Source organism: Streptomyces sp. NPDC047971, from assembly GCF_040653355.1.
Taxonomy (GTDB): Bacteria; Actinomycetota; Actinomycetes; order Streptomycetales; family Streptomycetaceae; genus Streptomyces.
In genome coordinates, this window is sequence record NZ_JBEZNW010000011.1 from 114,887 (window position 1) to 170,983 (window position 56,097).

The following is a 56,097-nucleotide window of genomic DNA, read 5'->3' on the forward strand; positions in this document are numbered from 1 at the left end:
TCACCCGACTGGCCCGGGCCGTGGCGGGCAGCGCCCTGCCGTGCTGCCCGATCCGAGCTTATGCGGCAACTCCTGAGGGGACCGCATCCGAGGTGCCGGGCACGGAGATTCGGTGCGGATTGGGGGTCGCGGTGAGCATGGCTGTTTTCGAACGCTTACGATCCTCTCCGTGTCCAAACTGACCGACCTGCCTAAACGGATCTTGATCGGACGGGCTCTGCGCAGCGACAAGCTCGGGGAGACCCTGCTACCGAAGCGCATCGCCCTCCCCGTCTTCGCCTCCGACCCGCTGTCCTCGGTGGCGTACGCACCCGGCGAGGTGCTGCTCGTCCTGTCGATCGCGGGTCTGTCGGCCTACCACTTCAGCCCGTGGATCGCGCTGGCCGTCGTCGTCCTGATGTTCACGGTCGTCGCGTCCTACCGGCAGAACGTCCACGCGTACCCCAGCGGCGGCGGCGACTACGAGGTCGCCAACACCAACCTCGGCCCCAAGGCCGGCCTGACCGTCGCCAGCGCCCTGCTCGTCGACTACGTCCTGACCGTCGCCGTCTCGATCTCCTCGGGCATCGAGAACCTCGGCTCGGCCATCCCGTTCGTCGTCGAGCACAAGGTCCTCTGCGCGGTCGGCGTCATCGTGCTGCTGACGCTGATGAACCTGCGCGGGGTGAAGGAGTCCGGCAGCCTCTTCGCCATCCCGACGTACGTCTTCGTCGCCGGCGTCTTCATCATGATCGCCTGGGGCGCCTACAAGGGCATCGTCCTCGACGAGACCATGAAGGCCCCGACCGCCGACTTCGAGATCAAGCCCGAGCACCAGGGGCTGGCCGGGTTCGCGCTGTTCTTCCTGCTGCTGCGCGCCTTCTCCTCCGGCTGTGCCGCCCTCACCGGCGTCGAGGCGATCTCCAACGGCGTCCCCGCGTTCCGGAAGCCGAAGTCGAAGAACGCGGCCACGACGCTCGCGCTGATGGGCGCGCTCGCCGTCACCATGTTCTGCGGCATCATCTTCCTGGCCCTCGCCACCGACGTACGCATGGCGGAGAAGCCCGCCCAGGACCTGCTCCTGAACGGCGTGCCGGTCGGCCCGGGCTACGTCCAGGACCCGGTCATCTCGCAGGTCGCCGCCGCCGTGTTCGGCGACGGGACGTTCTTCTTCGTCCTGCTCGCCGCGGCCACCGCGCTCGTCCTCTTCCTCGCCGCCAACACGGCGTACAACGGCTTCCCGCTCCTCGGCTCGATCCTCGCCCAGGACCGGTACCTGCCGCGTCAGCTGCACACCCGCGGCGACCGGCTCACCTTCTCCAACGGCATCGTGCTCCTCGCCGGCGCCGCCGCGCTGCTGGTCTGGGTCTACGGAGCCGACTCGACGAAGCTGATCCAGCTCTACATCGTCGGCGTCTTCGTCTCCTTCACGCTCAGCCAGACCGGCATGGTCCGGCACTGGAACCGGCACCTGAGGACCGAGAAGGACCCGGCCAAGCGCCGCCACATGATCCGCTCCCGCGCGATCAACGCCTTCGGCGCCTTCTTCACCGGCCTGGTCCTGGTCGTCGTCCTCGCCACCAAGTTCACGCACGGCGCCTGGGTCGCCCTGCTCGGCATGGTGATCTTCTACGGGACGATGACCGCGATCCGCCGCCACTACGACTCCGTCGCGGAGGAGATCGCCGCCGCGGAGGAGCGCCCCGACGAGTACGTACGCCCCTCGCGGGTCCGCTCGGTCGTCCTCGTCTCCAAGCTGCACAAGCCGACGCTGCGGGCGCTCGCCTACGCCAAGCTGCTGCACGCGAACGAGCTGGAGGCGCTCAGCGTCAACGTCGACCCGGCCGAGACCAGGGCGCTCAGGGAGGAGTGGGACCGGCGCGGGATCAACGTCCCCCTCAAGATCCTCGACTCGCCGTACCGTGAGATCACCCGGCCGGTGATCGAGTACGTGAAGAACATCCGCCGCGAGAGCCCGCGCGACGCCGTCTCCGTCTACATCCCGGAGTACGTCGTCGGCCACTGGTACGAGCACCTGCTGCACAACCAGAGTGCGCTGCGACTCAAGGGCCGCCTGCTCTTCACGCCCGGCGTGATGGTGACCTCCGTCCCCTACCAGCTGCAGTCCTCCGAGGCCGCGAAGAAGCGGGCCAGGAAGCGCCAGGACTGGAACGCGCCGGGTTCGGTGCGCCGCGGCCCGGTCGAGAGGCGCCCGAAGGAGCCCGCGGCCAAGAGCTGAGGCGTTCCGCGTCGCCACGGACACGTAGACTGGTGGGCTGCCGCGCTGCGGCGGCCCACCTGTCTCATTCTCTGGAGTTCCCCCGTCATGCAGAACGCACCTGTTCCTTCGTTGGTCGGGGAAGAGTACGAGGTCGAGGTCGGCCCGGTGGCGCACGGCGGCCACTGCATCGCGCGCACGGAGGCCGGCCGCGTCCTCTTCGTCCGGCACGCGCTCCCGGGTGAGCGGGTCGTCGCCCGGGTCACCGAGGGCGAGGAGACCTCCCGTTTCCTGCGCGCGGACGCGGTCACGATTCTGGAGGCGTCGAAGGACCGGGTGGAGGCCCCCTGTCCCTTCGCGGGCCCGGGCAAGTGCGGCGGCTGCGACTGGCAGCACGCCAAGCCGGGCGCGCAGCGCCGCCTCAAGGGCGAGGTCATCGCCGAACAGCTCCAGCGCCTGGCCGGGCTCACCCCCGAGGAGGCCGGCTGGGACGGCACCGTCATGCCGGCCGAGGGCGACAAGCTCCCCGCGGGCGAGGTCCCGCAGTGGCGGACGCGCGTCCAGTACGCCGTGGACGCCGAGGGCCACGCGGGGCTGCGCCGGCACCGCTCGCACGACGTCGAGGTGATCGACCATTGCATGATCGCGGCCGAGGGCGTCTCCGAACTCGGCATCGAGAAGCGGACCTGGGAGGGCATGGCCTCGATCGAGGCGATCGCCGCCTCGGGCTCCGGCGACCGCCAGGTCGTCCTGACCCCGCGCCCCGGCGCGCGGCTTCCGCTCGTGGAGCTGGACAAGCCGGTCTCGGTGCTCCGGGTCGACGAGAAGGACGGCGGCGTCCACCGCGTCCACGGCCGCCCCTTCGTCCGCGAGCGCGCCGACGACCGCACGTACCGCGTCGGCAACGGCGGCTTCTGGCAGGTCCACCCGAAGGCCGCGCAGACGCTGGTCCTCGCGGTGATGCAGGGCCTGATGCCCCGCAAGGGCGACACCGCCCTCGACCTCTACTGCGGCGTCGGCCTCTTCGCGGGCGCGATCGCCGACCGCGTGGGGGACCAGGGCGCGGTGCTCGGCATCGAGTCGGGCAAGCGCGCGGTCGAGGACGCCCGCCACAACCTGGCGGCCTACGACCGCGTCCGCATCGAACAGGGCAAGGTCGAGTCGGTCCTCCCGCGCACCCGCATCACGGAGGTCGACCTCATCGTCCTGGATCCGCCCCGCGCGGGCGCCGGCAAGCAGACGGTCAAGCACCTCGCGAGCCTGGGCGCCCGCCGCATCGCGTACGTCGCCTGCGACCCGGCGGCCCTGGCCCGAGACCTCGCCTACTTCGCCGAATCGGGCTACCGGGTCCGGACGCTGCGGGCGTTCGACCTGTTCCCGATGACGCACCACGTGGAGTGCGTGGCGATTCTGGAGCCTGCTGAAAAGGGCCGCTGACCTGCTATTTCTTCGAGTGTGCGTGATGGGCGTTACGTGCGTCAGGTGCGACATCTTGACGCATACTCGACGCACGTGACGCACGTTTGACGCGCGGACGGGGTGGTTTCTGATGGGTCGACATGCGCGCTTGGCGGCCGCAGAGTGGAGCCCTCGGTTGTGGGATGGTAGGCCTCTTGAGGTGGCAGGGGCACTGGCTGCGGAACTGTTGGCTGCCTCTGCCTGATCCGCTTCTCGGAGGCTTCGTCGCTTTCGTCGGCCGGTGCGGCGGCTCGCTTCCCGCTCAGGTTCGATTCGCCCAAGAGGGCCATGGAACGGGCCCCACGGCCGCTCGCCGGCAGTCCCGCCGAGCGGCACCACTCGGGCTAGTCAGTCACCATCCGCAGGCATCAGGAAACCGTCTGCTTCGCGGATCGCCCCCTTCACGACGAGCTCGTCCACATCGCTCGTGAGCGCATCCCTGATATCAGGACCCAGCCGTGTCCACCCGAAGAAGCGTGCGGCCTCGCGGAGCAGCTCCTCTCGGTGGACGCCCGGACTTTCCTCGACCACATGTCCCCTCGGCGGCGGCAGGTTCGCCACCCGCACGCTCTCGTACGACAAGCCCGGCTGCGTACCGGAGTCGAAGCCGAAGGCGAAACCGGCCCCCGCGCAGGCTCCCGCACCTACCTCCGGCCCTGCGGCCCCACCCGCACCGAGCGATCCCCAGGCACTGCCCCAGCCCTCGGCCCATCCAGAGCCGCCACAATCTCCCACCGGCCCCGCCGCCGACCTTCTCGCCCGCCTCCGTCTCGTCGACCCCCGGCTGCCGCTCTCCACCGGAGACGTCCAGCGCCTCGCGCCCGCCGTCGAGACCTGGCTCTCTCGCGCCGCGACGCTCGCCCAGATCCCCAGGACCTTGACCGCGAACCTCCCGCCCGAGCCCGTACCGATCCACCACCCGGCCCGGTTCCTGGAGTTCCGGCTCCGCCATCTCCTCCCGCCGCCCCTCCCTGCGGAGGAGTCGCGGCCGCCCGGACCGGCGCCCCTCGTCACCTGCGACGGCTGTGAGCGGGCCTTCCGCAGTCACGACCCGGACGCGTCCTGCGGGGATTGCCGAGAGGACGCTGCCGCGTGAATCAGGCCCCGTCCACGACCGCCAGGTGATGGCGCAGTTCGTCGGCCACCCGCGCCGCATCGCCCGCACCCGGCAGGCGCCAGTCCGTCTCGATGCCCTGGTCCACGGCCGCCTCGCTGCTGAAGCGGATCAGGTCGGGAGCGGGCAGGTGGTTGTCCCGCAGCCAAACGAGGAAGGGCGCTGCCTCGGCGGCCGTCGTGTCGACCAGCACCACGCAGTCCCGTCCGTGGACAGTGGCCGTGCCGTCGTATTCGGTGCCGTCGTCGGTGGCAGCCCAGAAGGAGAGGTACGGCTCGCCCTGGTGGGTGTGGTCCTGGCGGACCTTGTAGCGGGCTTCGGTGAACGACTGCCGGAGTGCTTCGCCCAGGCCCGCGAGGTCCAGGGACCAGGCATGCGGCTGCCGCGCCGGCGCGTAGAAGAGAAAGGTGGTCCGGTCGTCGTCATCGGGCGCCACGAGCAAGTCCTTAAGGGAGGGGGACGGTCAGGGGGAAGAGAAGGGGAACGGGGCGGACTCGGGTCGGCGAACCCGGCGTCACTTCACATAGCGGGCTGTGCCAGGCACCTGCTGGAGGGCCATGAGCGTCTGCCAGTACGGCACGGCCTCCTTGTCGTTGGTGACGATCTCCAGGCCCCGGATCTGGTCGTGTTCATTCATCGCCTGGCGGTACTTATCGAGTTCACCCTCGTCCTTGCCGATGAGGACGTCCTCCTTGTTCCACTTCTTCGTCCCGTCCTCCGTGTACTCGTCCTCGATCTCGAACGTGGACTGGCGACGCCAGGTGCTCTTCCGGCAGTCGTCGTCGGCGTCCTTGACGTACTTGGCGTCCACCATCATCCCGTCGGCGGGCCGCATACCGTCCGCGCCGATCGCGGGCTTCTCGTAGCCGGCGGGCAGGGGGATGATCCGCTCGGGGTAGCCGGCGATCCGCAACTGGTAGGCGTTCTCAGGAGCGGTGGGATCAGGCTTGCCCCCGAAGCCCGCCGGTTTCAGGCCGTTGACCCAGCTGACGAAGTCCTTCCGCTCCTCCGGCGTGAGCAACCGTGGCGGAGGCACTGCGGCCGGCGGAATCGGGTCCCGCCAGGGGATGCCCGGATCGGGGTCCCGGTAGACCGCGGGCACGATTCCCGGCATCCCGCCGGTGCACGAGGCGAGGACGAGAGGCACAGGCACCGGTACCGGCACCGGAACGGGGATCAACGGAGGCAGGAACGGCAGGCCGGGTGCGCTCGGACTCCCACCGCCCTCCGGCAGTCGGACGCGCTTCTCTGCCGAGTCCAGGGCGTGCCCCACCTCGCCCAGGCGCCGGATCCACGAGTCGCCCAGCACGGCGTCGAGCAGGCCCCCGTCGAAGCCGTTTCCGCCGAACATCGGACTGTCCCAGGGCATGTCGACGGCGAAGAGGTCCAGCTTGTGCTGCCGGATCGCCGACTCGGCGGCTTCGACGTGCTCGGCGTATCGGTCGCACGCCTTCGCGATCTCGTTGCAGGCGGCCACAAGGTTGGCGACGAGCGGCTCGTTCTCCTGGACTTGGCCGGGTGGGCAGGTCAGTCCGACGGACATCCTGAAGTACGTCCGGAACGCGTCGGCGGCTTCGCCCGAGTGCGCCTTGTCGGCCGTCATGGCCGATGCCTGGGCGTCCTCCAGGAATCGCAGCATCAGCTTGCCCCCGCGGCGCCAGCACTCGGCCACCACGCGCAGCTTCTCCGGCGAGCCACGGTAACGGTCGCTGCCGCCGCCGGGGACGTACTGCTCGTACCACGCGGTCTCCCCGACCGTCTCCGGCAGTTCCCGGCCCAGGCCGAGGTAGTTCTCGGGGCAGCCCTCCCCGGGGTCGCCCATGCCGGCGGTCATGTCCGCCTGTTTGCCCAGGAGTGCCGCCACGATGGCGCTTTCCTGGGCCATGAATTCGCGGGCATTGCGCATCAGCCCGCGGCTGGCCCCCCCCGAGCACGTACGAGCTGGAGCCGATCTTGTCCAGCGTGGCGGCAGCCGCCGATCGATACACCTTCGCGAACGCGCGCCCGGCGTCGTCGTCCCCTGCCATCCCGCGCTGCTGGTCCAGCTCGTGGTACAGGGCGATGGCGGTGTCCCGCGCCCCTCGCATGGTGTCGGTCAGGCCCATCACGCCTTTGATCATTCCTTCGGCGATGAACTTGAGATGCGGTGCCAGTCCGCTCATTGCCTCGCCCCTCGCCGGCTCCGGCACACGCGCCGAGCCGCCCCCGGGCCCGCGCCCACGGACACTCCCGGATCCGCTCGGCGGCGGGAGCGATCGGGGAGCCCTGAGCCGGGGTTCTCGTCCGGGCCGATACGGGTGTCACTCGTCCTACCCTCCATGATGGGCGAGGCAAGTGGCACGACGAGGAGGCCGAGTTGGAGAAGCTGACCGCCATGGAGCTCAAGGAGGTGTTCGGCTTATCCGAGGAGGCATGGCCGCGTCTCGCGGACGACATGATCGAGCCTTTCGACGACGGGGCCGTCGCCGACGGCCCGACGAGATGGTCGGGACACGCGTTCGCCCGGTGGCTCGCCTCCGCCCATCCCGAACTGGCGGGCGCGGGGCCCCTGCTGCTGCGCCCGGCACCCCCGGCCGAGTACCGGTACCTGGGGGGCGAGTACCGCGACGCGGACGACGACGTCCGTGCCGAGTACTTCGCCGGGCGCTGGGACACCCGGGAGGGCGTCGTCGCCGTCGTCCATCCGTGCGCGGGCATGCCCGACGCGAGCAGCCTGCTCGACCTGCACACGGACGCCGCCGCTCTCGTCGTCGTCCGGCGCCCCTACGCCTTCGACGGGCCCGAACTGCAGGCGGTGGACCGGGGGCGGCCCGAGCTCGTGTACCACCCGTGGTGGAGCGAGCTGGCCGCGCACCTGGGCGGCCCCGTCCCCTGGTGGCCCCGCGCGTTACGTCGCCGTGCCCACCTCACCGCATGGACCCCCGGAGACCCTCCCGCCCCCGTCGAGGTGGTGACCTCTCCCTCCTGGGAGCCGCTCTACGAGCTGGCGGGGCGGGAACCCGAGGGTTCCCCGGTGCGACGCGCCTGCTTCACGATCGGCCACCGCATCCGGGCCGGTGCGGCGGAGCACGCCTCGTGGGAGATCGAGAACCTCCGCTCCTGGTCGCGTGGGCCGGGCGACTCGATGGTGCATCCGGCCGTTCCGAGCGTGTCCGAGCCCGACCCCCGAGAGCTCGCGACGGACGCCGTCCTCGGCGCCGGGCTCGCCGAACTCTGCGGGCGTACGGACGACCTGGCCGTGGAGTGTCTTGAGCAGGTCAGCGCCTGGAGCGGCGAAGACCTTCCCTACGGCGGGACGTTCGAGGTGATCCGAACGGACGTCACCCGGGCCGCGGCCGAGTGGATCAACCGGCTGCGACCCGTCCCGCCGACCGCTCTGCACCGGGTGTGGGACGAGAGCCACGACACCGTGGCCACCTTCGTCGATCCGGTGACCGGCAGTCCGGTGGTCGCGGTGAAGGGGAAGTTCTCCTTCCGTAGCGTCCGGGAGATCACCTACATGGGGCGGGCGCCCAGACGCCTGCCCGAGGGGACGGTCCTCAAGGAGGTCATCCTCGACGACCCGGTCTGGGTGCGCACCGCCGACGGCGTGCTCTACCCGGCCCCCGCCATGGACGCCCCGGGGCTGTCCTGGGGGTACGACGGGTCGGGACCCCTCACGCTCGCCCAGTGCGTGGGGCGGCTGCTCGACGACGGCGGGGCCCACGCGGTCACCTTCGACGACGACAAGGACGAGCCGGGGCTCGGTGCGTACTTCCGGATCGAGCACGAGCGAGGAACGCGTCTGACGCGGCGTGAGCTCGTCCGTGCCCGCGGGAGCGGATGACCCGTCGAGCCCCTTCCCCCGGGTCTCGCGGCCCGTGATCGCGTCCCGCTCCCGCACCTTCCGAAAGGCCCTTCGTTCATGTCCCGACGCCGCCCGCGTCCCACCTGGCAGGTCGCCGACTTCTTCGCCCTGGAGCGGGAGGCGGAGGTGTACCTCGCGGCGGTCGATGCCTGCCTGGCCGTACCGGCCGTCGCACGACGGCTCGGTGTGCGCCCCCAGGCCACAGCCGAGAACGCCCGTGCGGCCATGCTCACCGAGGCCAACGTCGGGCGGGCCGTCGCGCCGTGCCGGGCCACCCAGGAGCGCTTCCGCGCCCTGGCGGAGCGAAGCGAGCGGCGCCACCGACAGCTCGACTACCTCCGTGAGCGCACGCACCCGCTGACCGTGGCCCTCTGCGGCATCACCGCGCTCGCCCTGCTGGTGGTCGTCTTCTCCTCCTGGCCCACGGCTCTCGCCGCCGCGTCGGCTCCGCCGCTGACCGCGGGAGTGATCTGGCGCCACCCGGTGTGGCGCATGTACGTCCGGCTCAACCTGCGGGAGTGGGCCCTGCGTCCGCGCGTCGCCCTGCTGGACAGGAGGACCGCCTGGGCGGCGGCCGCCTGGAGCCGGGACCTCCAGGAGAACGGCGTCCGCCCGCTGACCGACCGGGTGGTCGAGGCGCTGCTCGGTGACGACCGCGACTCCCTGCTCCTCGCGGACGACTTCCGCGGCCTGCGCTCGCCGCGCAACCCCCGGTACGTGGTGGAGAGCCGGGCCGCCCGGAGCCTGACCCGCAAGATCGCCCAGCTCGAGAGCGGTGGGACGATCGCGGTCAGCGGTTCCCGGGGCGCCGGCAAGTCGACCCTCCTGGAGACCTGTGCGGGCGAGGCCGGGTTCGCCGTCGTCGTGCAGGCCCCGGCCACCTACTCGCCGTACGACTTCCTGCTCTCCCTCTACGTCCGAACCTGCGAGAGCTATCTCGCTCACCAGGGTCACGCGCCTCCCGAGTTCCTCCGGCTCTCGCCCTTCCGCAGGCCGGCGCGCCGCATGCTGCCGGCCGTGCGGAGGGGGCTCCCGGTGCTGGTCTTCGGGCTGGTGGCGGGCTCACTGGTCGTCCTCGGCCTGGCCGCGGCCGTACGTTCCCTCTCGACCCGGCAGTGGCCGTCCCTGCGCGATCGGGCGCTGGACCTCTGGCACCGTGCGAGGGACGTGGTGCTCGACGTCTGGGAGGGCGAGCGGGCCGGCCTGGCGGTCCTCGCCGTCGTCGCGGGCGTCCTGCTGTGGGGCCTGCGGCGGTGGAAGCGGTGGGGCGCCGTTCGCGCAGGCGCCCGGAGCACTCTCGTCGTCGCGGGAGCGGGGCTGGCCGTCGCCGCCCTCGTCTCGCTGTGGGGCGACGACGACGTACGTGCCCGTGTGGGGGAGGCGGCCGAAAGGGTCGGCGGGGAGGTCTTCTCGCTGCTGGTCCTTCTGCTCATCGGCATCGGGTTCGTCGTGAGCGGGCGGCCGTGGGAGTACGGCTGGAGCGTGTTCCTCGCCCTCCACCGGCGGACTCTGATCGTCTGGGCCCTCATCTGCGGCGTGCTCGCGCTGCTCTCCACGGTGCCGCTGATGCGGGCCCTGGCGGCCGATCCCGAGAGCCCGTTGCGACTCGCGGTCGCCCTCACCGGCCTGTCGCTGATCAGAATGGCCAGGTGGAATCCGGCGAGCCCGGTCCCACCCCTCGTCACCGCCTGCCGTGACGAGCTGTACCGGCTCCAGACCGTACAGACGGCGTCCACCGCCGTGACGGCAGGGCCCCCTCAACTGCTCGCCGCGCAGACGAACTCCCTGTCGACCGTGCCCCCGAACTTCCCCGAACTGGTCTCCGACTTCCGCACGCTGCTGACGGAGATCGCCGCCGAGCGGCACGCGTGGGAGCAGCGGGTCGTGATCGCGATCGACGAAGTGGACCGGCTGGGCTCCGACACCGCGGCACTCGCCTTTCTCGGCGAGATCAAGGCCATCCTCGGTGTGCCCCACGTCCACTACCTGATCTCGGTCGCCGAAGACGTCGGCGCCTCCTTCGTGCGCCGCGGGCTGCCCCACCGCGGGGTCACCGACAGCTCGCTGGACGACATCGTGCACGTTCCGCCCTGCACGCTGGAGGAGTCCAAGGAGATCCTGGAGCGCCGGGCGTCCGGTCTCTCCGAGCCGTACAAGGCGCTCACGCACGCCCTCTCGGGCGGCATCCCGAGGGACCTCATCCGCTACGGACTGCGGCTGGACGAGATCGAGGCGAAGACACGGTTCGTCGAACTCACCGACATCGCGGGGCAACTGATCCTCGAAGAACTCAGCGACACGCTCGCCGGTTTCCGCACCCTCCTGGGCAAGCAGCGCTGGACGGCGCGGACCGGCACGGTCCTCGTCGCCTTCCGGAACGCGATGGACCAGCTGCGTCCGGCCTGTCCCTGTGACTCGGCCGAACTCCGCGGGGCCCTGGAACACGTGGCCTTCCACGACCTCCGCGGACACCTGGGAGAGGAGAGCGCGGCAGAGGTCTCGGACGAGGCCCGGGAGCTTCTCGACGAGGCGTCGGCCTACGCCCTGTTCTCGCTGACCCTGCTCGACATCTTCGGCAGGGGGGACTTCGCCCAGCGCCGCGACGGTGCAGCGGGACGCGGCCCCGCCGGGGACCTGGAACAGCTCGCCCGCGCCCGTCAGGAGCTGGAGGTGTCGCCGTACAGCGCGCGACACCTGATCGGAACGATCCGCACCGCGTGGCAGCTGCCGGAGCGCCCGACCGCGGGCCCGCCGGCCGCCGTTCCGGTGCCCCGCGGTGCCGACTGCCCGCGTCATCCGAGCGTGTCGGTCTGACGCGGGAGACGCGGCCCTGCCCGCGGATGTGTCAGCCCCCGTTGGATGCCGATCCTCCGATGACGCATGATGCGCACGACGGCCGGCGCGGGCGGGCCCGGGTGCTGAGTACAGGGGGGTTGGCGACATGAGTCTCGCCGCGAACGCGGCCACACTGGGCGGAAGCCTCTGGTCCGCGCATGGGCACGCCCACTACTACTTTCCGCCGTACGCCCTGAACTGGTTCGCCGGCATCTCCTATGACGGTGACGGCGTGCCTCGGTATCGCGGCCGGCAGATCACTCCGATCCAGGCCCGCCGTCTGCGTACGGCCCTGTGGCGGGTCGCCGTCTCGGCGGAACCGGAGGAGCGGGGGAGGGTCCTGATCGCCTCCGACTCCTGTCGTGGTGCCCATCGCGCCACGCTGATCCGGTCACCGCTCGCCACCGCCGCGCAGATACGGGAGACCGCCCAGGAGCAGGCCGCGCTGCTCCTGGGCGGCGATGCCGGTGTCCCCTCGGGGATCGCCACGTGGCCGTGCGAGGTGAAGAGCGCGTTCTGAACCGGCTCAGTCCCGACCCACGACCTCCGCGCGACGGACGGTACGGCGTGTGGTGGTGCCCTGCAGTTCGGCCAGGCCGCTTCGGGTCGCCGCGATGACGACGCGGTCCTCGGGGCGCAGGACGTAGCCGGGATGGAGGTCCCACAGGAGCTGGGGCGGGTCGCCGTCGTGGTGGGCGGCGGCGAGGTCGGGGTGGCGCGCGGCGGGGGAGGCGGTGTCGAGGGCGAGGACGCGCCACGCGCCGGGACGGAACGCCTCGGCGACGGTACGCCCCTCGAACTGGCGGTGTCCGGCGACGAGCAGGGCGGCGACGAGCAGGACCTTGCGCTCGACCGGTATCGCGCCGAGGATCTGGCGGCCCATCATGGCGCCGGCGAACGCCGGGGCGGCCAGGTGGGTGACGCTGCGGCTCCGGGTGAGGGCCTCGGGGTGGGTGGTGCGCAGCGTGCGGTGGACGGCGGTCGCGAACTCGTCCTCGTACAGGCGCAGGGCGACGCGCAGGTCGGGCTTGACCGTGCGGGCGTGGAGCGTCGCCTCCAGGTTGGTGGTGTCGGAGCTGGTCAGGGCGAGCAGCACATGCGCGCGGCCGATCTTTGCCGCCTCCAGGACGCCTTCATCGGTGACGTCGCCGAGCACCACCGGCACATGGAGGCCGCGGGCCAGGGGGATGCCGCGGGCGTCGGGGTCCTCCTCGACGCAGACGACCGGGATGTCGAGCTCGCGCAGCTGGGCGAGGACACGGCTGCCGACCTTTCCGAGGCCGAGCAGGACGACATGGCCGGACAGCCCCCGGGGCGGACGCCGCAGGGCCGCCGCGTCGCGGAAGGTGCCCAGGGCCTCGAGAGCCCCGGCGACGAGCAGGGGGAGCAGGGCGAGGCCGACGAGCCCGGTCAGAAGCTGGAGGATCTGGTTCGTCATCGGAGCTTCGAGGGCGGGGTCGTTGATCGAGAAGAGGTCGAGCAGGGTGATGTAGGCGGCGTGCACCGGGTCGGCGTCGGTGAGCAGGGTCGTGGTGAGGGTCAGGGCGAGGACGGCGGCGACGATGCCTGCCAGCGCCCAGCGCAGGCGGCTGGAGAAGAGCTCACGCAGCGGCGCCCCGCGTCGGGCCAGGCGGCGCGCGGGCAGGGCGGGTCCGGCGTACCGCACGGTCTCCAGGACGAGGCTGCCGCGACCGGTGGAGCCCACCACTGTCCGGTCGTCCGGCAGCAGGACGGGCCCGTGAGGGCCGCTGGCCTCCGAGCCCTCCGCGCCCGCCGGATCCGCGGTCGTGGACGAGAGCAGCGCCAGGGTGCACAGACCGGGGTCCGGCACCTCGCCGCGTCCGGGCGGGGTGCGCTCGCCGGCCCGCAGGAGGACGCCGCCCGCCTGGACGACCTTGCTCGTGCCGGCGACGGCGGTGGCGGCGAGGGCGGGCGCGGCGGTGTCCGCGTCGGACAGGACGGTCGTGGAGGCGTCGAGGACCGCCCGGTCCCTACCGGGAGCGTGGACGAGCGCGGCCTGGTCGAGCAGCTCCTCCAGGTGCTGTCCCAGCTTGCGGTTGTACATGCGGACCACGAGGCGAAGCCCCGGACTGAGCCGACGGGCCGCGAGCGCCGCCCGGAGGTTGGTCTCGTCGTCCTCGTACAGCAGCGCGAGAGCCGTCGCCCGGTCGGCCCCCGCCAGGAGCAACGTCTCCCGTGTCGGGGCCTGGGCCGTCAGCACACGTACGGGTACGACCCCTCCGCCGCTCGCCGGGTCGGCCGGACCGACGAGCGGGCCGTCGGTCCGGTCGTCGGCCCCATCCTCACCGACGACCAGGACGACCCGCTGCCGGTAGACCACCCGCAACTCGTCGGCCAGCCTCCGGGCCAGCCCGTCGTCGCCGCAGACGACCATGTGGCCACCGGTACCTGACTCCACCTGAAACTGCGGCTGTTCCCTCATGTCCCCCCCGGTGACGTCCCGCGTACCGCCGCTCCGCCCGGCCGGGGCGGCCTCCGGCCCTAGTGGGTGATCTCGACGACCCCGTTGTCGGACGGTGTCGCCGCCGGCGGGGCCGGCGCGGGCTTCTTCTCGGTGAGGCCCTGGAGGAGGGCGGCGAGGTCCATTCCGGTGGCGGAGGAGAGGAGTTCCATGCCCTGGGTGACGTTGTCGGTGACCGTGCGGGTCAACCGGCTCGCCCCGTCGGTGGAGATGACGGTCATCTTGTCCACGGCGGCCAGCGGCTCGGCGGCCTTGGCGACGACCTCCGGCAGTACCTCCACGAGCATTTGCAGGACGGCCGCGTCACCGTACTGGGCGAACGCGTCGGCCTTCTTCCGCATGGCCTCGGCCTCGGCGGAACCCTTCGCGCCGATGGCGGCGGCCTCGGCCTCGCCCTCGATGCGTACGGCCTCGGCGAGCGCGGCGCGGTGCGCCTTCTCGCCCTCACCGGTCAGCCGCGCCCGCTCGGCGGCCGCCTCCGCCTCCTTCACGGACGCGATACGACGGGCCTCGGCCTCCTGCTCGGCCTGGTAGCGGGCGGCGTCGGCGGGCTTGCGGACCTGGGTGTCGAGCTGACGGTCGGTCAGCGCCGCCTGACGCGCCGCGACCTTCTCCTGCTCGGTGAGGATCTGCTGCTGGCGGTCGGCCTCGGCGAGCGGACCGGCGGCGTTGGCCTGGGCGGCGGCCTCGTCGGTCTGGGCCTTGATCTCGGCCTGCTTGAGGTAGAGCGTCCGCTGCGCGATCGCGATCTCCTCCTCGGCCTTCAGCCGTGCCTGTTCGGCGGCGCGACGGGCGACGGCCTCGGCGATGTCGGCCTCCTGCCTGGCGCGGGCGGCCTCCGGGCGGCCGAGGTCCTCGAGGTAGGAGCCCTCGGTGGTGATGTCCTGGATCTGGAAGGCGTCGAGGACCAGCCCCTGGCCGGACAGGCTGGCTTCGGCCTCCTCCGCGACCTGGCCGGCGAAGGCGGCGCGGTCGCGGATGATGTCCTCGACCGACATGCGGCCCACGATGGAGCGGAGCGCGCCGGAGAGCACTTCCTGGGTGAAGCCGACGATGCCGTTCTGCTGCATCAGGAACCGCTGCGCGGCGGCCCGGATCGAGTCCTCGGTGCCGCCGACCTTGACGATCGCGACGCCCTCCAGGTTGGCCTTGACCCCGCGCAGGGTCACCGCGCCGCGCACCGCGACGGGGATGTGCCGGCTGGACAGGTCGAGGGTGAACCTCTGCTGCACGAACGGCACGACGAAGACACCGCCGCCGACCACGACCTTCTGGCCGCTGTTGTCGGTGAAGACCCGGCCGGTCTGCGGATCGGTGGCCTGCTTGCCGCGGCGCCCGGTGATGATGAACGCCTCGCTCGGTCCCGCGACCTTGTAGCGCGTGATGACGACGAAGCCGAGCAGGACGAGCAGGACGACGATGCCCAGCACGGCCATGAGGACAGGGCTCATGAGGAGACCCCCTTCGCTTGGAACGGAACGTGAAGAGCCGGCGACGGCGGACGCGTCAGCGTTCCACCGGGCGGACGGCGACCGACGTCGGTGAGAGCACCGACTCGACCCACACCTCGGCACCGCGGGGAACCGGGGCCGACGCCTTCGCCGCGTACTTGACCGGCTGGCCCGCGAGACGCAACAGCACCTCGCCGTATCCGCCGGCCGGGATGGCGGTGACGACCCGACCCGGACTGCCGGTGAGGTCGTCGCCACGCGGCACGGCTGCCTCGTCGCGCATCAGCGCCCGGCTGAACCTCCCCGTCAGCCAGGCGACGACGCCCCCCGCGACCGTGCCCGCGCCGGTGGCGACCCCCGCCCCCGTCCCGGTGACGCCCATCGTGATCGCCCCCGCGAAACCGAGCGCCGACACGAATCCGGCGATCACCGGCAACGACAGAAACCCGTCCAGTCCCCCGCCGACCCCGTCGAGGACCCCCTCCAGCACCCCGTCGAGGACCAGGGCCAGAACCAGCAGCACGAGCCCGGCGATGCCGAGCCCCAGAAACCACGCCATGGTCCAGCTCCTTCGGACGTTCCCCCGTCTCCGCCGTCCAGAGGATCGTCCCACCGCATCGCACGGTGGTTCACTGCCGGAGCCCGGCAATCTTTACGCGTTCTTAATGCCGTGGCCGTGCCGACGGGTCGCGTCCGGCCCCGGCCGGGCTCAGAGCGGCTGCTCGGGCCAGTCCAGGAGGCGGGCGCCGATGACGGCCGTCTGGAGGGTGTAGCGCTCGGCCGGATCGGCGGGGTCCGCACCCGTCAGACGCCGGATGCGGTCGAGCCGGTACGTCATGGCGCGAGGGCTCAGCGAGAGGCGGCGGGCGGCCTCCGCGGAGACGCAGTTCGTGTCGAAGTACGCGGTGAGGGTGTCGAGGAGCGGCTGCGCACCGCCCCGGGCCTGCTGCAGGGGACCGAGAACTCCCCGCACCAGTTCGGCCATCGCCTGCCGGTCCCGGGTGAGCACGGGATAGACGAGCAGGTCGGCCGCGTACAGGACCGGGGCGTCGAGATCCATGCGATCGGCCAGGTCGAGGGCGTTGAGCGCCTCCTCGTAGGAGTGGACGACTCCGCCGGCGCCGGAGTGCGGGCGTCCGACGGCGACCCGGCCGCCGTCGGTCGCCGCGTACGCCTGCTTCGCGAAGAAGGCCAGCACGTCCGGCTCGTCACCCGGGGCGACGCAGATCAGGCGACCGTCCTTGGTGGTGAGCAGGATCCTGCGGTTCCCGAAGCGGGCCACGAGCGAGGACTCGACTCCGCGGGAGACGGCGTATCCGTCCTCGTACGGCTCCGAACCCTGTGCGACGGCGACGGCGTGAGCGTGCGAGAGGAGCAGCCCGAACCGTTCGGCGCGCTCGGCGAGACGCCCGAGGTCGCTGCGGCCGTGGAGCAGGTCGTCGATGAACTCCCGCCGAGCCGCCTCTTCCTGGCGCACCGCCAGACGCTGCGCCCGCTCGTGGCCCTCGGCGAAGGCGTCGACGGTCTCCTCGGCGGCGGCCAGAAGGTGTTCGGCGGCGGACCGGGACAGCCGGGGGCGCAGCGCCCGGGCCGTCGCGAGGTGGGCACGGACCGCCGCGCGCAGGCCGACGCCCGCCTCCGCGGCCCGCTCCCCGCGGGACCGCAGCGCCTCCCGTTCCTCGCGGGTCAGCCGCCTGCCGGTGGCGCAGACCCGCGTGAGGATCTCCGCGTACCCGTCCAGGTACTCGTGGACCGGCTCCCCTTCAGCCACTGTGCCTCCCCCTTCTCCGACGCGTCGACCGTCTCCTGACACGCGGTGCCCAAGACTCGCATGCCGTCTCCGAGGGTGCCCCACCGGCATCGAGGACTCGTCAGGACTGCCGGGAGACGGCAATGCGCGCGGACCTGTCGCCGCGTCAGGATGACGCCACGGAGGACACCTGCCGAGGAGACACCCGGAGGACGACCGCCGCGGCGCGGGGTCGGGCCGCCGCGCCGCCCCACGCGGGCGGGCCGCCGGGTACCGGCCGGGCCGCGCGATCGCAGCCATGGAAGGAGAGCGGCCGATGGACGACGAACCCGTCTTCAAGAAGAGCACGTGGGGAACGAGCCGCTACGTCTACAACGCGAACAATCCCCTGGGGCTCGCGCTCATCATCGCCAGTGTCGGCTTCGCCCTCCTCATGCTCGTCCTCATGGAGAACCAGGCGGGCCCCTTCGAGCCCCCGGCCCGGCCCACATGGAGCCATCCGGCCGATCCCTCTTGGTCGTTCCCCTCGTACGACCCTCCGACCGGAACCGTCCCGGCGGAACCGGCGCCGGCCCGCACCTGACGGGACGTCCACCGGCGGGCGTGTCACAGCCCCGGTCCGGGCTCCGGTGCGGGATGTTCTCCCCGAGGGAGCGGCGAGGTGCGGAGGTGCCCGGTGGAGGCGAGCGACGGCGAGCGGCAGCGGCCAGGGACCCCACCCCCGACGCCGCCGGAGCCTGCGCAGGGGCAGGCTCCGCCGAAGCGTCCGCGCGCGGCCCTGACGGGGCCGCCGCCGGGGCCGACGCGTCCGGAGTTCTGGCGCAGCCCGCTGCGGGGCCCGTGGCTCACCTCCGTGCTCGGGCTCGTCCTGCTGGTCGGCATCACGCTGCTGTTCGTGACGGGCCTGCTGTCGTACGCCGCGTACAACCCGGATCTGTCGCCGGTCAACGACCAGACACCGGACAAGGGGTGGCTCGGCTTCACCCTGTTCTCCTGGCCGACCTCGCCGTACTGGCTCTACCGGGTGAACCAGGGCGTGCACGTGGTCCTCGGCGTCGTCCTCGTCCCGGTCCTGCTGGCGAAGCTGTGGTCGGTCATCCCGAAGCTCTTCCAGTGGCCGCCCGTGCGGTCGGTCGGCCACGGCGTCGAGCGTCTGTCCCTGCTCCTGCTGGTGGGCGGGGCCGGCTTCGAGTTCGCCACCGGCATCCTCAACGTGCAGCTGCACTACATCTTTCCGGGCTCCTTCTACGTCCTGCACTTCTACGGCGCCTGGGTGTTCATCGGCGCCTTCGTCGTGCACGTGGCCTTCAGACTGCGGCGGGCCCTTCGCGCCGTGAGGCGCGGCAGCGCGCCGCCGGAGGCCGGTTCGGAGGAGGCGGCCGGGCTCGTCTCGCCGCGGCCCGCGCCCCCGACCATCTCGCGGCGTGGCGCGCTCGGCATGGTCGGACTCGGATCCCTGGCGCTGTTCGTGGTGACGGCCGGGCAGAGCGTGGGCGGCTGGTGGCGCCGGACGGCTCTGCTCGCCCCGCACGGCCGGGATCCCGGCTCGGGGCCGAACGGCTTCCAGATCAACAAGACCGCGGCATCCGTCGGGATCCGGCCCAGCGACGTCGGCCCCGCCTGGCGGCTGACGGTTCTCGCCGGGGGCCGCCAGGTCGTTCTGACCAGGGACGAGCTGCTGGCCATGGAGCAGCACGAGGCGGCCCTGCCCATCGCCTGCGTGGAGGGCTGGTCGACCACCGACCAGCTGTGGAGCGGAGTCCGGCTCACGGACCTGGCCGCACTGGTGGGACGGGGCACCGACACCCCGCGGGCCCTGGTGGAATCGGTACAGCGGGGAGGGGCGTTCAGCTCCGTCGTGCTGAGGGACAACCAGGTGCGGGACCACCGCTCACTCCTGGCCGTACGCGTCAACGGCGCCGTGCTCTCGCGGGACCACGGCTACCCGGCCCGGGTGATCGTCCCCGGAGCTCCCGGCGTCCACAACACCAAGTGGGTCACCCGGATCACCTTCGGAGAGCCGGCATGAGCGGCACGACCGCCTTCCGCCGCCGGTACGGCGCCTCCCCGCTCCACCTGCTGTTGGTGCTGGCCTCCTTCGCCCTCGCCGCCTACGCGGGCGTGCGGCTGCTCAAGGGCGACACCCTGGGGGTGGCCCTGTGGTTCGTGGGGGCGGCGCTCCTGCACGACCTCGTGCTGCTGCCCCTGTACGCGGTGACCGACCGCGCCGTCCAACGCCTCTTCGCGCGAGGGGCGGAGGCGGGGGAGGGGCCGGCGCGGCCGAGCGTGAACTACGTGCGTGTCCCCCTCTTCGTCTCGGGCCTCCTGCTGCTGGTGTGGTGGCCACTGATCCTGCGTCGGGTGGACACCTACACGGCCGCGACGGGACTGCCGGCCGACGGGTTCCTGGGGCGCTGGCTGCTGATCACCGCCGCGCTCCTCGTCGGCTCGGCGGTGGTCCTCCTCGTCCGGAGCCGGCACGGATCGGCGCCGCGACGACGAGCGGCACGACGGGAACGACGGGCACGGAAGGCCGCGCGGTGACGGCGGGGCGCGGCGGCGCGGCACCACCGCCGCGGCACCACCCGTGTGTCGGGCACGGCCCGGTTCGGCCGGGCGTCGCCATCCGGACGAGCCGCCCGCGACCCGTGTCGGACGGCCGCCGTCCGAGCGGACTCGGCGTCACCCGTCCCGGACGGCGCTACCCGGGACGGGTCGCCGTGCCGGCCGGGGGCGGCGACGCGAGTGCTCGCTCCCGGTCGGAGCCGTCCGCGGGCCCGCTCCGCTTCCTCCGTCGCCGCACCACGGCGGCGGTGAGGACGAGGAGCGCCGCGAGACCGTACGCGATCGCGGCCGTCGGCTCACGGTGGTCGAAGACCCGGCCGAGGACGTAGACGGCCGGGCCCGCGAGGGCGACGCCGAGCCATTCCCAGCGACCGTCCAGCGCCACCAGGGCGACCAGGAGCAGCGCGTACCAGGAGTAGCCGGGTGTGAGGAGGACGAAGGCCCAGCCGGTGACCAGGAGCGCGCCGCTCCACGGACGGAGCGGGTCACCGCGCCGCATCACGTACACGGACAGGACCGTCATGACGGCGAGGACCACGGGCAGCGCCCAGCTGTCGGGCAGGACCAGCCGCAGCAGCGCGTACCGGGGGCCCGCCCCGGGGTCGTCGTAGCCCTCCTCCTCCACATAGCCACCGAGGTAGCCGAAGACGGAACCGTCCGAGACGAGGACGTACGGCAGGTAGGCGAGCACGGCGAAGGCGCCGGCGGGCAGCAGCACGGCGGCGGCGTCGCGGACCCGGCGGACACCCGACAGCGCCCCCGGCATGACGACGGCGGGCATGAGTTTGGTGGCGACGGCGGCGCCGAGGACCAAGCCGCCGAGGGCCCTGCGGCCCGGAAGGACGGCGAGGAGCCCGAGCCCGATCACGGCCAACAGCGCCCCGAGGACGTCCACATGGGCGTTGTTGACCGCCTCGACGGGGACGACGGGGCACCACGCCCAGCAGGCGGCCCGGCGCGGGTCCGCGCCCCTGCGGCGCAGGATCAGCACCACCGCACCGGTCACGCCCAGGGCGGTCAGGGCGGAGCCGATCTGGAGGGGCTTGTGCCGGGCTCCCTCCGGGGAGAGCCGGTCGACCGCCAGGAAGTACGCCTCGGCGACGGGCGGGTAGATGGTGTGCACGGCGGGCCGGTTGAGGCGCGTGCAGTGCGGCACCGATCCGGTACTCGGGACGCGGGCACGGTCCGGACCGGAGCAGTCCGCCCCCGTGGGAAAGAGCCACGGGTCGCGCAGTCGCACCAGCTCCGGGTCCCGCGGGGCGTGGTCGTAGGGAGAGACACCGGCCGACTGGACACGGCCGTCCCAGGCGTAGCGGTACGCGTCGGTGCTCGTCCGGGGAGGTGCCACGAGGCCGGTCACCGTCACGGCGATCGCGCCGGCCACGAGCAGGGGCCCGACGTGGGAGGCCGGGACCCGGCGCAGCGCGAGCAGAGCGCAGGCGAAGAGCGCCCAGCAGGCCGCGTACCGCAGGAACAGCCCTCCGGGGTCGGCGACATAGCCGTCGTAGCGGATCGTCAGGACGAGCGCGGCGACGAGGGCGGCGAGGACCGTGGCGGTGAGGGCGGTGCGCGGGTTCACCTCCGCAGCGTTCCAGGAACGGTCCCGGAAGCGGGGCCGGGACGCCCGCATGTCCCTGTTCCGTAAGGTGTTCCGGCGGTCCGTGCGGGCCCTGCCGGGGGTGTCATGGGGGCATGCGTCTCACTCCGTTCTCCGGACCGCCCCTCACCTTCACGGCACGTCTCCACGACGCCCGGACGGCGACCGTGATCGGCCGCCTGCTCGGGCTCGCGGTCGTCGTCTGCTTCGCGACCGGCCTGCTCAGCCACCTCCTCCAGCACCCGCCCGGCCGGCTCGCCGACCTGCTGCCGAGCCGCCCGTCCTGGGGCTACCGGTTCACCCAGGGGCTGCACGTGGCCTCGGGCACCGCCGCGATCCCGCTGCTGGCGGCCAAGCTGTGGGCGGTCTACCCGCGGCTCTTCGCGTGGCCGCCGGTCCGGTCGGTCCGGCATGCGCTGGAACGCCTCTCGGTGGCCGTGCTCGTCGCCGCCGGGATCTTCGAGCTGGTCACGGGGCTGCTGAACACCTTCCAGTGGTACCCCTGGGCGTTCTCCTTCGTGCCCGCGCACCACGCCGTCGGCTGGCTCCTGATGGGGGCGCTGCTGCTCCACCTCGCCGTCCAGTGGCCGCGGATCCGCGACCACTTCACCCGCCGCTCACCCGGGACCCTGGCCCTTCCCGCCGCCGACGGCCCGGACCGCCGTCAGCTGCTGGCGGCCGTCGCGGCGGGCGCCGGAGCCGTCACCCTGACGACCGTCGGGCAGTCCGTCACCCCGCTCGGCCCCCTGGAGCTGTTCGGTCCGCGCAGTCCGGCCCACGGGCCGCAGGGACTGCCGGTCAACCGCACGGCCGCCGCGGCCCGCGTCACCGTGGCGTCGCTGACCGGCTGGCGACTCGCCGTCGCGGGGCCGCGCCCGTACGTCCTCACGCTGGAGGAGCTGCGCCGGATGCGGCAGCACGAGGTGACGCTGCCGCTCGCGTGCGTGGAGGGGTGGAGCACGTCCGCCCGGTGGACCGGGGTACGGGTGAGGGACCTGCTGGAGCTCGCCGGTGCCGGGCCCGGCGCGCGGTGCCGGGTGGTGTCCGTGGAGGCGGCGGGCGCGTACCGGGTGACGGAGATGGGCCGCGCGTACGCCCAGGACCCGCTCACCCTGCTGGCGTTGGGTCTCAACGGCGAGGTCCTGTCGCTCGACCACGGCTACCCGGCCCGGATCATCGCTCCGAACCGTCCCGGCGTGCTCCAGACCAAGTGGGTCGGCCGGCTGGAGGTGCTGTGATGACGTGCCGCCACCTGGTGGGCGGCTGCGGGATCGCCCTGATGGCCTTCGGCGGCTCCTTGCTGGTGGAGCTGCCCGACGCGTGGCGGGTCGGTGTGTGGCTCGTGGCGGGAGTCCTCGTGCACGACGGGCTGATCGCACCGCTGGTGTACGCGGTCGCCGCACTCGGAGCGGCGGTCGGCCTGCGTCCGCGCGGAGTTCCGCGCGCCGCCCTGATCGTCGCGGGCTCGCTGACGCTGATCGCCCTGCCGCCGCTCCTGCGGCCCGGAGCCGTGGCCAACGCGACGGTGCTGCCGCTGGACTACCCGCGGAACTGGCTCCTGGCGATGGCGGCCGTCGCCGTGATCGCGGTCGGGTACGCCGGCGTGCGCGGATGCCTGCGACGGGCGTCCCGGCGACGCTGAGCGGGGGACGTGGAGGGGCGCGTGGCCGGCCGGCCCCTCCAGGTCCCCGTCAGCGGCGCAGGCCCACGAAGGCGCGGCCCGAGGCCCGCCAGGTGAGGGACCGTGTCCATCCGGCGTCCGAGGCTTCGACGCACAGGGCCCGGGTGCCGAGCCGGGCCCACCGGAAGGGAGTTCCCCGGCCGCCGCGGCCGTCGTCGACATGGACCTCGACGCGCTCGTCGACATCGGCGGTGGCGACCTCGACCAGCAGGGAGCCGACCGGGGAGGCCAGCTCCGCGGCGCGGCGCAGCAGGGCGCCCGGGTCGCCCCCGATGCCGATGTTGCCGTCGATGAGCAGGACGGTGTCCCAGCGGCCCTCGTCGGGCAGGGGATCGAAGACCGACCGGCACAGGGCCCTCCCGCCCGCGCGCACCGTCCGGTCCACCGCCTCGGGGGTGACGTCCACACCCAGCGCCCGCTGCCCGCGGGCGGCGAGGGCGGCGACGAGACGGCCCGGCCCGCAGCCGATGTCCAGGACGCGTCCCGCGCAGCGGGTCAGCACCGTGGCGTCGGCCGCGTCGGGTTCGGCACACCAGCGCTCGACCTCCAGGGGCAGCAGCCAGCCGTCGCCCCGGCGCAGATAGAGCGGGCCCCGGCCGGAGCGGAGGGCCTCGGCGTACGGGTCCGCCCGCCAGGCCAGGGCGGGCTCGGTCACCTGGGCGGTCATCGCGCCGCCGCGCACAGGCCACCGTGGAGGGCGGCGAAGCGTGTGCCGGGCAGGGCGGCCGCGACCCGGGCCGCGTCGTCCGGGGTGTCCACGTCGCGCAGTGCGGGCAGGTCCCGAACCGCCCGGCCGGACGCGGTGAGCCGCCGGCGCTGCTCCCGCCCGGTGTGCGCCACCGACATGGGGACGCCGAGGAGCAGCGCCGGATCGGGCTCGGCCAGGCCGAGCGCCCAGAACCCGCCGTCGTCGGCCGGCCCGAACCAGGCGTCCGCCTCGCCGAAGTCCAGGCCCCGGGCGAGCAGGTCGGGGGTGACCTGCGGGGTGTCCATGCCGATGAGCAGGGCAGGGCCGTCCACGTGGGAGAAGGCCGCGGCCAGCCGGGCGTCCAGGCCGCCGGCACACTGCGGGACGACCTCGACGCCCTCGGGCAGCCAGGACCCCGGGTGCCCGTCGAGTACCAGGACACGGCGCTCGGCGGGGGCGGCGAGCACGGCCGCCAGGGTGTCCTGGAGCGCGGCTCGGGCCAGCGCGGCCGCCTCCTCGGGGGTGAAGTGCGGGGTCAGACGGGTCTTGACCCGTCCGGCGACGGGGGCCTTGGCGATGACGAGAAGGGTGCTCATACGGAGACCTCCCCGGCCGCGACGGGCCGTGCGCCGGGTGGCTCCGCGAGCACCCGGCGCATGTCGCGTACGGCATGCCAGGTGCCCCGCCAGGTCCCGGTGACCTTCGACTTCCCCGAGCGGGGCAGGTAGGGGACGGCCGTCTCGGCCACCCGCCAGCCCGCGTCGGCCGCCCGTACCACCATCTGCAGCGGATAGCCGCTGCGCCGGTCGGTCAGGCCCAGTCCGAGGAGGGCCTCCCGGCGCGCCACCCGCATCGGCCCGAGGTCGTGCAGGCGCAGCCCGGTGCGGCGGCGCAGCATCCGCGCGAGGGCGAGGTTGCCGGCCCGCGCGTGCGCGGGCCAGGCGCCGAAGCCCTGCGGGCGGCGTCGCCCGAGCAGCAGGTCGACCTCGCCCGCCGCCACCCGAGCGGCCATGGGGGCGAGGAGCCCGGGGTCCATCGAGGCGTCGCAGTCGCAGAAGCCGACCAGGTCGGCGCGGGCCGCGAGCAGCCCCGCGTGGCAGGCGGCACCGAAGCCGCGTCGGCTCTCGTGCACGACGGTCGCGCCGAGGCCGCGGGCGATCTCCGCGGAGCCGTCGGTCGAGCCGTTGTCGACGACGATGGCCCGCCACCCGGCAGGCACCCGCGCGAGCACCCAGGGAAGCGCCTCGGCCTCGTCGAGGCACGGCAGTACGAGGTCCGCGAGGGGCGGTGTACAGGCAGATGAAGTCACCCTCCACACCGTAGGAATCCGGGACCGGCAAAGGGCGCTCCGAGACCTTACGAAACGCGGACACCCTCTCCGGCGAGGGCAAGCCGCGGTACGGCGGGGCCCGGACGGGTGACAACCTGGGGCCATGGCAGTGAGCGATGGGGAGCGGGCGTACGAAGGCCACCGGGACGACGGCGGCGGGGAGACCGGTGCCGTGGGCGGTGTCCTGGTCGTGGACGACGATCCGACCGTCTCGGAGGTCGTGGCCGAGTATCTGAAGCGGGCGGGTTTCGCCGTCCGCCTGGCGGCGGACGGGCCGGGCGCGCTGCGCGCCGCCGAGGAGCTCCGGCCCGACCTCGTGGTGCTGGACCTGATGCTGCCCGGCATGGACGGGCTGGAGGTCTGCCGCCGGCTGCGCGCGCGGGAGCACGGCGGCCCGCCCGTCCCGGTCGTCATGCTGACCGCGCGAGGCGACGAGGACGACCGGATCCTGGGCCTGGAGGTGGGCGCGGACGACTACGTGACCAAACCCTTCAGCCCGCGCGAGCTCGTCCTGCGGGTGCGGTCGGTCCTGCGCCGCGCAACGGCCGCCGAACCGGCCGGCGGGCAACGGCTCGAAGCGGCGGGGCTCCGCGTGGACCCGGCGGCCCGCCGGGTCGCCAAGAACGGCAGCGAGATCGCCCTCACCCTGCGGGAGTTCGATCTGCTCTCCTACTTCCTGCGGCATCCGGGGCAGGTCTGCGACCGGGAGCGGCTGATGCGCGAGGTCTGGGGCTGGGACTTCGGGGATCTGTCCACCGTGACCGTCCATGTGCGCCGGCTTCGCGGAAAGGTCGAGGACGATCCGGCGAACCCGCGCCTGATCCAGACCGTCTGGGGCATCGGCTACCGCTTCGAGGCGTCCCCGGACACGTCGGCCGCCGGGACGGCGGTGGACCGTGCGTGACCTGCTGCTGATCGCCCTGTACGCGTTCCTCGGCGCGGGCGCCGCCGGCCTCCTGGGAGCGGTGGCGCTGCGTGTCCTGCGGCGCCGGAGCGTCGCGGTGTCCCTCGCCGTCGTCGCCGCGGTCGCCGTGTCCGCGATGCTCGCCGGGACGCTCGCGGTGGCGTGGGCGATGTTCCTGTCCTCGCACGACCTGGCCGTGGTGACCATGGTCGTCGCGATGGCGGCCGTCGTGTCGCTGGGCACCGCGCTGCTCCTGGGCCGCCAGGTCGTACGGCGCTGCCGCGAACTCGTCGGCGCGGCCCGCGGCTTCGGGGAGCGGGGCACGTTCACGGCCCCGCCGGTCCCCGCCCCCGCCGAGTTCGCGGCCCTCAGCCGCGAGCTGGCCCTCACCAGCGAACGGCTGGCCGCCTCCCGGGAACGCGAACGGGCCCTGGAGACCTCCCGGCGCGAACTCGTGGCATGGATCTCGCACGACCTGCGTACCCCGCTGGCCGGGTTGCGCGCCATGTCGGAGGCGCTGGAGGACGGCGTGGCGGCCGACCCCGCCCGCTACCACCGTCAGATGCGCACCGAGGTCGACCGGCTCAACTCCATGGTCGGGGACCTCTTCGAACTCTCCCGCATCCATGCGGGCGCGCTGTCCCTCAGCCCCACCCGGATGTCCCTCTACGACCTGGTCGGGGACGCCTTGGCCGGCGCCGACGCCCTCGCCCGCGAACACGGCGTGCGTCTGGCGGGCGGGAACGTCGCGCCGCTGCCGGTGGAGGTGGACGGCAAGGAGATGACCCGGGTCCTCTCCAACCTCCTGGTGAACGCCATCCGTCACACCCCCGCCGACGGGACGGTCGCGATCGCCGCCGAACGCCGGGCGGACGCGGTGGTGCTCTCGGTCACCGACGCCTGCGGTGGCATCCCCGAGGAAGACCTTCCGCGCGTCTTCGACACCGGCTGGCGCGGCAATCCGGCCCGTACCCCTCCCTCCGGGGCGGGCCTCGGACTGGCGATCGTCCGGGGCATCGTCGAAGCCCACGCGGGCCGGGCCGACGTCCGCAACGTCTCCGGCGGCTGCCGCTTCGAACTGACCCTGCCGGCGCCGGCCTCCTAGGCAGGGTCCGGCCGTCCGCCCGCAGGGTTTCGCGAGCCAGGAGCGGCAATCCGGACACGACCCGGCCCCGGTTCGGGCGGGGCCGGACGGTGGATGCCCGGCCCGGTTCGGGCCGGGGGCCCTACGGGCGGCGGGTGAGTACGGCCTCCCGCGGGAGCCGGCCCTCCGTGCGGGCGGCGAGTTCGGCCATGCCGTCGGCGAACGGCACCGCGGGACGCCAGCCCAACTCGCGCCGCAGCCGCGCCGAGTCGGCGGTGATGTGCCGGACGTCGCCCAGCCGGTACTCGCCGGTGACGACCGGGGACGGGCCCGCGCACGCGGCGGACAGCGCCCGCGCCATGTCGCCGACGGTCCGCGGATCGCCGCTCCCGACGTTGTACGCCGTGAAGGCCCGCCCGTCGTCCAGCGCCTCCAGCGCCATCGCGTTGGCCGAGGCCACGTCCCGTACGTGGACGAAGTCCCGCCGCTGGCCGCCGTCCTCGAAGACGCGCGGCGACTCGCCGCGCGCGAGCGCGGACCGGAAGAGGGCGGCCACGCCCGCGTACGGGGTGTCCCGGGGCATCCCCGGCCCGTAGACGTTGTGATAGCGCAGCGAGATCACGCGTCCGTCGATCGCCCGGGCCCATGAGGCCGCGAGGTGTTCCTGCGCGAGCTTGGTGGTGGCGTAGACGTTCCGGGGGTCCATCGGCGCGTCCTCGGCGACCAGGCCCGGTGCCAGGTCGGCGCCGCAGTCCGGGCAGCGCGGCTCGAACCGGCCGGCCCTCAGGTCGGCCTCGGCGCGCGGTCCGGGCCGGGTCACGCCGTGCGCGGCGCACGCGTACCGTCCCTCGCCGTAGACGACCATCGATCCGGCGAGCAGCAGCCGGCGCACCCCGGCCCGCGCCATCCCGGCCAGCAGGACCGCCGTGCCGAGGTCATTGGCGGACACGTATCCGGGCGCGTCCCCGAAGTCCTTGCCCAGGCCCACCTTGGCCGCCTGGTGGCAGACGGCGTCGACCCCGGCCAGGGCGTCCCGCACCGCCTCCGGATCCCGTACGTCCCGTCCGTCCTCCGCCAGGTCGAGGACCACCGGCTCGTGGCCCGCCCGGCCCAGCTCGGCGACGACGTGCGAGCCGACGAAGCCCGCTCCTCCAGTCACAAGTACACGCATTCCCCGACGCTATGCCGCGCGTGCCGGGGCGGGGCGCCCGACGAGCCGTACGTCATGGACCGGTAAGAAGATCCCGGCCGACGAGGCGCGTTCGCCGCCGTCGGCCGGGTGCGTCATCCGCGCGGGGTCACCAGGAGGACTTCGTCACGCCCGGAAGGAAGCCGGCGTGGGCCTGCTGCCGGGCGCGCACCCGGGAGAGGCCGAACTTCCTCAGGTGGCCGCGGGGGCGGCCGTCGACGCTGTCGCGGTTGCGGACCCGGGTCGCGCTGGCGTCGCGCGGCTGCCTGTCCAGTTCCGCCCGGGCGGCTCCGCGCTCCTGAGCGGTCGACGAGGGGCGGCGGATGATCGCCTTCAGTTCGGCCCGCCGGGCGGCATGGCGCGCGACGGTCTCCTTGCGCTGCTCGTTCCGCGCGATCTTGCTCTTCTTCGCCATCAGACCTTCCCTCCGCGGGCCCGGATCCGGGCCACCGCCGCCTCGACGCCGATCACGTCGATCGTCTTGATCGCCTTGGCGCTCAGGGTCAGCCGGACGTGCCGTCCCTCGCCGGCCAGCCAGTAGCGCTTGCGCTGGATGTTGGGGTCGAAGCGGCGCGAGGTGCGCCGGTGGGAGTGGGAGATGGTGTTGCCGAAGCCCGGCTCGGCGCCGGTCAGCTGGCAGTGGGCGGACATGGGTGTTATTTGCCTCTCTCTGCGGTCATCGCTTATTGGAAATGAAAACCGTTCCCGTATACTAGCGTCATGGCACGCAACGAACTCCGTCCGGTCATCAAGCTCCGCTCCACCGCGGGCACCGGATTCACGTACGTCACCCGCAAGAACCGCCGCAACGACCCCGACCGGCTGGTGCTGCGCAAGTACGACCCCATGGCCGGTCGACACGTCGACTTCCGCGAAGAGCGCTGACCGCGAACCCGCCCCGAACACGAAGGACACCACCGACATGAAGCCCGGCATCCACCCCGCCTACGGCCCCGTCGTCTTCCGCGACACCGCCTCCGGGACCGCCTTCCTCACCCGCTCCACCATGACCGGCCCGAAGACGATCGAGTGGGAGGACGGGCACACCTACCCGGTCGTCGACGTGGAGATCTCCTCCGCCAGCCACCCCTTCTACACAGGCACCGCCCGCGTCATGGACACCGCGGGACGCGTCGAACGCTTCGAGCGCCGCTACGGGGCCCGTTGATGGCGCGGGACCCGCGACTGCCCGTCGTCATCGTCGCCGGGCTCCACTCCGACGCCCGTGCGGAGGTGGTCGGCCACCTCCTGCGGGCCGTCCCCGGCAGCGTCGCCCTGCACCACGACCTGACGGCTGCGGCGGACGGTGCGGTGCGCCGCCTGATCCGCGACGCCGACGGGCTCCTGTCCGAGGGCCACACCCCCCTGGTCGACGACTGCGCGTGCTGCGCGCTGCGCGAGGACCTCGTGCCCGAGCTGAAGCGGCTGGCCGGAACCGGACCGACCCGGCTCGCGGTGGTCGAACTGTGGGATTCCGTGGAGCCGAAGGCGATGGCCGAGGTCGTCGCGTCACACGGCGGCGACGACCTGGTCCTCACCAATGTGATCACCGCGGTGGACCCGGCCCTCGTGCTGCCGTACCTCGCCAACGGCGACGACCTCGCCGAGACCGGCCTCGCCGCCGCCCCCACCGATCAGCGCACCGTCGGGGACACCTGGGCCCGGCAGCTGGAGTACGCGCCGGTGCTCGCCGTCGTCGACAACGAGGAGGCCGACGACGAGGACCACGCGCTGCTCGCCCAACTGCACCCCACCGCACGCCGCGTGGCCGCGGGCTCGCACGATCTCGTCACAGCGGCCTTCGCCGGATTCGACGTCGAGGCCGCGGCGGCGGCGCAGCACCCCGCCTGCGCACTGCTGCCCCAGGACGCGGACGACGCCGGCGTGACCACGCTCGTCTGGCGCCGCCGCCGGCCCTTCCACCCCGAGCGCCTCTACCGGGCCCTGGAGGACCTGTGCTGCGCCGCCGCGCGCAGCCGCGGCCGGTTCTGGCTGGCCGATCGCCCCGACACCCTGCTCGCCTGGGACGCCGCGGGCGGAGCGCTGTGCGTGGAGAGCGCGGGCCCCTGGCTGGCCTCCCTGCCCGACGCCGCCTGGGAGATGGTCCCGCCGATGCGCCGGGCGGCCGCCGCCCTGGACTGGCATCCCGAGCACGGCGACTGCTGCCAGCACCTCGTCTTCACCTCACCCGGTCTCGACCGCGACGGACTGGAACGACTCCTGGAGTCCTGCCTCCTCACCGACGAGGAGTACGCGGGTGGGCGCGACGGGTGGAAGCGCCTCCCCGCCGCCTTCGACTCCCTGCTCGACGCCGCCTGACCCCACCCACCCCACCCACCCCACCCACCCCACTGCCCCCACGACGGACTCGACCCGAGGAGCGCCGCCATGGCCCGCCGCCAGGACCCCCGCAAGCCCGTGAAGTCCCGCCCCAACCCGCTCGACGCGGCCGGGATCACCTACATCGACTACAAGGACACCGAGTTGCTGCGGAAGTTCATCTCCGACCGCGGCAAGATCCGCAGCCGCCGCGTCACCCGGGTCACCGCCCAGCAGCAGCGGCAGCTCGCCGCCGCCATCAAGAACGCCCGCGAGATGGCGCTGCTGCCGTACGTCAGCCGGTAGGGCCCCGTCGCCTCACCGCCCGTCCCGCCATTCCGGAACGGGGGGCGGGAGCGCGGCACTTCGCGATTCCGCCCCCCTCTCCCGCGTGGCGGGGGAACTCAGGCCAGGGCGGGAGCCCGGGTGAGGGTCCCGCGCGCCGCCGCATCCGCGTCCGGGCGCACTGCCGGCCGGGGATCCTCCTCTCCCCGCAGCAGGGCGATCAGCGAGGCCCGGGCCCGCGCCACCCGCGAACGGACCGTGCCGACGGGACAGCCGATGGCTTCGGCGGCCTCCGCGTACGGCAGGCCCAGGAGCTGGGTGAGGACGAAGGCGTCCTTCCGCTCGGCGGGTATCGCGGAGAGGAGTTCGGCGAGGGCGATGCCGTCGTCGAAGCCGGGAAGCCCCCGCGGCTGGGTGTGCTCGGCCTCCGCCTGCCAGTCGTCGTGGTGGGACAGCCGGGGCCGGGCGGCCGCGTGGCGCACGCTGTCGACCACGGTCCTGCGCGCTATGGACAGCAGCCAGGTACGGGCCGAGGAACGGCCCTGGAACCTCGGCAGCGCGGCGAGCGCGCGGAGGAACACCTCCTGGGTGAGGTCGTCGGCCGCCTGGCGGTCGGCGCTGAGATAGGCCACGTACCGCCAGACGTCGCGGTGCAGGGCGCGGACGAAGAGGTCGGCCTTGGCCGGGTCGCCGTCCCGTGCCGCCAGCGCGAGCAGTGTCGTCGCGGCGTCGGTCTCGGCCGTGTGCGGGGCAGGGGACGTTCTCGTCGGTTCCTGCTGGAGGGTGTCATGGGCAGGGGTCATCGCCACAAGTCCTTACGAGGCAAGGGGAATCCGGCGTCGCGCGCACGCGCCACCGGTGACTGGGGTACGGCCCGCCCGGAACGGCGTGGCCGATGCCCGGGTGACGGACGTGCGCCGTCGGGCCCGGGAAGCCGGCTGTCAGAGGACAGCGATCGCCTGCGGGGGACCCCGGGTGACGACGGAGTGGGCGAGCAGCAGCCGACTCGGAGCGCGCTCGTCACCGGCCCGGACAAGCCGGAGCCGGGGCCGGGACACGGCGACGGCGGAGACGGTGGTGAACAGCAGCCGCAGCGGCCGGAACAGCGCCGCGGGCAGCGCCCGCAGCAGCCGGAAGGCGGCCCGTTCCCCGTACGCCAGCCACAGCCCGCTCACGACGGCGGCGAGCAGGTGCGCCGACACCATGCCGAAGGACGAGGACAGGTCCGTCATCTCGTGGGTGCTCGCGGAGCCCGCGGCCGACGCGTGGGACATGGCCATGTGGCCCATGTGCCCTTGTCCCATCACCGTGTTCGCGGTGTGCGCGTGCGCGTCACCGGCCGGCTGGGACCACGAGAAGACGGTGTGCAGCACGCTCTGCACGGCCACGGTCGTCGCCGTGACGACGAACGGGCCGCGCTCGCGGCCCGCGAGGGCCCAGGCGACGGTCACGGTGCCGACGAACGCGAGGGCCAGCGCCCAACCGGGCACGCTCCGCTCCGACATGAGGACGTGGCCGGTGGCCGCGAGCAGCACACAGAGCGCCGCGAACGTCGCGGCACGCACTCCTCGCGAACATCGGCCCGGTGTCATGACCCGCCCATCCTTGCACCCCTCCCGGGAGTTGTGAGTGCGGTTACGGTTCGCACGAGTGGCGCGTTCAATCCGCCGGGTCATGCGTACGCGACTGTGGCGCACGCCACAAGAGCGCCTCGGGAACCTCCGGCCCCCTCGACACGACTTCCTGGAGAGCGACCCCCGGACGGCCCGGGCGCCGCGGGGGAGGAACGTCGCGTGAGGACCGCAGGCACGGCGGCATCGAGCGGAGCCCGCACCGGGCGCGGCGCGGTGCGCGGACCGACCGCGCTGCTGACGACCGCCATGGCCTTCTCGATGATGCAGCTCTTCCTCATCGGGGCGCTCGGCCCGCACCTCGTCGACCGGCTCGGCGTCTCGGAGACGCTGCTCGGCCTGACCACGACGGTCGGCTTCGGCACCGCCGCCGTCCTCTCGCCGGTGGGCGGACGCGTCGTGGACCGGATCGGCCCCCGCCGGGCGCTGGTGGCGCTCCTCCTGGTCTCGGGGGCGGCCCTGGGGCTGATCGGCGCGGCCCCCGGCGCCGCCCTGCTGCTCGCGGCCGTCGCGCTCGGCGGTCTGCCGCAGGCGCTGGCGAACCCGGCGACCAACAAGGCGATCCTGGCCGCGGTCCCGGCACCCGAGCGGGGAGCGGTGACCGGTGCCAAACAGTCCGGCGTCCAGCTCGGCGCCTTCGCGGCAGGGCTGCCGCTCGCGGCGGCGGCGGGGGTGATCGGCTGGCGGGGCGCGGTGTGGGTGGCCGCCGGGGCGGCCCTTCTCGCGGCGCTGTGGGCGTGGCGGGTGCTGCCGGCGGACCAGCCGCCCACGGGTGGCGCCCGTCCGCTCGCATCGGCGCCCTCCGGCGGTCTCGTGCCCTGGCTCGCGGCCTTCTCGCTCTTCCTGGGCGCGGGCATCGCCTCCGTGAACACGTACGTGGCGCTGTTCGGCGCCCAACGTCTCGGCATGGGACCGGCCGTGGCGGGGGTGCTCGTCGCCGTCCTCGGCGTCGCCGGGATCGTGGGGCGGGTCGGCTGGTCGCGTGCCGCCACCCCCCGCCGGGCCCCCTGGCTGCCGAGCCTGCTCGCGGGAGGGGCCGTCGGCGCCGCCGCGCTCCTGGCCGCGGCCGTGCGGGTCGAGCCGCTCGTGTGGGTGGCCGCCGTGGCGGTGGGTGTGTTCGCCGTGTCCGGCAACGCCGTTTCGATGGTGCTGGTGATGCAGCGCTCCGCGCCCGGCAGGGCTGGGCAGGACTCGGCGCTGGTCGCCGCGGGCTTCTTCGCCGGGTTCGCCGTGGGGCCGCCGGTGTTCGGACGGCTCGCGGAGGACGGGAGGTACGGCGAGGGGTGGGTCCTGGTCGCCGTCGAGTTCGCCCTCGCCGGGGCCGTCGCCCTCGTCTGGGCCCTCAGGGACCGCCGCACGACGAGGAGTGGTCCGAAGTGACCGCCGGAGGCTGGGCCGAGGACGCCCTCGGCCTCCTCCACCTGCGGGTCGGGGAGACCGTCGAGCAGGTGGGCGACCGCTTCCCGCTCCACGCCGATCCGGCCGACGGCCACTGGACGACCACGCGACGAGGGTCGTGGACCGGAGGCTTCTGGGCCGGACTGCTCTGGTTGCGTGCCCGGCACACGCGGAGCGACGGAGACCGCGCGGTGGCGACGGCCGTCACCGCGCGCCTCGCCCCCTGGGCCGAGGCAGACACCGCGACCCGGGGCCTCATCCTCTGGTACGGCACGGCCCTGGCGACCGGGGACGCGGCGGCCCGTGCCCTGCGGGAGCGCGCGGCGAAGGCCGCGCTCGGCGACCTGGACGACAGGCTCGGCCTGATCCCGTGGGGCTCGGCGCTCGGCGGTCCCCGACCGCGTGCCCGGGTGGACGGGGTCCCCGGTCTCGTACCGCTGCTCGCCACCGCCGGGCCGCGGGGCCGGGCCGCCGCGGCGGCCCACCTGGACCGCCACCTGGACCTGTGCCTGCCGCGCGAGAGCGGCCGGCGCCCCACACCGGCATGGCGATGGGAGCCGCGATCCGGCTGGGGGCCCGAACCGGACCCGCGGCCGGGCTGGACCAGGGGTGAGGCGTGGCTGCTGCTCGCGGTCGCGGACGGTCTGCTGCGGGAGGGGAGGGCGGAGGAGCGTTCGTGCCTGTCCCCGGATCGGGCCCACCGGCCTTGGGACCGGCCTCTCCGGCCCGTGGACCGGTCCCGCCCGTCACCGGACCGGACCCATGGGCCCACAGACCGGACCCATGGGCCCACGGACCGGTCCGACCGGCTCCCGGACCGGCTCGGCGGTGCGGCCGAACAGCTCCTCGACAGCTGCGCGTTCCTCACAGGCCCGCTCGTTCCGCCCGCGCGGGCCCACCACCCCGACGGCCCCCTGGACACCTCCGCCGCCGCCATCACGGCGGTCGCCCTGCTGAAGCTGGCGCTCGTCCCCGGTGCCGCGTGGGCCTCCGGGTGCGCGGACCGCGCGGAAGCCGTCCTGCACCGGCTCGCGCATGCCCACCTCACCCGGCCGGGAGGGGTCCGCCCGGCCGGCATGCTTCTCGACGGCTGCTACGACCCGCACAGCGGCACGGCCGTCCGGCACGAACTGGTGTGGGGGGACTTCTTCCTGGCCCTCGGGCTCTCCGCGCTCCTCGGGCGGGTCGACCTCAGACGGGTGTGATTCCGGAGAGCGACCGGCTCCGCAGGACGCGCCGGGCGACGGACGACACGTGCTGCTCGTCGGGCCCGTCGAGGATGCGGGCCGTCCGTCCCGTGCGGAACAGCGCGGGCAGCGGCGTGTCGGGTCCGAGACCGGCCGCGCCGAACACCTGCACGGCACGGTCCGCCACGTCCTGGAGCGTGCGGGCCGCCGCCGTCTTCGCGAGCCCGACCTCCACGTGGGCGTCCCGCCCCGCCGCGACCAGGGCCATCGCCTCGTACACCAGCGGCCGGGTCGTCCGCAGCGCCAACAGGCTCTCGAAGAGATGCTGTTGGACGAGCTGACGATCTCCGATGGGCCCCCGTGCCCCCTGCCGTTCCGCGGCCCGGTCGCACATGAGGTCGAAGGCCCGCTGCGCCTGGCCGACCCAGCGCAGAGCCCGCAGCGTGCGCCCCAGTTGGAGGCGCTCGCCCGCGACGGCGAGCGCCCGGCCGGGTTCGCCCACGAGATGGTCCTCGTCGACCTCGACGTGGTCCCACTCGATCTCGTACTGCCCGGTCGCGCCCAGCACCGGTAGTTCGCGCACGACACGGAAGCCGGGGGAGGAGGTGGGGACGAGGAGGAGGGACAGGCCGTCGCGGTCCCCGGGCGAGCCGCCGGTCCGGACGAGCACGGTCACCAGGTCCGCGTCGGCCGCGTTCGAGACGAACCACTTCCGCCCCGTGACGCTCCACCCGCCGCCGGCCCGCCGCTCCGCACGGGTCGTGGTGAGCGCGGGCTCGGTGCCGGGCCTGTCCGGCTCCGTCATCGCGTAACAGGCACGGAGGTCCCCGGCGACGAGACGGGCGAGGTACTCCCCGCGCACCCGCCCCGATCCGTGCCGGGCCAGGGTCGTGACGTCCAGCAGGGACGCCGATCCCAGGGCCGCGGGGCCGTGGTCGCTGGCGCCCTCGGCCTCGGCGAGCGACGCGTACGCGCTCAACGGGAGCCCGCCGCCGCCCAGTTCGGAGGGGAGGGGGAGTGCCCACAGACCTGCCTCGCGTGCCCGCTCGCGGAACCCGCGCCGCAGCTCCGCGGCGGACGAGCCACCGGCGTCGAGCCCGCTCTCGTACGGAAAGACCTCGTCGCGGACGAAGGCGGCCACCCGCCCGCGCAGCCCGTCGACATCCGTCACGTCATGATCCATCACCGTTTCTGCCTCCATAGCGGGAACTCGACAGAACACGCGTCCGACTGTCTGTCCGTGGAGGTGGTCGGGCGAACCGGCCCGCCAGTTCCCGCGACCGTGACACCCCCCCCGCGCGCCGCCCCGCGCGGCGCCCAGGAAGAGGAGAGGCATGGCGTCACCAGCGACCACGCACACCGCCGTCCGCCGTCCGCTCGACGCCCTGACCTTCGGGATCGCCGGCCCCCCGGCGCTGACCGGGGTCGTCGCCGACCATCTGCGGCGGCTCGGGGCGGGGGCGCGGGACGGCGGCGGCGAGGACATCACGCTCGGCGGCGGCGGGTTCACGCCCGTCACCGCCCGCACCGCCTGGGGTGCGGCCGGGTCGGGCGTCGACGACGAGGCCACCGCCCAGGCCGTCACCGGCGTGATGGCCGTCCACGGCCGACGGCACGGGGCGCCGCGCGGCCTGGGCGTCGACCACCTGGCCGCCGCCACCGGCGTGCTCACCGTCCAGGGCCTGCTCGCCGGACTCGTCGGCCAGGCGCGCGGCGGACCGGCGGCCCCGGTGCGGACGACGGCCGACCGTGCCGGGCTGCTCACCGTCTCCCAGTACCTCGCCGCCGCCGGGGCCGACGAACCGGAAGCCGTCGAACCCGCCCCCGGAGGACCGCCGTTCGCCTCCGCGGACGGTGTCCTGTTCGAGCTGGAGACGCTCGATCCCGGCGCCTGGGCCGCCTTCTGGCGCGCGTTGGAGGCTCCCGCCGAAGCGATACGAGCGGGCTGGCGGCCCTTCCAGTTCCGGTACGCCACGGCCTGCGCCCCCCTGCCCGAGATCCTGCACGAGGTGACCCGGCGCCACTCCTGGGCCCGGCTCGGCCGGGCGGCCGGCGCATCCGGGGCCGAGGTGTGCCGGCTGCGCACCCTCGCCGAGCGGGCCGGCGAGGACGACGGAGCCGACCCGTGGACACTGCGGGCCCTGGGCGCGGGGCACGGGGCGAGCGCCCCCGCGCCCCCACGTCCCCACGGGCCGGAGGCGGGCCAGCCGGAGGCGGGCCGCCCGCTGGCGGGTCTGACGGTCCTGGAGGCGGGTCGCCGCATCCAGGCCCCGCTCGCCGCGCACCTGTTGGGGCTGCTCGGCGCCCGGGTGATCCGGATCGAGCCGCCGGACGGCGATCCGCTCCGGGGGATGCCACCCGCCTGCTCCGGCGTCTCGGCCCGCTGGCTCGCGCTCAACCGGGGCAAGGAGGCCACCGAGATCGACATCAAGTCGCCCGACGACCGGCGTCGTCTGCGCGAACTCGTCGCCGAGGCCGATGTGTTCCTGCACAACTGGGCCCCGGGCAAGGCCGCCGGACTCGGACTCGACGCCGAGCACCTGGCCGCGGTGAACCCGTCCCTCGTCTACGCCTACACCGGAGGCTGGGCGGACCGGCTCGACGACGCCCCCATGGGCACCGACTTCATGGTGCAGGCCCGTACCGGAGTGGGCGAGGCCGTCCACCCGGCCGACGAGCCCCCCGCGCCGTCCCTGATGACCCTGCTCGACGTCCTGGGCGGCCTGCACGGCACCGAGGCCGTCCTCGCGGGGATCCTCCTCAGGGAACGCACCGGCCACGGCGTGCGGGTCGACTCCTCGCTGCTCGGCGCGGCCGACACCCTGCTCGCCCCCACCCTGCGCCGGGCCGCCGCCGGAGGCGACCCCCGGCGCCCGGCCGGCTTCCGGCACCCGCTCGCCACGGCGGACGGCTGGATCGCGCCGGCCGACGACAGCGCGCGGGCCGCCGCCGCGTACGAGGTACGGGGGATGTGCACCGAGGACGCCCTGCACCGGCTGCGCTCCGACGGCCTCACCGCCACCGCCGTGAGCACCGACCTGTCCGCCCTCCCCCACGACCCGCGCCTGTCCGGCTCGATCAGCCGGGACGCGCACGGTGCCCTCGCCGTTCCCGACCCCTGGAGCTTCGTGTGACCGTCGCCCTGACCGACCTGCTGCCCGCCGGACTCCGCCGCTCCTGGGCCGTGGACGGCACCTGTCCTGACCTCGACCTGTACAGCCTCTTCCGGGCCCGCCAGATCGCGGACCTGCACCGCACGGCGATCCTCGACGCCAAGGGCAAGCTCTGCTACACGGCGCTGGACCGCAGGGTCCGGGGTCTGGCCGAGGGCCTGCGCGGCCTCGGTGTCGGCGCGGGGGACGTCGTCGCCGTACAACTGCCCGACCGGCGCAACGCCGTCATCGCGGATCTGGCCCTCGCCGCGCTGGGCGCGGTCGCGCTGCCCTTCCCGGTCGGTCGCGGTGCCGTGGAGGCCGAGTGCCTGCTGCGCCGCTCCGAGGCCGTGGCCGTCATCGCCGCCGTGGAGCACCGGGGCCGGACGCACGCCGCCGACCTGGCCGCGCTCGCGTCCGCGCTGCCCGCGCTGCGGCACGTGATCGCCGCAGGGCCGGGCGAGGTGCCCGAGGGGACGATCCCGCTCCGAGAGCTGCTGCGGACCGATCCGGCCGGCTTCGTCGCGGCCCGCCCCCACCCCGACAGCGCGGCCCGCATCCTCGTCTCCTCGGGATCGGAGGCGGAGCCGAAGATGGTCGCGTACTCCCACAACGCGCTGGCCGGCGGGCGCGGCAACTTCCTCGCCTCGCTCATGCCCGACGACACCCCGCCCCGCTGCCTCTTCCTCGTGCCCCTCGCCTCGGCCTTCGGCTCCAACGGCACCGCCGTCACCCTCGCCCGGCACGGCGGCACCCTCGTCCTGCTCGACCACTTCACCCCCGAGGCCGCGCTGGACGCCATGCGCGAGCACAGCCCCACGCACGTCCTCGGCGTCCCCACCATGATCCGGATGATGCTGGAGCACCTGGAGGGGACGGGCGAGGCCGGTCCCGGCCGGGCGGTGACGGGCGGTCCCGTGCCCGCCCCCACCGGTCCCGTGCCCGCCCCCACCGCGCTCGTGCTCGGCGGCGCCCCGCTGGACGAGGTCACGGCCACCGCGGCAGCCGCGGCGTTCGGCTGCCGGGTCGTGAACCTGTACGGCTCCGCCGACGGGGTCAACTGCCACACCGGGCTGGAGCACACGGTCCCGCCCACCGACCGGTCCGGGGTCGTCGCGGGCCGGCCGGACCCGCGTGTCGCGGAGATCGTGGTCGCCGACCCCGAGACCCACGAGCCCCTGCCCGACGGCGGCATCGGCGAGATCGTCTCGCGCGGGCCCATGACCCCCCTCTGCTACGTGGCCTCCCCGGACCTCGACGCCCGCTACCGCACCCCCGACGGCTGGGTGCGCACCGGGGACCTCGGATACCTCGACGAGGAGGGCGTCCTGCACGTCGTCGGGCGTCTGAAGGACGTCGTGATACGCGGCGGCGCCAACATCAGCCCCGCCGAGGTGGAACGCGAACTGGCGGGTCACCCGTCGGTGCGGGACGTCGTGTGCGTGGGTGTCCCGGACCCGCTGATGGGGGAGCGGCTGGCCGCCTGCGTGGTGACCAGAGGGGCGCAGGCGCCGGCACCGGCCGAACTGGGGGCGTATCTGGCCGTGCGCGGTGTCGACCGGTACAAGCACCCGGAGCACGTGCTGGCCCTGGACGCGCTGCCGCTGACCGCCGCCGGCAAGCCGGACCGCGCCGCGCTGAGGCGCCGGGTCCTGGAGGAGCGGGACCGCGAGACGGCCGGGGGCGTGACGGCCGGGGCGTGACGGAGGGGAGGGCCGCGTGGTGGCGCGGCCCTCCCCTCCCGTCGTACGGGCCCGGTGTCAGGCTCCGTTCATGGCCTTCTTCAGCTCGGCCGCCGCGTTCCGGTAGACCGCGAGCAGGTCCAGGTCCTCACCCGGGTAGTTCACGATCCGCACCTGCTTCGCACCCGAGTCCGGCAGTACGGGTCCGGTCGACATGTGGGCGTTGTCGAGGACCAGGGCGGGCTTCTTCGCGGAGAGCATGGCCAGTTGGGACGGGGTGACCGGCTCGGGGCCGTAGGCGCCGACCGTGGTCGCGCCCGCGAGGCCGGCGGCCCAGCCGGTGAACGCCTGGGTGACGACGGCCGGGCTCCTGCCGCCCGGCCATGCGGCCTTCAGCTCTCCGTTGAGCTTGGTGACCTCCCCGTCGAGGCGTGTCTTCCACTGCGAGGCCGCGTCCTTGGTGCCGAACAGGCCGCCCAGGCGGGTGATCTCGGCCCCGGCCTTGGCCGGGTCGTTGTCGAGGTTCACCTCGACCAGCTTCGCCTTCGATCCCGCCGCCTCCTTGATCTTGGCGGCGTACGGCTCGAACGGCGCGTACAGCACGAAGTCCGCCTTGGCGACGGCGGCCAGGTCGGAGGGCTTCGGGTCGTAGTCCGGCGCGTGGTGCACCGACTGCGGCACGATCACCGTGATGTCCTCGGCCCCGGCGGCCTTCGCGAAGGCGCCTTCCCAGGTGGTCGTCACGACGACCACCGGCTCGCGCCCGGCGGCCCTCTGTCCGGTGGAGGAGGAGGCGGAGCCGTCCTCGCCCCCGCATCCGGTGAGGAGCGGGAGCGCCGCGCTCAGTGCGACGAGGGAAGTGAGGCGGACGGTGCGGACGCGGGTGCGCGCCATGAGTGGTCTCTCCGTTCGGGAACGAGGTGCGCGGCGAGGACGACGGCCCCCGCCGTGAGGACGAGGACCGGCCCGGGGGGCCAGTCCAGCCACAGGGCCAGCAGAAATCCGCTGAGGTTGACGGCGACACCGATGCCGACCGCCCAGAGGGTGATCGACCCCAGGGAGCGGCCGAGGCGCCGGGCGGCCAGCGCGGGCAGCAGGGTGAGGGCGTCGACCAGGAGCGCCCCGGTCAGCTTGATCGCCCCGGCGACCGCGACCGCGACCAGGACGAGCAGCGCGGTGGTGAGGAAGCGGACCGGCACCCCCGAGCACTGGGCGAGCTCGCGGTCGTACAGCAGCAGCGCCACATCACGGCGGCGCCACCAGAACAACGCCGGTACGAGGACGGCGAGGGCGCCGAGGACGACGAGGTCGGCGGTGCCGACCGACAGGATCGAGCCCCACAGCAGCGCGAACGCCCCGGAGGCGTTGACGCCGGACACGGCGAGGACGAGCAGCGCCGCGGCGATGGCCAGACTCATCAACAGGCCCATGGCGCCCGAGAGTCCGTCCGGGGTGCGGGCGAGGGGTGCGACCCCCGCCCCCGACAGGGCGCAGGCCACCAGCGCGCACAGCATCGGGTCGAGTCCGGTCAGCAGCCCGACGGCGATGCCCAGGAGGGCCACGTGCATCATCGCGAACCGCACCGGCATGATGTCGAGCCCGACGATGACGACCCCGATCACCGGCAGACCGACGGCCGCCAGGAGCAGGGCCGCCCCGGCGCGTTGCACGGGCAGGAGCTGGAGCATGGCGCCGAGGTCGGCGGCGGCGAGGGTCGTCACCTCGCCTCCCGCAGCCGGCCGGCGGCCATCTCCAGGACCCTGTCGCACCGCGCGGCGAGCGCCCGGTCGTGGGTCACGACGACGAGGGTGACCGGCAGCGCGGTCAGCACGTCGGCGGCCTCCTCCTGTCCCGCGAAGTCGAGTGCGGCGGTCGGCTCGTCGGCCAGCAGCACCTGAGCCCCCGCGGCCACGCAGCCGATCGCCCGTGCCAGGTACATCCGCTGCAACTGTCCACCGGACAGCGTGTCCACGGGCCGCGCGGCGAGCGCGCCCACCCCGAGCCTCGCCGCCGCCTCGGCGGCCTCGGCCGACGCGCCACTACTGGCCAGGAGTTCGTCTGCGCGCAGCGGGAACCGCCCGGTGGCGGGCTTCTGCGGAATCCACGCGCACGAACGCCGTCGCCACGCCCACTCCGCGGCGGAGCGCGCCCCGCGTCCGCCGACCTCGATGGTGCCGCTGGTCTGCCGGTGCAGGCCGAGGACCGCGCGCAGCAGCGTCGTCTTCCCCGACCCGTTCGTGCCGGTCAGCGCGACCCGCTCGCCGGCGGCGATGTCCAGGTCGACGCTCACGACGGCCTCGTTGCGGCCATGCCGGCAGGCGACGTCGCGCATGCGTATGTCCAGTCCGCCCATCCTCTGCCTTTCACCGCTCGCGTGGAGGTGCGTGGAGGAGGTCGGACGCGGGACCCGCCCAGTTCCCGCGGTGTGCGCCGGAACTCGCGGCGGGATCCTCACCCGATGTGGCAGATTGCCTGTCGGCCCGAGCGACCAGGTCGACCCCGTACGAACGAGACGAAGAGGCACCAGGACCATGGCCGGCGAGTACGGACTCAAGCGGTACTTCGACGCCGACGCGGCGCGGCTGCTCGGCGGAAGGATCAGGGCCGTCCAGCCCGGGTTCGACGTGGAGGGCTACGCGGCCGAGGTCGATTCGCGCATTCCCGGCAAGGAGCTGAAGGACCGCGTCCTCGTCCTGGCCGAGGGCCTGCGGACCCGGCTGCCCGCCGACTACGCCGACGCCGTGCCGGTCCTCCTGGCGATCCTCGGCGACGAACTCGCCGAGGGCGAGGGCATGTTCACGAACAGCTGGTTCCTGATGCCGGTCGCGCGATTCGTCGAGGAGTACGGCCTCGACCACCCGGATCTGTCGCTGGACGCCATCGAGGAGATCACCAAGCGGCACACGGGCGAGTACGCGATCCGGCCCTACGTCGAACAGCACTACGCGCCGACGATGGAGCGCGTCGCCCACTGGGCGCGGAGCCCGAGTCACCACGTGCGGCGCCTCGCGAGCGAGGGGATCCGCTCCCACCTGCCCTGGGCCCGGACCCTGACGATGTTCGTCGAGGACCCCCGGCCGGTCCTCGAGATCCTCGAACCGCTGCGCAGCGACGGCTCGGAGTACGTGCGCAGGTCCGTCGCCAACAACCTGAACGACATCTCCAAGGACGCACCCGGTCTCGCGCTCGCCACCGCGCTGCGATGGATGGAGGAGAGCCCCACCCCGGAGACCGGCCGGATCGTCACGCACGGACTGCGCACGCTGGTGAAGAAGGGCGACCAGCAGGCCCTCGCCCTCCTGGGGGCCACGGGCGGCGAGCACGTCCGCGTGCCCCGGCTGAGTCTCACGCCCGGGTCGGTGGCCGTCGGGGACACCCTGCTCATCGGCTTCGACATCGAGAACACCGACGGCCGGGCACACCGCGTCGCGGTCGACTACGTCGTGCACCACGTGCGGAAGAACGGCCGCAGCACTCCCAAGGTCTTCAAGCTGGCCACCCTCGAACTCGGCCCCGGCGAGCGGCGGTCGCTGGAGAAGAGCCACGCGATCAGGGAGGTGCGGACCCGCCGGTACTACGCGGGTGAGCACACGGTCGACATCCAGGTGAACGGTCTCGTCCGGGCCACCGGCCGATTCGACCTGCGCACATGAGCGCCGTCCGGAGGGCGCGGGCCCTCCGGACGGCGTGCGCGGGGCCGTGTCCGACCGCGGTCCGGTGCGTCCCGGCGTCGTCCGGCGAGCCCGGCCCGTCTCAGCCGGTCGTCGCCGGGGGAGTGCGGCCGAAATGGCGGGCGGTCGGCACCAGGGCCGCCGCGGCCGGTACGAGGAAACAGGCGGCGGCGCAGACCGCCAGTACGGTCGTGACCCCGAGGAACGCGATGGCCGGGGCGATCAGGGCGAGGCCGACCGGAGCGAGGCCGTAGGACACCAGGAAGTCCAGCGAGGAGACGCGGGCCAGCTTGTCCGGGGCGACCTCGCGCTGGGTGGCCGTGAACCACGGGACGTTGAACAGTTCGATCCCGATCCCGGCGACGGCGTACGCGGCGACGACCACGAGCGGGTGGACGGGCAGCATCAGGCTCAGCGGCGCGAAGCCGTACGCGGCGAGTCCCGCGAACGCCGCCCAGCCCTGTGAGCGCGGCCGCCAACGGGCGATGACCAGGGCGCCGGCGAGCGCGCCGACGGTGTACGCGGTCATGGCCGCGGCCAGTACCCACTCGGTGTCGTAGCGGTCCCGGCTGATCAGCGGCAGCGCGACGCTCGTGGCGGAGTAGCCGAGGGCGATCACGGCGACGAGGGCGCCGAGTCCGGCCAGGAACCACGGGTGGCGACGCGCCTCGCGTATGCCGTCCAGGAACTCCGTACGGAAGCCGGCGCGTCGGACGGGTTCGGCGGCGGGCTCCTCCGCCGCGGCGGGCGTGGCACTGCCCCTGCCCGGGAGGAGGGCGGCGACCAGCCAGAGCAGACCGATGCCGAGCAGCAGCGTCCCGACGTCGAGGAAGGCGGCGAGCAGCGCGGTCAGGGTGGGTCCGGCGAGGGTGGAGCTCCGTACCGCCATGGTCATCGCGGCGTTGGCCTGCTGACGGTGCTCGGGGTCCACCGTCTCGGCGGTGAGCGCCTGGAAGGCGGGGCGGCAGGCGCCCTGTCCGGCGCCGGCGAGCGCGGCGGCGGCCGTCATCAGCACGAGCGAACGGCCGAGACCGGCGGCGAGGAGCGGGGCCGCCACGGCGGCCGCGAGGGCGGACCAGAGGACCACCGCGCGACGGGAGTGCCGGTCGGCGAGAACGCCGCCGACGGCGACGGCGACGAGGAAGCCGACGGTACGGGCGGCGAGGACCAGGCCGAGGCCCGCGGCGCCGAGGTCGCGGTGGAGCACGGCGAGTCCGAGCACGAAGGGCAGGGCCCAGGTCGCGAGCCCCGAGGCGGTGGTGCCCGCCCACAGACGCAGGAACGCGGGGTCGCGGAGGACCGAACGCGGCGGAGGAGCGGCGGACTTGGGCGCTGTCGGTGTGGGTGTGGTGGTCACGGTGGGGTCGCTCCTCGGGGATGGGGCGCGGTTCGGCGAACCGCACCCTGGAGTGGTTAATGAAAATGATTGTCGTTACAGTACCCTCTCGAACGCGGCACTCCTGCCCGGTGCCGCGCCCTGCCACCAGACCGGAGAACCCATGCGCCACCCCGCCCGTCTCGGTATCGCCCTGACCCTCGCCCTCGCCACCGCGGGCTGCTCGACCGCGGCCGGCGGCGGCTCCGGCACGGACGCCGAGCCCGCCGCCCAGGCGGTCTCCGTCACCAGCTGCGGCCGCCAGCTCTCCTTCGCCGCCCCGCCGCAACGCGCCGTCGCCCTGGACCAGACCTCGACCGAGACGCTCCTCGAACTCGGACTCCAGGACCGGATGGCGGGAACCGCCAACCTCAAGACGAAGATCCCCGCGCGGTACCAGGCCGCCTACGCCGAGGTCCCGGTCATCGCCCCGAAGATCGCCACCGGCGAGCAACTGCGCTCCGCCACACCCGACTTCGTCGTCGCGGGGTCCGCCGACCTCTACACCGGGGACCGCGCCGGAACCCGCGAGGAGCTCGGATCCCTCAAGGTCCCCACCTTCGTCAGCGCCGTGGACTGCCCGAAGCAGAACCCGGCCGGCAAGACCCCCTTCGAGCTGCTCTTCTCCGACTACGAGAACCTGGGCAAGGTCTTCGGCGCCGAGGAGCGCGCACGCGCGCTCGCGGCCGACCAGCGCGCCGCCGTCGCCACGGCGGGGGCGAACGCCTCCAAGGTCCCCCAGGGAGCCGACCGGCCGACCGTCGTCTACCTCTACTCCGTCTTCAACGGGATGCCGTACGTGGCGGGGAAGACCGGACTGCCCAGCGAGATGAGCCGGATCATCGGCGCGAAGAACGCCTTCGACGACGTCGACGAGGACTGGCCGGAGGTCTCCTGGGAGGAAGTCGCCGAACGCGACCCGGACTTCATCGTGATCGGCGACCTGTCCGAGCGCGGCCGGCCCGGCGACAGCGCCGCCGAGAAGCGCGCCGCGATGACCCGGCACCCGGTGATCTCCCGGCTGGCCGCCGTCCGCGACGACAAGATCCTCACCGTGCCGGGCATCGAACTCGACCCGTCCGTACGCTCCGTCCACACCCTCGGGCTGCTCGCCCAGGGCATGAAGGACCTCGGACATGTCCGCTGAACCCGACACCCGGAGCGGGTCCGTCGACCTGCTGCTCCCGGTGGCCCGCGGACGGGTGGCGACGGAACCCCCGCCCGCGGGACCGGCCGCACCGGCCGGCCGGTCCGGAGCGTCCCGCGCTGCCCTCCTGCTCCTCGCCACGGGAGCCCTGGCGGGCTCGGTGGCGGCGGCGGTGGGCATCGGAGTCGCCGACGTGGGCTGGACGGACCTCGGCCGCGTCCTCGGCTCCCGTCTCGGCCTGGACGTCCGCCCCCTGCCCCCACTGGTGGACTCGCTGGTCTGGGACCTGCGGCTGCCCCGAGTGCTGATGGCCGCGCTCGTCGGAGCCTCGCTCGCCGTCTGCGGCACGGTTCTCCAGGCCGTCACCCGCAACGCCCTCGCCGACCCCTACCTGCTCGGAGTCTCCTCCGGTGCGTCGACCGGTGCCGTCACCGTCGTCGTCCTCGGGGTCGGCGCGAGCACCCTCGGAGTCACCGGCGGCGCGCTCGCCGGCGCGCTGCTCTCCTTCGGCCTGCTCCTCCTGCTGCTGCGGCGCACCGGCCTCGATTCCGTACGGATCGTCCTGACCGGTGTCGTGGTCGGCCAGCTCTTCACCGCGCTGACCTCGCTCGTCCTGATGGCCTCCGCGGACGCCGACACCACGCGGGCCGTCACCCACTGGCTGCTCGGCTCGATGGCGCCCGCCCGCTGGGACACGGTCGCGGTCTGCGCCGTCGTCACCCCGCTGGGGCTGCTCGCCGCCTGGCTCCGCTCCAACGCCCTGGACGGGCTGGCGTTCGGCACGGACACCGCCGCGTCCCTCGGGATCGGCGTCCGGCGCACGAGGATGCTCCTGCTGGTGGTCACGGCCGCGCTGACCGCGGTCGCGGTCGCCACCGTCGGCGCCATCGGCTTCGTCGGGCTGATCGTGCCCCACGGCGTCCGCTTCCTCGTCGGGCCGCTGCACCGCGTGCTGCTGCCGTACGCGGCGCTCGCCGGCGCGGTGTTCCTCGTGTGGACGGACGCGCTGGCACGGATCGCGTTCGCACCGCGCGAGGTTCCCGTCGGCGTGATCACCGCCCTGCTCGGCGTACCGCTCTTCCTCCTCGTCCTGCGCAAGCGGGGTGAACTGTGAGGATCACCGCCGAGAAGCTGAGCTGGTCGGTGGCGGGCACCCCCGTCGTCCGCGAGGTCGCCCTGGACATCGCCCCCGGGGAGACGGTCGGACTGCTCGGACCGAACGGCTCGGGGAAGTCCTCGCTGCTGCGCTGCCTGGCGGGCCTGCGGATCCCCGACGCGGGCACGGTCCGCTACGACGGAGAGTCCGTCGGGGACTGGAGCGCGCGCCGCATCGCCCGCCATGTCGCCTTCGTCGAACAGGACTCGGGCGCCGACAGCGATCTGCGGGTCGCGGACGTCGTGGGCCTGGGGCGGACCCCGTTCCGGGACCGCTGGCGCGGACCCGACGCCACCGACCGGGCCGTGGTCGCCGCCGCCCTGGAACGCGTCGGACTCGCCGCGCTCGCCGGCCGCTCATGGAAGGCGCTGTCGGGCGGCGAGCGCCAGCGCGCCCACATCGCCCGCGCGCTGGCCCAGCAGCCGTACGCACTCCTCCTCGACGAGCCCACCAACCACCTCGACGTCAAACACCAGTTGGAACTGATGGAACTGCTGGCCGGCACCGACAGGACGGTCCTGGTCGCGCTGCACGACCTGACGCTCGCCGCCCGGTACTGCGACCGGCTGCTGCTCCTGCACCACGGCCGCCTGATCGCCTCCGGCGCACCCGCCGCCGTCCTGACCACCGAGCGGCTCGCCGAGGTCTTCGAGGTCGACGCGGCACTCACCACGGACGCGCTGGGACACCCGGCCGTCACCTACCGCCGGCCGCTCGGCAGCCCCCTCCCGGCACCCCGGCCCACCCCCTGAGAAGGAACCCCATGACCCTGACCACCCCCGCCCTCTCCGTCGACGCCCTCATCGAGTCGGTCCTCGCCGGAGAGCACGGCCCGCTCCCCTCCGAACGCGTCGCGACCAGCGTGTTCTGGATCCACCACGGCACCCGCCTGGCAGGCGGCGACACCACCTACCTCAACCAGTACGTCCTGGTCCGCCTCGGCGGCTCCTTCGGCGGCTGCGCCTTCGAGGCCGGCGAGATCGACCCGTCGATCTGCCGCGACTTCTCCGGCACCCCGCTCGACGTCCTGCTGCGCGAGGCCCCGCGACCGCTGCGGATCGCCGCCCTCGACGCCTACCTCTCCGACGTCCGCCCGCACCGCGTGGCCGCCGGGGAAGGCGCCGCCGAGCCCGTCACCCTCCCCGCCGGTACCCCCGAGACCCGCGCGAAGGCCCGCGACGCGGCCATCGCCGGCCTGCTGGACATCGAGGAGGGCGCGAAGGTCGGCCTCATCGGCGTCGTCAACCCCCTCGTCGCGGCGATCCGCGAGCGCGGCGGCCACCCGCTGCCCTGCGACTTCAACCTCAAGGCCACCCAGTGGGGCGACCCCGTCACGGACGACATGCACGAGGTGCTCGACCGCGCCGAGGCCGTCGTCGCCACCGGAATGACCCTGAGCAACGGCTCGTTCGACACCATCCTGGAGCGCTGCCGGTCCCGGGGCGTCCCGCTGATCGTGTACGCGCAGACCGGGAGCGCCGTCGCACGCGCCTTCCTCGGCTCGGGAGTGACCGCCCTGTCCGCGGAGCCGTTCCCCTTCTCCCAGTTCAGCGCCGAGGAGACCGCTCTGTACCGCTACCGGACGGTGGACGGCGCGTGATTCCCGCCGCGCGCCCGGCGGGACCCGTCCGCACCGGCACCGGGGACGCGCCCTGCCACCACGGCGAGATCCTCCAGGGGGTCTTCCTCGACGGCGACGGACACCGGTGCGCCGGCCTGGTCACCCTCCCGATGGCCGGCCCGGGCAGCGGCGCCGAGTTCGTCCGCCGTCCCGGAGCCCCGCCCAGGGCGATCACCGTCGTGCCCGCCGACCGGACGAAGGCCGCGCATGCCGCGGCCCTCGCCGTCGACGAGTGCGCGCGGCAGGCCGGAGTCCCGCTCTGCGGAGGGGAGTTGCGGGTATCCGGCGACATCCCGGTGGGCCTGGGCATGGGCAGTTCCACGAGCGATGTGATCGCCACCGTGCGGGCGGTCGCCGACGCGTACGGCCTGCGGCTCGCCCCCGAGACCGTGGCCCGGCTGGCCGTCCGCGCCGAACTGGCCTGCGATCCGCTGATGCTGGACGGCCGGCCGGTGCTCTTCGCCCAGCGCGAGGGCCGGGTCCTGGAGGTTCTCGGACCGGCGCTGCCGCCCCTGGTGGTCGTCGGCTGCACCCTCGGCGGCGGGGCGCCCGTGGACACCCTCGCACTGCCCGTGCGGGAGGCCGACGCCACCGACATCCGTGACTTCGAGCGACTGCGCGCGCTGCTGCGCCGGGCGGTGGCCACCGGTGACGCCCGGCTGCTCGGCGAAGTCGCCACCGCCAGCGCCCGGCGCGGCCAACAGCTGCTGGCGCACCCGGAGTTCGACGACCTGACCGTCATCGCCCGTCGGGTCGGGGCGGTGGGGGTGCAGATCGCCCACAGCGGCGCGGTGGCGGGCGTGCTGTTCGACGCCGCCGCGCCGGGTCTGCGGCACCGCGTACGCGGCTGCCTGCGCGCCCTCGACGCCCACGGCATCCCCGCCACGCGGGCCTTCACGACCTTCACCACCATCAAGGAGATCCTGAATGGACCAGCACATCGCGGAGGCGATCGGCCGGCCGGACCTGATACGGCTCGACGACCGGCTCGTCTGTCTGCGCTTTGAGACGATGAAGGTGGTCTCCGCGCTCGCGGCGGTACGCCATCTGCTCGACACCGGAGCCGTACGGCGCGGGGACACGCTGCTCGACAGCTCCAGCGGCATCTACGCGTACGCGCTCGCGCTCGCCTGCCACCGGCACGGAATGCGCTGCCACATCGTCGGCTCGACGACGGTCGACCACACGCTGCGCACCCAACTCGCCGTCCTCGGAGCGACGCTGGAACAGATGGAGCCGTGCAGCGACCTCAAACTCGATCAGAAGCGGCGGGTGGAGCGGATCCACGAGATCCTCGCCGAGCACCCGGAGTACCACTGGATGCGGCAGTACCACGACGACATCCACTACCTGGGCTACCGCGCGATCGCCGACCGGGTTCGGGAGGCGACCGGTGAGGACCGCCTCACCGTCGTCGGCGGGGTCGGCTCGGGGGCGTCGACCGGCGCCCTCGCCCGCTACCTGCGGGCGGCGCCCGAGGGGCGGGACGACGTCCAGCTCGTGGGGGTCCAACCCTACGGCAGCGTCACCTTCGGCGCCGAGCACGTCTCCGACCCGGAGATCATCATCGCCGGGATCGGCAGCTCCATCCCCTTCGGGAACGTCTCGCACGCGCTGTACGACACCCTGCACTGGATCTCCTTCGACGCGGCCCTCGCCGGCAGCGTCGACCTGCTCCGCCGGCACGCGGTCTTCGCGGGCCTCTCGACCGGCGCCGGCTACCTGGCCGCCCGCCACGAACGCGACCGCGCCCCCGAACGGACGGTCCTGTTCATCGCCCCCGACACCGGCCACCGCTACGTCGACACGGTCTACGCCCGCCACCGCGAGGCCGCCCCGCTCACCGCCCTCGCCCCCAAGGACGTCGCCGGCCGGAGCGAACTGGCCCTTCCCTGGTCCCGCATGGCGTGGAACCGCGCGGGGGCGCCGGACGCGCGGGGCGAGAGCGCGCCGTCCGGCGGACATCCCCGCTCCCTGGGCTGATCCGCCCTTCGCAGAGCTTCCTGTGAATCGGGCCGGGGAGTCCGGCCGTATGTCCGCTTCGAGCCGCTTCCGGTGGGTGACGGGCCGTCCGGGCTCTCAGGAAGCTCCCAGGATCTCTCCGGGGGCGGTCAGGGAGGGCTGACAGCGTCGGTGCCGTCCGCCGCACCCCGACCCGACGTGGAGCACCGCTGTGGCCACCTTCCTTCGCGGCCTCGGCCGCCTCTCCTTCCGGAGGCGCCGCACGGTCGCCTCGCTGTGGGTCGTCCTGCTCGTCGGGGCGGGGGTGCTGGCCGCGCGGGCGGACGCACCACCGCCGAACGACTTCTCCATGCCCGGTACGGAGGCGCAACAGGCGTACGACCTGCTGGACGAGCGCTTCCCGCAGGTGAACGCCGACGGCGCGACCGCCCGCGTGGTGTTCCGGGCGGAGCACGGCAAGGTCACCGACCCGCTGGCGCGGAAGGCCATCGGGGAGACGGTCCGCGCGCTCGGGAACGCCCCGCAGGTCGCCCGCGTCACCGACCCGTTCGCCGCGCGGTCGGTGAGCCGGGACGGCACCACCGCCTACGCGCAGGTCTCCTACCCCGTGCCCGCGACGGAGCTCGACGAGGGCTCACGCACCGCGCTGCGGGAGACCGCCGAGCGGGCGGGCTCGGAGGCGCTGACCGTCGAGGTCGGCGGCAACGCGGTCGGCTCGGCCGCCGCCGGGCACACCTCGGAGGCCGTGGGCCTGGCGGTGGCAGCCGTCGTGCTCGTCATCACCTTCGGCGCGCTCGCGGCGGCCGGGCTCCCGCTGTTCACCGCCGTACTGGGGGTGGGGATCGGCGGACTGGCGATCCGGGCGCTGGCGGATCCGCTCGGTCTCGGGCCGACGACCTCGGGCCTGGCCACCATGATCGGGCTGGCCGTCGGCATCGACTACGCCCTGTTCGTCGTCTCCCGCTACCGTGCCGAACTCGCCCGTGGCCGGAGCCGTGAGGAGGCCGCCGGGCATGCCGTCGGCACGGCGGGATCGGCGGTGGTGTTCGCCGGGCTGACCGTGGTGATCGCGCTCGCGGGTCTGTGCGTGGTCGGCATCCCGCTGCTGACGCGGATGGGCCTCGCCGCCGCCGGCACCGTCGTCATCGCCGTGCTGATCGCCGTCACCCTGATCCCGGCCCTGCTCGGGATCTGCGGCCGCCGCATCGGTCCGGCACGACCGCGGCGATGGGGGAGGGCCGCGGGCGGGAGCAGCGATCCGGCCGCTCCTCGGGCGGCCGGCGCGGGCGAGCGCTGGGCCCGCCTCGTCGTCCGGCGCCCCGTCGCCGTACTCCTCGGGGGCGTCGCGCTGCTCGGCGTGGTCGCGATCCCCGCGGCCTCCCTGGAGATGGGGCTGCCCGGGGACGAGAGCAAGCCGGCGTCGACGACCGAGCGACGCGCCTACGACCTGATCGCCGAGAGCTTCGGTCCGGGCTTCAACGGCCCGCTGACCGTCGTCGTCCGGGCCGAGGGCGGCGGCGGTGCCGAGGCGGCGGCGAAGAGCGTCGCCGCCCGGATCGCCGGCAGGCCGGACGTCGCCGCCGTCGGACAGCCGCGGTTGAGCTCGTCCGGCGACACCGCCGTGCTCAACGTCGTCCCGGCCGCCGCGCCGGCGGGCGCGGAGACGGCCGAGCTCGTGCACGGGCTGCGCGACCCGGCGCTCGCGGCCGCGAGCGACGCCCGGGTCCTGGTCGCCGGTACGACGGCGATGAACGTGGACGTCTCGCAGAAGCTCTCCGACGGCCTGATCCCGTACCTCGCACTCGTCGTCGGACTCGCCTTCCTGCTGCTCATCGTCGTCTTCCGGTCCCTCCTCGTGCCGCTCAAGGCCGCACTCGGCTTCCTGCTGTCGGTGCTGGCCGGACTCGGCGCGGTGGTGGCCGTCTTCCAATGGGGCTGGTTCGCCTCGATCCTCGGAGTCGCGGTACCGGGGCCGGTGATCTCGGTGATGCCGATCTTCATGGTCGGCGTGGTCTTCGGACTCGCCATGGACTACGAGGTGTTCCTCGTGACCCGGATGCGCGAGGCGTACGTGCACGGGCAGTCGCCGTCGGACGCCGTGATCAGCGGGTTCGAGCACAGCGCCCGGGTGGTGACGGCGGCGGCCGTGATCATGATCTCGGTGTTCGCCGCCTTCGTGGGCTCCGACGAGCAGATGCTCAAGACCGTCGGCTTCGGACTCGCCGCGGCCGTCCTCTTCGACGCCTTCGTCGTCCGCATGGCACTCGTACCGGCCGTCCTCGCCCTGCTCGGCCGGCGCGCCTGGCACCTGCCCGCCCGGCTGGACCGACTCGTCCCCGACCTGGACGTCGAGGGCGAGCGGCTCGAACACGCCCCGCGCGAGGCGGCGGTGGCGAGCGCACCCGGTGCGGGCCCGGACTCGGCCGTCGAGCCCGCGGGAAGCGGCGGAGGCCACCCGTCCGGCGGCTGATCCGCCCCCACCACCCCGCCGTGCGCGCCCGCCGCGCGATGCGTGCGATGTCCGAGCACGTGGCCCGCGCGGTGCGCGTGATGTCCGAGCGCCCGCCGTGCGCGGTGTGCGTGATGTCCGAGCACCCGCCCCGCCGGGTGTGCGTGATGTCCGAGCACGTGGCCCGCCAGGTGTGCGCGATGCCCGGCACCCGCCCGCCTGGTGTGCGCGGTGCCCGGCACCGCCCCGTCCGGTGCGTGCCGGTACGCCCCGCCCCGTACGCCTTCCCGCAAGGAGTCCGCCCGTGTCCCCCGCCCAGCCCCCGCGCTCCGCTCCCGCCGTACCGCCGTCGCGCCACGCCCTCGAAGGGGCCCTCTCCGTCGTGACCGCCCTCGTGGTCATGGCCGCCACGGCATGGGCGGCACTGGCCCTCATCGGCGCCGAAGCCGTCGCGCCGGTCTCCCGCCTGGTGCCGACGGTCCTGAGCATGGCCGTCGGAGGCGACGTCACCATGGCGTCGGCGGCCTCGGCCGAGGCCGGGCCGGGCGGCGGCCTCGGCGGGCTGCTCGGCGGCCTCGGCGGGGCACTCGATCTCAGCCTGACGGGCGAGGCGGCGATGACCCCGCTGACCCTGACCTTCCTCGGCACCGCCGTCCTCGCGATCGCCTTCTTCCGGCCCCTGCGCCGCCGCCCGCGACCCGAGCCCCTGATGCTGTGGGCCCGGTGCGGTGGCGCGCTGGCGGCCGCGGCGGTGGCCCTCCCGGTCCTGGCCGGCATGGGGCGGGGCACGGCACGGCTGCCCGACGGCGTGACGCGGCGCTTCGGCGACGGCGCCGCGTCCGGGGCGTTCGGCCGCCTCACCGGCGGCGGTGAAGACGGCCTCGTCCGGGGTCTGTTCGCGGTCGCCTTCGAGACCGACACCGCCGCGACCGTCTTCTTCGGCCTGCTGTGGGTGGCCCTCGTCCTCGCCGTCGGCTGCGTGGCGGCCCGCCGTACGACACTGCCGCGGTCCCTCGCCCTGGGCGCGCCGCGACGGAGGTGGAACGCCGTCGCGTCCACCCTGACCGGGACCGGAGCTGTGCTGTGCTGCTCGGCCCCGGCCGCCGCGATCGTCGCCCTCGCCGCCGCCCTGGCCGGCCGTGAGCGGGCCGCCGAAGCGGCGGGGCTGCTGCTGCTCGTCGGCCCGAACCTCGTCGCCGCGCTGCTCACCTCCGGCCTCGGCACCTCCTGGGAGGCCGGCGTGCACCGCGTGCGGCCGGAGGGCGGCGGGCCGCTCGGCATGTTCGGCGCCGGAGCGCGGGGCGGGCCCGCGGACGCGGACAGGTCCGTGGACATCGGCGCCTGGTCGGCCGTCGGCGTACCGGTGTGGCCGATCGCCCTGCTGCTCGTGCTGCTCCTGCTGACGACCGCCGGGTACGTCGCGGCCGGCCGTACCCCCGCGCGCACGGCCCGGGAGGAATCCGAGTCCCTGCTCGGCCGCCACGCGGAGATCGCCCTGCGCATGGGCATCGCGGTCGGTGTCTCGGTGCTGCTGCTGCCCGCGGCGGCGCGCGGTTCGCTGAGGGTCGGCATCAGCGCCATGGGGAGCGAGGTGGGGGGTGTCGCCGCCGGTCTGGACGCGGCGCCGGGGCTTTCCGCGCTCGTCGGATGCGTCCTGGCCGCCCTCGCCGCGTACGGCGGCAGCCGGCTGCGCGCCGGCCGGGCCGGTGACCGTGACCGAGCCCCGGCGGTGCCCGGCCCCGCGCTCCGGTCCCGGCCCGAACCACCCCGCGCCCGATCCGGGCGGGGGGCCACGCCGGGACCCGCATCCGCGCCGGGGCCCGCATCCGCGCCGGGGCCCGCATCCGCGCCGGGACCCGCGTCCGCGCCGGGCCCTGCGCCCGCGCCGGGACGCCCGTCCGGGCCGTGACCTCCATCTGCGTCCGGCCCCGCGTCCGGGCCGGGACCTGCGTCCGCGCGGGGACGCGCGTCCGGTCCCGCGTCCACGCCCGCGTCCGGTCCCGCGTCCACGCCCGCGTCCGGACCCACGCTTCCCGGGCCGGAGGCCCGTCCGGCTCCGCCCCGTGAAACCCCGTGTGGTCTCCTGAGGAGCCCGCCGGCCCACCGGCCCACCGGCCCGTCTGCCCATGTCCGCGAAGGAGGAGATCCACACCATGGCGGCACCGACACCTCCCTCCCGTACCGTGGGGCGCCCCGACCATCTGCTCGTCGTCGACGACGAACCCACCGTCCGGGAACTGCTGCGCACCGCCCTGCGCTACGCGGGCTTCGACGTGGACGCCGCCGCCACCGGCCGGGAAGCGCTCGACCTGGCCGCCGGGCGCACCCCCGACCTCGTCCTGCTCGACGTCATGCTCCCCGACATGGACGGCTTCGAGGTGATCCGACGGCTCCGCGCCCAGCCCCGCTCGCCCCGGGTCGGACAGGGCGGCGACGTCCCGGTCCTCTTCGTCACCGCGCGCGACGACCGCCAGGACCGGCTGCACGGGCTGCGCCTCGGCGGCGACGACTACGTGACCAAGCCCTTCGACCTCGAAGAGCTGATCGCCCGGATCCACGCCGTGCTGCGCCGTACCAGGGGCGAGCTGCCCGCCCGGATCCACGTCGGGGACCTGGCACTCGAACCCGACAGCCACCACGTCACCCGGGCGGGCCGGACCGTGCGACTCTCCCCGACCGAGTTCCGTCTCCTGCACTTCCTGGTCGCCAACGCCGAACGGACCATGACGAAGAACCAGATCCTGCACAGCGTGTGGGAGTACGACTTCGGCGGCGACCCCAGCATCGTCGACACGTACATCAGCTATCTGCGCCGCAAGGTCGACACCGGCGAACCCAAGCTCATCCACACCGTCCGCGGCGTCGGCTACGTGATCCGCGAGCCCCGTCC

51 protein-coding genes (1 of these 51 running past the window's edge) are annotated in these 56,097 nt (G+C 74.0%); 30 read left to right on the top strand and 21 right to left on the bottom strand.

Annotation, left to right across the window (positions count from 1 at the left end):
* The first annotated feature begins 169 nt into the window (after positions 1 to 169).
* Both AB0D99_RS13710 and AB0D99_RS13715 read left to right on the top strand, forming a co-directional pair.
* Entirely contained in the window at positions 170 to 2,218 is a 2,049-nt protein-coding gene (locus AB0D99_RS13710; protein ID WP_362359993.1) for an APC family permease, read from the top strand.
* Positions 2,219 to 2,305: 87 nt separating this feature from the next.
* Positions 2,306 to 3,634 carry a class I SAM-dependent RNA methyltransferase gene (locus AB0D99_RS13715; protein WP_362359996.1) on the top strand — a complete coding sequence of 443 codons (1,329 nt, stop codon included), beginning with the start codon at positions 2,306 to 2,308 and terminating at the stop codon, positions 3,632 to 3,634.
* A gap of 369 nt (positions 3,635 to 4,003) precedes the next feature.
* On the opposite strand, the gene AB0D99_RS13720 is transcribed toward AB0D99_RS13715, so the two are convergent.
* From AB0D99_RS13720 to AB0D99_RS13730, 3 genes are all read right to left on the bottom strand, one after another.
* Positions 4,004 to 4,237: a hypothetical protein gene (locus AB0D99_RS13720; protein ID WP_362359999.1), complete on the bottom strand. Its 234-nt coding sequence runs from the start codon at positions 4,235 to 4,237 to the stop codon at positions 4,004 to 4,006.
* Between the two features lie 515 nt (positions 4,238 to 4,752).
* Positions 4,753 to 5,205 carry a hypothetical protein gene (locus AB0D99_RS13725; RefSeq protein WP_362360002.1) on the bottom strand — a complete coding sequence of 151 codons (453 nt, stop codon included), beginning with the start codon at positions 5,203 to 5,205 and terminating at the stop codon, positions 4,753 to 4,755.
* Positions 5,206 to 5,283: 78 nt separating this feature from the next.
* Complete coding sequence (locus AB0D99_RS13730; RefSeq protein ID WP_362360005.1) at positions 5,284 to 6,654, bottom strand: restriction endonuclease fold toxin-2 domain-containing protein; 1,371 nt, start codon at positions 6,652 to 6,654, stop codon at positions 5,284 to 5,286.
* A gap of 471 nt (positions 6,655 to 7,125) precedes the next feature.
* Here AB0D99_RS13730 and AB0D99_RS13735 point away from each other — a divergent pair, with 471 nt between their 5' ends.
* The 3 genes from AB0D99_RS13735 to AB0D99_RS13745 all read left to right on the top strand — a co-directional run bounded on the left by AB0D99_RS13735 (position 7,126) and on the right by AB0D99_RS13745 (position 11,971).
* Entirely contained in the window at positions 7,126 to 8,595 is a 1,470-nt protein-coding gene (locus tag AB0D99_RS13735; protein WP_362360008.1) for a hypothetical protein, read from the top strand.
* Between the two features lie 78 nt (positions 8,596 to 8,673).
* Positions 8,674 to 11,430: a hypothetical protein gene (locus tag AB0D99_RS13740; RefSeq protein WP_362360011.1), complete on the top strand. Its 2,757-nt coding sequence runs from the start codon at positions 8,674 to 8,676 to the stop codon at positions 11,428 to 11,430.
* Positions 11,431 to 11,557: 127 nt separating this feature from the next.
* On the top strand, positions 11,558 to 11,971 hold the full coding sequence (locus AB0D99_RS13745) for a hypothetical protein (RefSeq protein WP_362360014.1): 414 nt from the start codon (positions 11,558 to 11,560) through the stop codon (positions 11,969 to 11,971).
* A gap of 6 nt (positions 11,972 to 11,977) precedes the next feature.
* Here the strand turns inward: AB0D99_RS13745 and AB0D99_RS13750 are convergent, their stop codons facing one another.
* From AB0D99_RS13750 to AB0D99_RS13765, 4 genes are all read right to left on the bottom strand, one after another.
* On the bottom strand, positions 11,978 to 13,846 hold the full coding sequence (locus AB0D99_RS13750; protein ID WP_362360155.1) for an NAD-binding protein: 1,869 nt from the start codon (positions 13,844 to 13,846) through the stop codon (positions 11,978 to 11,980).
* A gap of 107 nt (positions 13,847 to 13,953) precedes the next feature.
* Positions 13,954 to 15,384, bottom strand: coding sequence for an SPFH domain-containing protein (locus AB0D99_RS13755; protein WP_362360017.1), 1,431 nt, complete (start codon positions 15,382 to 15,384; stop codon positions 13,954 to 13,956).
* A 55-nt stretch (positions 15,385 to 15,439) separates the two neighbouring features.
* A complete protein-coding gene (locus AB0D99_RS13760) occupies positions 15,440 to 15,943 on the bottom strand; it encodes a hypothetical protein (protein WP_362360020.1) in 504 nt (167 codons plus the stop codon).
* Between the two features lie 150 nt (positions 15,944 to 16,093).
* Positions 16,094 to 17,155 (bottom strand): helix-turn-helix domain-containing protein, encoded by a 1,062-nt coding sequence (locus AB0D99_RS13765; RefSeq protein ID WP_362360023.1) that lies wholly within the window; start codon positions 17,153 to 17,155, stop codon positions 16,094 to 16,096.
* Positions 17,156 to 17,450: 295 nt separating this feature from the next.
* Here AB0D99_RS13765 and AB0D99_RS13770 point away from each other — a divergent pair, with 295 nt between their 5' ends.
* The 3 genes from AB0D99_RS13770 to AB0D99_RS13780 all read left to right on the top strand — a co-directional run bounded on the left by AB0D99_RS13770 (position 17,451) and on the right by AB0D99_RS13780 (position 19,678).
* Positions 17,451 to 17,717, top strand: coding sequence for a hypothetical protein (locus AB0D99_RS13770; RefSeq protein ID WP_362360026.1), 267 nt, complete (start codon positions 17,451 to 17,453; stop codon positions 17,715 to 17,717).
* Between the two features lie 195 nt (positions 17,718 to 17,912).
* On the top strand, positions 17,913 to 19,163 hold the full coding sequence (locus tag AB0D99_RS13775; protein ID WP_362360158.1) for a molybdopterin-dependent oxidoreductase: 1,251 nt from the start codon (positions 17,913 to 17,915) through the stop codon (positions 19,161 to 19,163).
* Positions 19,160 to 19,678, top strand: coding sequence for a hypothetical protein (locus AB0D99_RS13780; RefSeq protein WP_362360029.1), 519 nt, complete (start codon positions 19,160 to 19,162; stop codon positions 19,676 to 19,678). Before AB0D99_RS13775 ends, AB0D99_RS13780 begins: the two co-directional genes overlap by 4 nt.
* Before the next feature lie 157 nt (positions 19,679 to 19,835).
* On the opposite strand, the gene AB0D99_RS13785 is transcribed toward AB0D99_RS13780, so the two are convergent.
* Positions 19,836 to 21,278 carry a glycosyltransferase 87 family protein gene (locus AB0D99_RS13785; RefSeq protein ID WP_362360032.1) on the bottom strand — a complete coding sequence of 481 codons (1,443 nt, stop codon included), beginning with the start codon at positions 21,276 to 21,278 and terminating at the stop codon, positions 19,836 to 19,838.
* A 113-nt stretch (positions 21,279 to 21,391) separates the two neighbouring features.
* Here AB0D99_RS13785 and AB0D99_RS13790 point away from each other — a divergent pair, with 113 nt between their 5' ends.
* Both AB0D99_RS13790 and AB0D99_RS13795 read left to right on the top strand, forming a co-directional pair.
* Positions 21,392 to 22,534 (top strand): molybdopterin-dependent oxidoreductase, encoded by a 1,143-nt coding sequence (locus AB0D99_RS13790; protein WP_362360035.1) that lies wholly within the window; start codon positions 21,392 to 21,394, stop codon positions 22,532 to 22,534.
* Positions 22,534 to 22,938: a hypothetical protein gene (locus AB0D99_RS13795; RefSeq protein WP_362360038.1), complete on the top strand. Its 405-nt coding sequence runs from the start codon at positions 22,534 to 22,536 to the stop codon at positions 22,936 to 22,938. The genes AB0D99_RS13790 and AB0D99_RS13795 overlap by 1 nt, the downstream gene beginning before the upstream one ends.
* A gap of 49 nt (positions 22,939 to 22,987) precedes the next feature.
* Here the strand turns inward: AB0D99_RS13795 and AB0D99_RS13800 are convergent, their stop codons facing one another.
* The 3 genes from AB0D99_RS13800 to AB0D99_RS13810 are packed head-to-tail and all read right to left on the bottom strand — an operon-like array spanning position 22,988 to position 24,974.
* Positions 22,988 to 23,644, bottom strand: a complete 657-nt coding sequence (locus AB0D99_RS13800) for a methyltransferase domain-containing protein (RefSeq protein ID WP_362360041.1) — start codon at positions 23,642 to 23,644, stop codon at positions 22,988 to 22,990.
* Positions 23,641 to 24,261, bottom strand: coding sequence for a DUF2064 domain-containing protein (locus AB0D99_RS13805; RefSeq protein ID WP_362360044.1), 621 nt, complete (start codon positions 24,259 to 24,261; stop codon positions 23,641 to 23,643). The genes AB0D99_RS13800 and AB0D99_RS13805 overlap by 4 nt, the downstream gene beginning before the upstream one ends.
* Positions 24,258 to 24,974 (bottom strand): glycosyltransferase family 2 protein, encoded by a 717-nt coding sequence (locus AB0D99_RS13810; RefSeq protein ID WP_362360047.1) that lies wholly within the window; start codon positions 24,972 to 24,974, stop codon positions 24,258 to 24,260. Before AB0D99_RS13810 ends, AB0D99_RS13805 begins: the two co-directional genes overlap by 4 nt.
* Positions 24,975 to 25,098: 124 nt before the next feature.
* Here AB0D99_RS13810 and AB0D99_RS13815 point away from each other — a divergent pair, with 124 nt between their 5' ends.
* The gene (locus tag AB0D99_RS13815) at positions 25,099 to 25,899 is read left to right on the top strand and encodes a response regulator transcription factor (RefSeq protein WP_362360050.1); all 801 of its coding nucleotides are present in this window, start codon (positions 25,099 to 25,101) and stop codon (positions 25,897 to 25,899) included.
* Positions 25,892 to 27,004 (top strand): HAMP domain-containing sensor histidine kinase, encoded by a 1,113-nt coding sequence (locus tag AB0D99_RS13820; protein WP_362360053.1) that lies wholly within the window; start codon positions 25,892 to 25,894, stop codon positions 27,002 to 27,004. The genes AB0D99_RS13815 and AB0D99_RS13820 overlap by 8 nt, the downstream gene beginning before the upstream one ends.
* Before the next feature lie 121 nt (positions 27,005 to 27,125).
* On the opposite strand, the gene AB0D99_RS13825 is transcribed toward AB0D99_RS13820, so the two are convergent.
* The 3 genes from AB0D99_RS13825 to rpmB form a co-directional block, all read right to left on the bottom strand.
* Positions 27,126 to 28,154 carry an NAD-dependent epimerase/dehydratase family protein gene (locus AB0D99_RS13825; protein WP_362360056.1) on the bottom strand — a complete coding sequence of 343 codons (1,029 nt, stop codon included), beginning with the start codon at positions 28,152 to 28,154 and terminating at the stop codon, positions 27,126 to 27,128.
* A gap of 127 nt (positions 28,155 to 28,281) precedes the next feature.
* Positions 28,282 to 28,587 (bottom strand): 30S ribosomal protein S14, encoded by a 306-nt coding sequence (gene rpsN / locus AB0D99_RS13830; protein WP_362360059.1) that lies wholly within the window; start codon positions 28,585 to 28,587, stop codon positions 28,282 to 28,284.
* The gene (gene rpmB, locus AB0D99_RS13835) at positions 28,587 to 28,823 is read right to left on the bottom strand and encodes a 50S ribosomal protein L28 (RefSeq protein ID WP_362360062.1); all 237 of its coding nucleotides are present in this window, start codon (positions 28,821 to 28,823) and stop codon (positions 28,587 to 28,589) included. Before rpmB ends, rpsN begins: the two co-directional genes overlap by 1 nt.
* Positions 28,824 to 28,892: 69 nt before the next feature.
* Here rpmB and rpmG point away from each other — a divergent pair, with 69 nt between their 5' ends.
* The 4 genes from rpmG to rpsR all read left to right on the top strand — a co-directional run bounded on the left by rpmG (position 28,893) and on the right by rpsR (position 30,797).
* The gene (gene rpmG / locus AB0D99_RS13840) at positions 28,893 to 29,057 is read left to right on the top strand and encodes a 50S ribosomal protein L33 (RefSeq protein WP_362360065.1); all 165 of its coding nucleotides are present in this window, start codon (positions 28,893 to 28,895) and stop codon (positions 29,055 to 29,057) included.
* Between the two features lie 37 nt (positions 29,058 to 29,094).
* On the top strand, positions 29,095 to 29,340 hold the full coding sequence (locus AB0D99_RS13845; protein WP_362360068.1) for a type B 50S ribosomal protein L31: 246 nt from the start codon (positions 29,095 to 29,097) through the stop codon (positions 29,338 to 29,340).
* Positions 29,340 to 30,491: a GTP-binding protein gene (locus tag AB0D99_RS13850; RefSeq protein WP_362360071.1), complete on the top strand. Its 1,152-nt coding sequence runs from the start codon at positions 29,340 to 29,342 to the stop codon at positions 30,489 to 30,491. Before AB0D99_RS13845 ends, AB0D99_RS13850 begins: the two co-directional genes overlap by 1 nt.
* Before the next feature lie 69 nt (positions 30,492 to 30,560).
* Positions 30,561 to 30,797, top strand: coding sequence for a 30S ribosomal protein S18 (gene rpsR, locus AB0D99_RS13855; protein ID WP_362360074.1), 237 nt, complete (start codon positions 30,561 to 30,563; stop codon positions 30,795 to 30,797).
* A 98-nt stretch (positions 30,798 to 30,895) separates the two neighbouring features.
* Here the strand turns inward: rpsR and AB0D99_RS13860 are convergent, their stop codons facing one another.
* Both AB0D99_RS13860 and AB0D99_RS13865 read right to left on the bottom strand, forming a co-directional pair.
* Positions 30,896 to 31,579, bottom strand: coding sequence for a sigma-70 family RNA polymerase sigma factor (locus tag AB0D99_RS13860; RefSeq protein ID WP_362360077.1), 684 nt, complete (start codon positions 31,577 to 31,579; stop codon positions 30,896 to 30,898).
* A 138-nt stretch (positions 31,580 to 31,717) separates the two neighbouring features.
* Entirely contained in the window at positions 31,718 to 32,341 is a 624-nt protein-coding gene (locus AB0D99_RS13865) for a hypothetical protein (protein WP_362360080.1), read from the bottom strand.
* Positions 32,342 to 32,569: 228 nt separating this feature from the next.
* Between AB0D99_RS13865 and AB0D99_RS13870 the strand changes: the two genes are divergently transcribed.
* Both AB0D99_RS13870 and AB0D99_RS13875 read left to right on the top strand, forming a co-directional pair.
* Positions 32,570 to 33,787 carry an MFS transporter gene (locus AB0D99_RS13870; RefSeq protein ID WP_362360083.1) on the top strand — a complete coding sequence of 406 codons (1,218 nt, stop codon included), beginning with the start codon at positions 32,570 to 32,572 and terminating at the stop codon, positions 33,785 to 33,787.
* A complete protein-coding gene (locus AB0D99_RS13875; RefSeq protein WP_362360086.1) occupies positions 33,784 to 35,010 on the top strand; it encodes a sugar ABC transporter permease in 1,227 nt (408 codons plus the stop codon). The genes AB0D99_RS13870 and AB0D99_RS13875 overlap by 4 nt, the downstream gene beginning before the upstream one ends.
* Here the strand turns inward: AB0D99_RS13875 and AB0D99_RS13880 are convergent.
* A complete protein-coding gene (locus AB0D99_RS13880) occupies positions 34,997 to 36,193 on the bottom strand; it encodes an acyl-CoA dehydrogenase family protein (RefSeq protein WP_362360089.1) in 1,197 nt (398 codons plus the stop codon). The two genes, AB0D99_RS13875 and AB0D99_RS13880, sit on opposite strands and share 14 nt — an antisense overlap.
* Before the next feature lie 133 nt (positions 36,194 to 36,326).
* On the opposite strand from AB0D99_RS13880, the gene AB0D99_RS13885 reads away from it, so the two are divergent.
* Positions 36,327 to 38,126: a CoA transferase gene (locus AB0D99_RS13885; protein ID WP_362360092.1), complete on the top strand. Its 1,800-nt coding sequence runs from the start codon at positions 36,327 to 36,329 to the stop codon at positions 38,124 to 38,126.
* A complete protein-coding gene (locus tag AB0D99_RS13890; RefSeq protein WP_362360095.1) occupies positions 38,123 to 39,847 on the top strand; it encodes a class I adenylate-forming enzyme family protein in 1,725 nt (574 codons plus the stop codon). Before AB0D99_RS13885 ends, AB0D99_RS13890 begins: the two co-directional genes overlap by 4 nt.
* A 57-nt stretch (positions 39,848 to 39,904) precedes the next feature.
* On the opposite strand, the gene AB0D99_RS13895 is transcribed toward AB0D99_RS13890, so the two are convergent.
* From AB0D99_RS13895 to AB0D99_RS13905, 3 genes are read right to left on the bottom strand one after another with little or no spacing between them, the layout of a single operon-like run.
* Positions 39,905 to 40,720 carry a zinc ABC transporter substrate-binding protein gene (locus AB0D99_RS13895; protein ID WP_362360098.1) on the bottom strand — a complete coding sequence of 272 codons (816 nt, stop codon included), beginning with the start codon at positions 40,718 to 40,720 and terminating at the stop codon, positions 39,905 to 39,907.
* Positions 40,669 to 41,547, bottom strand: coding sequence for a metal ABC transporter permease (locus AB0D99_RS13900; protein WP_362360101.1), 879 nt, complete (start codon positions 41,545 to 41,547; stop codon positions 40,669 to 40,671). Before AB0D99_RS13900 ends, AB0D99_RS13895 begins: the two co-directional genes overlap by 52 nt.
* Complete coding sequence (locus tag AB0D99_RS13905; protein WP_362360104.1) at positions 41,544 to 42,179, bottom strand: ATP-binding cassette domain-containing protein; 636 nt, start codon at positions 42,177 to 42,179, stop codon at positions 41,544 to 41,546. The genes AB0D99_RS13900 and AB0D99_RS13905 overlap by 4 nt, the downstream gene beginning before the upstream one ends.
* A 178-nt stretch (positions 42,180 to 42,357) precedes the next feature.
* Here AB0D99_RS13905 and AB0D99_RS13910 point away from each other — a divergent pair, with 178 nt between their 5' ends.
* The gene (locus tag AB0D99_RS13910) at positions 42,358 to 43,479 is read left to right on the top strand and encodes a DNA alkylation repair protein (RefSeq protein ID WP_362360107.1); all 1,122 of its coding nucleotides are present in this window, start codon (positions 42,358 to 42,360) and stop codon (positions 43,477 to 43,479) included.
* A gap of 100 nt (positions 43,480 to 43,579) precedes the next feature.
* Here AB0D99_RS13910 and AB0D99_RS13915 read toward each other — a convergent pair whose 3' ends face one another.
* Positions 43,580 to 44,854, bottom strand: a complete 1,275-nt coding sequence (locus tag AB0D99_RS13915) for an MFS transporter (RefSeq protein ID WP_362360110.1) — start codon at positions 44,852 to 44,854, stop codon at positions 43,580 to 43,582.
* Between the two features lie 142 nt (positions 44,855 to 44,996).
* Here AB0D99_RS13915 and AB0D99_RS13920 point away from each other — a divergent pair, with 142 nt between their 5' ends.
* The 9 genes from AB0D99_RS13920 to AB0D99_RS13960 form a co-directional block, all read left to right on the top strand.
* Positions 44,997 to 46,019: an ABC transporter substrate-binding protein gene (locus AB0D99_RS13920; protein WP_362360113.1), complete on the top strand. Its 1,023-nt coding sequence runs from the start codon at positions 44,997 to 44,999 to the stop codon at positions 46,017 to 46,019.
* Complete coding sequence (locus AB0D99_RS13925; protein WP_362360116.1) at positions 46,009 to 47,133, top strand: iron ABC transporter permease; 1,125 nt, start codon at positions 46,009 to 46,011, stop codon at positions 47,131 to 47,133. Before AB0D99_RS13920 ends, AB0D99_RS13925 begins: the two co-directional genes overlap by 11 nt.
* Positions 47,130 to 47,927, top strand: a complete 798-nt coding sequence (locus tag AB0D99_RS13930; RefSeq protein ID WP_362360119.1) for an ABC transporter ATP-binding protein — start codon at positions 47,130 to 47,132, stop codon at positions 47,925 to 47,927. The genes AB0D99_RS13925 and AB0D99_RS13930 overlap by 4 nt, the downstream gene beginning before the upstream one ends.
* Before the next feature lie 11 nt (positions 47,928 to 47,938).
* The gene (locus AB0D99_RS13935; protein WP_362360122.1) at positions 47,939 to 48,775 is read left to right on the top strand and encodes a DUF364 domain-containing protein; all 837 of its coding nucleotides are present in this window, start codon (positions 47,939 to 47,941) and stop codon (positions 48,773 to 48,775) included.
* Positions 48,772 to 49,803: a GHMP kinase gene (locus AB0D99_RS13940; protein WP_362360125.1), complete on the top strand. Its 1,032-nt coding sequence runs from the start codon at positions 48,772 to 48,774 to the stop codon at positions 49,801 to 49,803. The genes AB0D99_RS13935 and AB0D99_RS13940 overlap by 4 nt, the downstream gene beginning before the upstream one ends.
* Positions 49,724 to 50,779 carry a pyridoxal-phosphate dependent enzyme gene (locus tag AB0D99_RS13945; protein ID WP_362360128.1) on the top strand — a complete coding sequence of 352 codons (1,056 nt, stop codon included), beginning with the start codon at positions 49,724 to 49,726 and terminating at the stop codon, positions 50,777 to 50,779. Before AB0D99_RS13940 ends, AB0D99_RS13945 begins: the two co-directional genes overlap by 80 nt.
* A gap of 190 nt (positions 50,780 to 50,969) precedes the next feature.
* A complete protein-coding gene (locus AB0D99_RS13950) occupies positions 50,970 to 53,228 on the top strand; it encodes an MMPL family transporter (RefSeq protein ID WP_362360131.1) in 2,259 nt (752 codons plus the stop codon).
* A gap of 283 nt (positions 53,229 to 53,511) precedes the next feature.
* Positions 53,512 to 55,116, top strand: a complete 1,605-nt coding sequence (locus AB0D99_RS13955) for a streptophobe family protein (protein ID WP_362360134.1) — start codon at positions 53,512 to 53,514, stop codon at positions 55,114 to 55,116.
* Between the two features lie 244 nt (positions 55,117 to 55,360).
* Positions 55,361 to 56,097: the 5' portion of a response regulator transcription factor gene (locus tag AB0D99_RS13960; protein ID WP_362360161.1), read on the top strand. It continues 4 nt past the right edge of the window; the window shows 737 of its 741 coding nt (coding positions 1–737); it begins with the start codon at positions 55,361 to 55,363; its stop codon lies off the right edge, out of view.

Excerpts from the sequence above, each read along its gene's own strand:
- AB0D99_RS13905 (WP_362360104.1), bottom strand. The coding sequence starts at position 42,179 with ATGGGCGGACTGGACATACGCATGCGCGACGTCGCCTGCCGGCATGGC.
- AB0D99_RS13715 (WP_362359996.1), top strand. The coding sequence starts at position 2,306 with ATGCAGAACGCACCTGTTCCTTCGTTGGTCGGGGAAGAGTACGAGGTC.
- AB0D99_RS13745 (WP_362360014.1), top strand. The coding sequence starts at position 11,558 with ATGAGTCTCGCCGCGAACGCGGCCACACTGGGCGGAAGCCTCTGGTCC.
- AB0D99_RS13925 (WP_362360116.1), top strand. The coding sequence starts at position 46,009 with ATGTCCGCTGAACCCGACACCCGGAGCGGGTCCGTCGACCTGCTGCTC.
- AB0D99_RS13730 (WP_362360005.1), bottom strand. The coding sequence starts at position 6,654 with ATGGCCCAGGAAAGCGCCATCGTGGCGGCACTCCTGGGCAAACAGGCG.
- AB0D99_RS13825 (WP_362360056.1), bottom strand. The coding sequence starts at position 28,154 with ATGCGTGTACTTGTGACTGGAGGAGCGGGCTTCGTCGGCTCGCACGTC.
- AB0D99_RS13895 (WP_362360098.1), bottom strand. The coding sequence starts at position 40,720 with ATGGCGCGCACCCGCGTCCGCACCGTCCGCCTCACTTCCCTCGTCGCA.
- AB0D99_RS13850 (WP_362360071.1), top strand. The coding sequence starts at position 29,340 with ATGGCGCGGGACCCGCGACTGCCCGTCGTCATCGTCGCCGGGCTCCAC.
- AB0D99_RS13885 (WP_362360092.1), top strand. The coding sequence starts at position 36,327 with ATGGCGTCACCAGCGACCACGCACACCGCCGTCCGCCGTCCGCTCGAC.
- AB0D99_RS13795 (WP_362360038.1), top strand. The coding sequence starts at position 22,534 with ATGACGTGCCGCCACCTGGTGGGCGGCTGCGGGATCGCCCTGATGGCC.
- AB0D99_RS13740 (WP_362360011.1), top strand. The coding sequence starts at position 8,674 with ATGTCCCGACGCCGCCCGCGTCCCACCTGGCAGGTCGCCGACTTCTTC.
- AB0D99_RS13920 (WP_362360113.1), top strand. The coding sequence starts at position 44,997 with ATGCGCCACCCCGCCCGTCTCGGTATCGCCCTGACCCTCGCCCTCGCC.
- AB0D99_RS13755 (WP_362360017.1), bottom strand. The coding sequence starts at position 15,384 with ATGAGCCCTGTCCTCATGGCCGTGCTGGGCATCGTCGTCCTGCTCGTC.
- AB0D99_RS13760 (WP_362360020.1), bottom strand. The coding sequence starts at position 15,943 with ATGGCGTGGTTTCTGGGGCTCGGCATCGCCGGGCTCGTGCTGCTGGTT.
- AB0D99_RS13815 (WP_362360050.1), top strand. The coding sequence starts at position 25,099 with ATGGCAGTGAGCGATGGGGAGCGGGCGTACGAAGGCCACCGGGACGAC.
- AB0D99_RS13805 (WP_362360044.1), bottom strand. The coding sequence starts at position 24,261 with ATGAGCACCCTTCTCGTCATCGCCAAGGCCCCCGTCGCCGGACGGGTC.
- rpmB (WP_362360062.1), bottom strand. The coding sequence starts at position 28,823 with ATGTCCGCCCACTGCCAGCTGACCGGCGCCGAGCCGGGCTTCGGCAAC.
- AB0D99_RS13780 (WP_362360029.1), top strand. The coding sequence starts at position 19,160 with ATGAGCGGCACGACCGCCTTCCGCCGCCGGTACGGCGCCTCCCCGCTC.
- rpmG (WP_362360065.1), top strand. The coding sequence starts at position 28,893 with ATGGCACGCAACGAACTCCGTCCGGTCATCAAGCTCCGCTCCACCGCG.
- AB0D99_RS13800 (WP_362360041.1), bottom strand. The coding sequence starts at position 23,644 with ATGACCGCCCAGGTGACCGAGCCCGCCCTGGCCTGGCGGGCGGACCCG.
- rpsR (WP_362360074.1), top strand. The coding sequence starts at position 30,561 with ATGGCCCGCCGCCAGGACCCCCGCAAGCCCGTGAAGTCCCGCCCCAAC.
- AB0D99_RS13790 (WP_362360035.1), top strand. The coding sequence starts at position 21,392 with ATGCGTCTCACTCCGTTCTCCGGACCGCCCCTCACCTTCACGGCACGT.
- AB0D99_RS13880 (WP_362360089.1), bottom strand. The coding sequence starts at position 36,193 with ATGGAGGCAGAAACGGTGATGGATCATGACGTGACGGATGTCGACGGG.
- rpsN (WP_362360059.1), bottom strand. The coding sequence starts at position 28,587 with ATGGCGAAGAAGAGCAAGATCGCGCGGAACGAGCAGCGCAAGGAGACC.
- AB0D99_RS13945 (WP_362360128.1), top strand. The coding sequence starts at position 49,724 with ATGGACCAGCACATCGCGGAGGCGATCGGCCGGCCGGACCTGATACGG.
- AB0D99_RS13910 (WP_362360107.1), top strand. The coding sequence starts at position 42,358 with ATGGCCGGCGAGTACGGACTCAAGCGGTACTTCGACGCCGACGCGGCG.
- AB0D99_RS13750 (WP_362360155.1), bottom strand. The coding sequence starts at position 13,846 with ATGGTCGTCTGCGGCGACGACGGGCTGGCCCGGAGGCTGGCCGACGAG.
- AB0D99_RS13860 (WP_362360077.1), bottom strand. The coding sequence starts at position 31,579 with ATGACCCCTGCCCATGACACCCTCCAGCAGGAACCGACGAGAACGTCC.
- AB0D99_RS13935 (WP_362360122.1), top strand. The coding sequence starts at position 47,939 with ATGACCCTGACCACCCCCGCCCTCTCCGTCGACGCCCTCATCGAGTCG.
- AB0D99_RS13770 (WP_362360026.1), top strand. The coding sequence starts at position 17,451 with ATGGACGACGAACCCGTCTTCAAGAAGAGCACGTGGGGAACGAGCCGC.
- AB0D99_RS13845 (WP_362360068.1), top strand. The coding sequence starts at position 29,095 with ATGAAGCCCGGCATCCACCCCGCCTACGGCCCCGTCGTCTTCCGCGAC.